This is a genomic window from Haloarcula sp. HT12 (assembly GCF_055271655.1).
The window spans coordinates 513242-568667 of sequence record NZ_JBUXKW010000004.1 but is presented as its reverse complement, the minus strand read 5'-3'; the positions used below and the strand labels follow the sequence as shown (position 1 = coordinate 568667).

Sequence of the window (55426 nt, the reverse complement as noted above, 5' to 3'; positions counted from 1 at the left end):
CGGGCGAGAAGACTAAATACGAGTCGCCGTTACGCCTCGGCATGCAAACCGTCCCGGTGCACGGAACGAACGAGGCTTCGGGGGCTGTCCCATGACGACCCCAGAACAACGCCGCCGGTCCATCACGGAGTTAGTTACAAAACACGGGAGTCTCTCGGTCGAGGAACTGGCTACCCGTCTCGACGTGTCAGAATCGACCATCCGACGCGATCTCCGCAATCTCGCTGATCGAAATCTCGTTGAACGGACGCACGGCGGCGTCGCCCCGATGACGAACGTGGGCATCGAACGGTCGTTCAATCGGCGCCTCATCCAGCATCTGGAACGCAAACAGGCGATCGCTGACCGAGCCGCCGAGGAAATCTCCGAAGGGCACGTCGTGTACTTCGACGCCGGGACGACCACGATGCAGGTCGCGAAGCTGGTCCCGGACGATGACTCGACTATCGCCGTCACGAGTTCCCCCATGTTGGTGCTCGAACTGTCGAAATCGGACGGCACGGTGAAAATGACCGGTGGGGAGTACCGAAACGAGACCAAAGCGCTGGTCGGGCCGACGACCGAGGACTACATCCGCAACTCCAACTTCGACCTTGCCTTTATTGGCGTCAACGGTATCGAGCCCGATGGCATGTTGTCGGCACCGAACGAGTCCGAGGCAAAGATCAAACAGCTCGTCGTCGAGCACTCGGCGCGGACTGTCGTCGTCACCACCGCGGAGAAGTTCGACGAGCAGAGTTTCCGCCGATTCGGGTCGATCGAGGATATCGATCTCCTCATCACCGACGAACGTGTGCCCGACGACTACCGCGACCTGTTCGACGACACAGAGCTCGTCGAAGACGTATTCGAGGAAAGCGATCGCGAGTAAGCCCCTCGAAACCTGTATTTGGCTTCTTCCTGGCTGTTCGGTATCACACTCGCACCCGGTAAGCGTGAAACCACTCAAGTGACCATTCCCGCTAAGACGGTTATCTCAGGCATAACTCCCTCAATCTACTGCCTCAGGGCTCGCTTTTGAGTGAACAGAATCAGGCTGCTGCTCAATCGTTGACGGCTCTGGGTGGTTCTGAGAGCGTAGTAAACCTATTGATGGAAAGGATTAAATATGATAGTCGCAATATTTGGCACGAGGCTGTTAAACATGCCCAACGACACTAATCGACGGACCTTCTTGAAAGCGTCTGGTGCGGCAAGTACAGGAATTCTCGCTGCCCTTGCGGGATGTACACGAGGCGGTGACGGTGGTTCGGGTGACGGCAGCTCGGGTGGCAGTTCGAGTGATGGCAGCTCGGGTGACGGCAGTGACGGCAGCTCGGGTGATGATCTGGCGATCCCCTTGAGCGAGTACGACAGTGCCGACATCGAGTGGCAGCAGTTCGAAGGTTCGTCGATCAACATCGGTGCCGTCCAGCACCCGTGGGTAGAGGCGATCAAACCCGCAATTCCCGTTTTCGAGGAGCTCACCGGTATCGAAGTCAACTGGAATATTCTCCCGGAAAACCAGTTCCGAACCAAGCGACAGACCGACGCCAGCACCGGTGCCGGGCAGTTCGACGTCTTCTTCATGGACCAGGTCGTCAATCAGTTCCGCGAGGAAGGGTGGCTCCAGCCGCTCGATCCGTACTTCAACGACGGAAGTCTCTATGACGAGAGCTTCTACAAGCCCGACGACCTCTTCGAGTCGTCGCGGTGGCAGGCTCACGGTGGTGGCTACAGCGACAACTGGACGGGGCTGCCTATCACTGTCGAGGTCCAGACCCAGTTCTACCGCAAAGACCTCTACGACAAGCACGGGCTGGAAGTCGCCGAATCGTGGCAACAGCACCGTGAGAACGCGAAGGTCATCCACGAGGAGGAGTCCGACATCGTCGGGACCGCTGGCCGTGGGCAGAAAGGCTACGGGATGAACATCTACATCCTGAACACGCTCCTTCGACAGAAGGGAACCGAGCTCTGGACTGAGTTCCCGACCGACTCCGGACTCGACAGTCAGGGCGTTATCGAGGCCGCAGAGTATTACACGAGCCTGCTGCAGGACTACGGTCCGGAGGGCACGGCCTCTCAGACGTGGTCCGACGTGCTCACCACCATGCAAGAGGGTCGCGCCGGCCACATCGTCGCCGACGCCAACATGTTCTGGGGCGGCCTGACCAGTGACGAGTCCAGCGTCAAGGACACCGTCGGCATCGCGAAGGTGCCCAAGCCGGAAGGTGGCGAGCTCAACCCGAACGCGTTCAACTGGCAGATTTCGACGTCGAAGAACGCCCAGAACTCCGAGCAGGGGTTCCTGTTCATGCTGTGGGCGACGTCCCAGCCGACGGATCTCTGGATGCACACAGAGAGCAGCGGTGTGTTCTCGGTGCGCCAGTCCGTCTGGGAGAACGACGACTACCGCTCGAAAGTCGGCGAGGAGTACGCTCAGACCTCGCTCGAATCCCTACAGGTCTCAGCGCCGGACCCCTTCGACCGCAAGTACCCCGAATGGGGCCAGCAGTACTCCGAGGAACTCCAGCGAGCCATCTCCGGGCAGAAATCCGCCGAGGCCGCAATGACGGACGCCGCAGCGGCTGCGGAAGATATCTACAGCGGCTGAAACCAGAATAGATTTCCGCACCGAATCAATTTTCCATACATCATGAGCTCACCAACACAAACGGAAACGACAAACAAGCAGGGACTCGCCAGGCTGAGCGACCTCTGGAACGAGTACCTTCCGTACTGGTTCATGGCACCGATGGTCGTGGTGATGGTCAGCATCACCTTCTTCCCCGGTGCCTACGACCTGTATCTCAGCCTGATCGCGGAGCCGACGCTGAACGTCTTCGAAGCCGAATTTGTCGGACTGCGCAACTTCGAGACGGCGTTTACCCGTGGTGGGGCGTTGCACTCGTTCGTCATCACGATCACCGTCGTCGCCAGCGCGTTGGCCCTCGAAACCGCCCTCGGGTTCGTCTTGGCCGCGCTCGTGGCTGGGGTCGGCTCCGGCCGGATGAAGTCGTTTTACCGGGTTCTATTCATTATCCCGATGGCCGTCGCGCCGGTCTCGCTTGCGACCATCGGTCGGATCATGCTGAACACCGAGATCGGTATCATCCCGTACGTGATAAACACCGGGACGCCGTTCGCAGCGCCGAACTTCCTCTCTGAGTTCCCGCTGTTGACGGTGATTCTGCTGGATACGTGGAACTGGACGCCGTTCATGTTCATCATCTTCTACGCCGGGCTCTCGTCGGTGCCGAAGACGCTTATCGAGGCCTCGCGGGTCGATGGTGCGCCGATGTGGCGGCGCTACGTCCACGTCATCATTCCCTACATGAAGCCGGTCGTGTTCGTCGCGACGCTCATTCGGATGATCGACCTGTTCCGCACGTTCGGCGTCGTGTACGGACTGACGCAGGGTGGGCCGGGCACGGCCACCCAGTTGGTGAGTATCAACATCTACGAGCAGATGTTCATCAACAACCAGATCGGGGTGGCGGCGGCGATCGCCGTCGTCTATCTCGTCTTCGTCATCGCCATCGCGAACATCGTCATCGCGAAGATCGGCTTCGAGGGGGTGTGGGACTGATGGCGACGACGGACGGCGACTCCGCGACCGCCACACAGCGACTCGACAAGGACACACGCGAAACCCTCGTCACGGTGGTTCGCCACACCGTCTTGCTGACGTGGTCGTTCATCGTGCTGTTCCCGCTGTACTGGCTCGCTTCGATGTCGCTGAAACCACCCGGAACGGCGAACTCGCTGCCGCCGGACTGGATCTTCCTGCCGACCGTCTACAACTACATCCAGCTGGCACAGCAAGGCGAGTTCGTCGCGGCGTTCGCCAACAGCCTGTTTATGGTGTCGGCGTCGGTCGTGCTCGTGCTGTTGATCGGCGTACCGGCTGCGTACGTGCTCTCGCGGTACGACATCCCCATGGAGCGGGACGTGCTCGTGTGGATCCTCTCCTCGCGGATGCTTCCGCCCATCGCAGTCGTGCTGCCGTTCTTCTTCATTTTCCGGGCACTGAATCTGTTCGACTCTCGGATCGGGATGATCCTGATGTACGTCAGCATCAACCTCTCGCTGGTGGTCTGGGTGATGAAGGCGTTCTTCGACGGGATCCCCGAGACCTTAGAAGAGGCGGCCCGCGTCGACGGGGCGACACAGTTCCAGGGCATCCGGAAAGTTGTCCTGCCGGCGGCCAAGCCCGGGATCTTCTCGGTGGCGATCATCAGCTTCATCTTCGCGTGGATAGAGCTGCTGTTCGGGCTCGTGCTGACGAGCTTCGAGGCCGTGCCGGTGACGCTGTTCGTCTACTCGTTCATCGGCTCGCGCTCCATCGAGTGGGGGATGCTGGCGGCCGCCTCGACGGCGATGATCGTCCCGGTCGTGGTCTTCCTCATCGCGGTCAACAAGTATCTCGCCGCCGGACTCAGCTTCGGTGTGGTGATCAAAGAATGAGCGCAGCGCAATATCATGTATCGAACGCAAACTACACCCCTGCGGCGGTAGCTTCAATTAGCCGCACACCGGAGGCAGAATAATGGCAAAGATCACAATCGACGACGTTACGAAACGGTTCGGCGGCGAAGAGGAATCGATCGTTGCGGTCGACGACGTCTCCCTGGATATCCACGACGGCGAGTTCATCGTCTTCGTCGGGCCGTCCGGGAGCGGGAAATCGACGCTCATGCGCATCGTCGCGGGACTCGAAACCCAGACGGAAGGCGACATCCACATCGGTGATTCAGTCGTCAATCAGCTCGGGCCGCGCGCTCGGGACATCGCGATGGTGTTCCAGAACTACGCGCTGTACCCCAACATGACCGTCGAGGAGAACATGTCCTTCGGCCTGAAGATGTCCACGGACATGTCCGCTGACGAAATCGAAGAGACAGTTACCTCGGCCGCGGAGATGATGGACATCGGGGAGTTGCTGGACAACAAACCGGGCGAACTCTCCGGCGGGCAGCAACAGCGTGTTGCGCTCGGTCGAGCCATCGTCCGGGACCCGAACGTGTTCCTGATGGACGAGCCGCTGTCGAACCTGGACGCGAAGCTCCGGGCGGAGATGCGCACTGAAATCAACCGGCTCCAGAACGATCTCGACGTGACGACGCTGTACGTCACCCACGACCAGACGGAAGCGATGACGATGGGCGACCGGCTGGTCATCCTCAACTACGGCGAACTCCAGCAGGTCGGGACGCCGCTGGAGTGTTTCTACCGACCGGCCAACCAGTTCGTCGCCGGCTTCCTCGGCTCGCCGTCGATGAACTTCTTCGAGGGGACGGTCGACGGCGGAACGCTCCGAGCGGACGGCTTCGACTTCGATCTGACCGAGCGGATGCAGGCCGCAGCCGGGAGCCGCAACGATCTCGTCCTCGGGATCCGACCGGAGGACATGACGCTCCACGACCGGGCGAACTCGGGCCACGAGTTCGAGGCTGTCGTCGACGTCGTCGAACCGATGGGGAGCATCTCCTATGTCTATCTTCAGGCGCGGTCACAGAGCCACGAGCAGACCTTCATCGTCGAGACGGACGGCCAGCGCCCCATCAGCGAGGGCCAGCACGTCTACGTTGAGATTCCGGACCGGGACGTACACCTGTTCGACCCCGCCAGCGGCGAGACGATCCACCAGCGCCAACTCGACGAACAGGCCGAAACTGCGCTCGAAGAGCGAATGCAGACTGTCAGCAGTTCCTCGGACTGACCCGCCTGAAATCCGTCTCTTCATCTGGAACTCCACTACGCAGTCCGGACACCACCTCACTTGAGAGTCGGTGATGCCGACAGGCCCCACACGACTTCGGCTGGTGGGGATGCTTTTCGTCGGATATCAGATCCGTGCTCCGAATCTGCGGTCAGTTTGCGCAGCTAATCTGAGTCCGATGATCGACACGACCATCCAGGTAGAGAGGATCCCTACACGCCGCTTACGAATCTTCCGTAAGCGCCCGTCGGTATCTTTATAACTGGCCGAATCGATAAGGTACACGATCTTCCAATGAGAAGCGCAGTGCTAACCGACGAGAGAGAAGTCACAGTTATGGACCGAGAACGCCCGACACCCGGCGATAAAGACGTAATCGTGGAAATCGGGGCCTGTGGTGTGTGTATGACTGATTATCACCTGTACCACGGGACATTCCCAGCCGACTTTCCGGTCGTTCCCGGCCACGAGAGCGCAGGGGAGGTCGTTGCCACCGGCGATGCAGTCACGAACTTCGAACCGGGTGACCGGGTCGCAATCTTCCCGGGGATTCCCTGCGGCGAATGTGACTTCTGTAAGAACGGCCAGCACAACCTCTGTCAGGACACGGTGTCGATGGGCGGCGCGGGCGACGAAATCCTCGACGGCGCGTTCGCGGAGTATCTCCGTGCACCCGCACAGTGTCTGCAGGACATCGGTGACCTCTCGTATTCAGAGGCCGCCTTCGCGGAACCGTTCGCGTGTTGCATTCACGGCGTCGACCGGGCGGATATCGAGACCGGTGACAGCGTCGTGATCGTGGGTGCCGGCCCGATCGGGTTGCTCCTGCTCCAGGCGTTCCGTTCGGACGGTGCAGGCACGGTCATCGTCTCCGAACCGATAGAGGATCGCCGAGAGCTCGCGACCGACTTGGGAGCCGATCACGTCGTCGATCCGACGGAGCGGCCGCTCGAGGACCAGGTCGACGAACTGGTCGACCGGGTCGACGTCGCCGTCGAGGCCGTCGGCCTTCCGACGACAATCGAAGAGGCACACTCGATAACGTCCCCCGGTGGGACGACGGTCGTGTTCGGCGTGCCACCACAGGACGAGACCGTCGAGATCGACCCGTTCGAGCTATACTATCAGGAGCTCGAAATGGTCGGCGTGTTCGCGCTCACCCAGAACACCTTCTCGCGTGCAGTGAAACTGCTACAGGGCGGCCGGATCGAGACGGAGGCGCTCATTACCGACGAGTTCGACCTCGGCGGGATCCAGACCGCGTTCGATCAGATGGAGAACAACGAGGGACTGAAAAAGATGATCTACCCCAACGAGATGTAGCTATCTGTGAGTCGATATGTGTCGGCTGAGGGACTCATACAGTATTGTAGCGATGTACCGGTATCCACAGGCCCGGATTCGGCGTAGTCCAGATATAATCTACAATAATCCGTGTCAGAGAACGCACGGCCATGACGGCCTGACACGCTGACACCGGGGAAACTGCGGCGGTCTCCACGACGTTGGCGGCGGCCGGACTACTACTCACACCGGGCCGAATGCAGGATATACGCGGCCGCCGCGTGTGTAATCAACGGCGCTGTGAGAAGCGACCTGACGGTCGCCTCTGTTGCTGACGCATGGAATTCCCCGTGAGCACAATGTTTATGATTTCGTGGCCTGTCGGTTCTATCATGTTCGATTCAAACAGAGTCATTGAACTGTCCAACCCGATCCGCGAGCAGATTCCAGTGTGGCCGAGCTTTCCGCCGGTCGAAATCGAACAGACATCCATCGCCGCACGTGACGGGTTCACGATGGAGCGACTAGAGATGCGGAGCCACACGGCAACCCACATAGACGCCCCAGCACACTTCATCCCCGAGGGGAAGACACTCGATGACTTCTCCATCGAGCGGTTCATGGGCGAGGGCGTCGTGATCGACCTGACGCCGAAAGAGCCGGAGGAGCCGATTACCCGCGCCGACATCGAGGCCTACGAGTCGGAGATTCAGCCCGACGACGTCCTCATGCTCCACACCGGCTGGGACGAGTACTACGGCCAGACGCCCGAGTACCTCTTCGAGTTCCCCTATTTGACCGGTGAGGCCGCGGAGTATATCGCCTCACTGGAGCCGAAGGCGGTCGGGACCGAGGGAGCGAGCGTCGGCGGCTGGTACGACGAGGTCCCAGCCCACGACCCGTCGACCGACGTTCACCCGGCGGACTCACATCTCCCGCTGCTCGAAAACGAGATCATCCCAATCGAGGAGTTACGGAACCTCGACCAGGTGCTCGACGGTGCGGACAGCCGTCGTGCGGACTTCTTCTTCCCGCCGCTCAACGTCCAGGGGACTGGTGGGTGTTCGGTCCGTGCCTTCGCACTGGTGTAGTTCGGAGGACGCGATCCGCGCTGTGGCACCGAGCCCCTGATTCGGTACGGCAGCGATAGTGTGGTTCAGCGGTGGCGGAATCCGGAGTCCGGTGAAGCAATTCGGGAGTGGGTTTATTCCATCCGCGGCCAGTTTCTAATCCGGTGACAACGTATGCCATTCAAAGGCGGTTCTGAGCTTTCGGACGTATACGACGACGCACTCGAAGCGGGCTTTGGCCTGGTCGCGAGCAACATCGCGGAGCCGACCACAGTGATCGGGCTGATGGAAGGGGCTTCGCGCGTCGAGTCTGACCTCCTGTTGCAGATGGCCAGCGGTGCCTGCACGTTCGCCGGGAACGGCGACCCTATCGCGGGGCTAGAGGCGATGGGCAACTACATCGACCTGATCGCCGAGCAGTACGACATCGGCGTCTTCCTCAACATGGACCACCAGACGGATCTGGCGACCATCGAGAAACAGGTGGAACTCGACATCCCGTCCTCGATTATGATCGACGCCTCCCACGAGCCCTTCGAGGAGAACGTCGAGAAGAGTCGCGAGGTCGTCGAGTTGACCGAGCAGGCCGACGGTAACATCCTGGTCGAGGCCGAGCTCGGGCAGATCAAGGGCGCCGAAGACGAGATCGAATCCGACGACGCCTTTTATACCGACCCCGAGCAGGCCGTCGAGTTCGTTGATCGAACCGGTTGTGACCTGCTCGCGATCTCCGTCGGCACCCAGCACGGCGTCGCCAAGGGGAAGGACCTCGAACTGCGCCCGGACCTCGCACGGGACATCCGCGAGGCACTGACCGACCACGGGCTCGACACGCCGCTGGTGCTGCATGGCTCCACCGGCGTCCAGCCCGACCAGCTCCAGCAGATGCTCCGGCACGGTATCTGCAAAATGAACAAGGACACTCGCTACCAGTACGAGCACACCCGCACCGCGTTCGATCTCTACAACGAGGCACCGACGGACATCGTTCCGCCGGAGGGTGTCGACGACGACCGCGACACCTTCTTCAACGGCGTCGACTGGTCGCCCAACAAGGACCGCTTCGACCCGCGCGTCGCGGACCGACAGATCAGAGAGCGCATCGCCGACGTCCACGCGGACCTGGCCGAGATTGCCGGCAGCGCCGGCCAGAGCCGCTACGTCTGAACGGCCGGTGATTCACGCCGCCACGGGGCGGATCCAAAGACGGACTCGCACCGTACCTCATCGCATCCACGGTCTGAAATGGGTCCGCCGCAAACCCGGCGGCAACGCGCTCACAATCAGTCCCGGACCCGTGCTGTGACGCACGTATCAACGTTCGTCCAGGGAAAAGCGATAATTGCCTCTATCGGGCGAGTCTGACGGCCGTCGACACCGCATCGATCATGCTCTGTTCGGATGCGACCCCCTCACCGGCGATGTCGAAGGCCGTGCCGTGGTCCACGCTCGTCCGGATGATCGGGAGGCCGATGGTGACGTTGACGCCACTCACTGCGTCGCCATCGCCGGTGAAGCCGAGCATCTTGATCGGGATGTGACCCTGGTCGTGATACATCGAGACGACGCAATCGAACTCGCCCGACGCGGCCCGAACGTAGACCGTGTCCGGGGGGAGGGGACCGGTCACGTCGACGCCAGTCTCGGCGACACGGTCGATCGCCGGTTCGATGACCGCCGCTTCCTCGTCGCCGAGGAGGCCGCCGTCGCTCGCGTGGGGGTTCAGCCCCGCGACGGCGACCGACGGGTCGTCGATGCCGAGGTCACGCAGCGCCTCGTCCGTCACGGCGATGGTCGACGCAACGTCGTCGGCTTCGAGATCGCAGGCCTCCCGCAGCGGAACGTGCGTACTGACGTGTGTCACCGTCAGGTCGTCCTCGATGAGCATCATCGAGTAGTCGTCGGTGCCGGTGTAGTCCGCGAGCATTCCGGTGTGGCCCGCGTACTCGCTGCCCGCCATCCGGGTCGCCTGTTTGTTGATAGGGGCAGTTGATATCGCGTCGATCTCGTCGGCCTGTGCCAGTTCGATCGCCCGCTCGACGTATTCGAGACTCGCCGCGCCGTTCGCTTCCGAAAGCTCGCCGTATTCGTGCACAGACACGTTGTCGAGGTCGATTACCGGGAGTGTCTCGGGATCGGCAGCCGCCTCGCTCGGTGAGTCGATACGGCGGACAGTAAGGGTCGGGGCGAACCGGTCCACCGCGTCCTCCAAAACGGACGCGTCGCCGATGACGACGACGTGTGCCGTCTCGACGAGCGTCGGGTATGATTTGACAATGACTTCACTTCCGATGCCCGCGGGGTCACCCATAGTGACGCCTACGGTAGGGGCTCGATCACTCATCACGAAGACCCAGTCGACCGAGTGACTTAATTATTGCCTGCTGGTCGCCGAACCCGCCAGCTTTCGTCACGACCGCCGTTCCGTCGGCGACGCCCCCTTCGACGGTCGCAAGTGGTATCCCCGGGGCGACACCTTCGCCGGCCATGCGGAGCGCCGTCGCGTCGAGATCGTCGAGGACCGCCCGGGCGGTCGCCCCACCAGTCACAAAGAGATTCGACGCTCGACCGTCGCCGACGACCGTCGCGGTGCCGTGGGCAAGCGCGTCCGTGACGCGACGCCGGACGGTGGACCCGTCGACGCCCGCCCGCTCACCGGCCGCCATCGCCCGGTCGACGTCGCTGCGTGCGTCGGCGCTGTGGAGCAACACTCCCCCGTGTTCGTCGGCGACGGCGCGCCCGCGGGACGCCAGATCAGTCCCGGCCGCGGCCGGGTCGGTGACTGCCGTCTCGAGGTCGAGGTGCTGTCGCCGGTCTTTCGGGACCGCCTCGATCTGTTCGAGCGTCTCCGGTGCGACGCTCCCCGAGACGCCAACGACCGACCGGGTCGAATCTATGTCGATTCCGGCTCCTGACGGCGTTCCGGGGACGCCGATGTGTCTGGCGAGCCCGCCACTTCCGACGTACAGACACCGCTCGGCGAGTGCCTCGGCCGCCGTAGCGATTGACGCGAGGTGACTGTCCGTGACGGCGTCGCAGGTGACGATGACCGGCCCGGATGTCGAGGTCAGCGACGCCAGGGTCTCACGCACGGCGGCGCTGCCGCGCGCGACGGTCTCGACGCCGAGGTGCTCGACGGGATACTCACTCGACGCGAAGACGGCCGGGAGCGAATCGTGTGTCGGCGGTCGCTCCTCGTCCTGGCCGGGTGGTGACTCGGTCACCAGCCGGCCGTCGACGAGATGATACCCACTCGCCGTCACCCGACCGTTATCTGGAAACGCCGGCGCGACGACGACGAGCGCGGGCTCGACTGCCCGCGTAGTGGCGTCCACCTCGACGCGGACGTTCCCGCGGAGGGTCGAATCGATCTTCTTGAAGACGATCGATTCGTCGGTGTCTTCGAGGGCCGCTCGGACGCGCTCGGCGGCGACAGCGGGCTCCGCGTAGCGCGACTCGGTGTTGTACACGCTGACGTCTCCCCCTGCCGTCGCGTCGGGCTGTGTGGAGAGCAGGACCCGAGTGTCGTATTCCCGCGCCGCGAACTCGTGGCCCGCGTCACAGCTCCCGGTCAGGTCGTCTGCGACGACGAGACATCGGGTCATCGTCGGCCCTCCTCGCGCCCGCGAATACACTGCACTGAGATGTAACCGTTCATAGTACCTATGCCGAGACACTGTGTAAAGAAACATTCGCACGGCCGCTGACTCGTCGACGAGAGGGACAAAATATAAGCATCAGATCGGAGTTAGTAGACATATCTATGCAGTTCGAGTTTCCGGGCCGAGAGCGTTTGGAGGCGACAAACGACGCCGACGTGTCTGATCTCCCCCGTGCATACCGCGTCAGTTGTATTCGAGACACCCCGACCGTCCCGGACGTTACGGCGGCCGCGATTGATGCTGTCGACGACATCCCCGAACTCGCCGACCTCGAACCGGGGAGTAGCGTCGGAATTACCGCCGGCAGCAGGGGCATCGACGTCCTCCCGGCGGTCCTCGAAGCCGTCGTTTCGGAACTCCAATCGCGCGGGCTCGAACCGTTCGTCTTCCCCGCGATGGGTAGCCACGGGGGCGCGACCCCCGAGGGTCAGCGCGAGACGCTCGCCACGCTCGGTATCACGCCCGACCAGCTCGGCTGTGAGATCCGCTCTTCGCTCGACGTCGAACAGGTGAGCACCGACTCGACCGGCCGGCCGGTGTACGCGGCCGACGACGCGCTCGACGCCGACGCCGTCCTGCTCGTCAACCGGATCAAACTGCACACCGACTTCCGGGGCGACGTCGAGAGCGGCCTCTGTAAGATGGCCGTCGTCGGACTGGGCAAACAGCGCGGGGCCGACAACATGCACAACGCGGCACTCGAACGCGGGTTCCACGAGGTCATCCCGGAGTGGGCCGGCATCCTCGTCGAGGAGACGCCCATCGTCGGCGGTGTGGGCATCATCGAAAATGCCGACGAGCAGGCCGCCGAGATTCACGGCGTCCCCGCTTCGGAGCTTTTGGAGACGGAGCCGGAGCTGTTGAGACGGTCGAAAGAGTTCTTCCCCGAACTCCCGGTCGAGGACCTCGATCTGCTCGTGGTCGACGCCATGGGCAAAGAGATCAGCGGTACCGGGCTCGATACGAACGTCATCGGCCGGGTGCGGTTCCACAACCAGGCGGAGGTCGACACCCCAGCCATCACCCGGGTCTACGTCCGGTCGCTGACGCCGGCCTCGCACGGCAACGCCCTCGGGATGGGCCTTGCCGACCTCGTCCACAGGGACCTCGCCTCCACCGTCGAATTCGAGGACACGTACGTCAACATTGTGACCAGCGGCGAGACCAACCGGGCGAAACTCCCCTTCGTCGTTCCCAGCGACACGACGGCGTTCATCCTCTCCGCGTCGATGACCGGCGTCGCCAGCGCTAGCGACCTCCGGATCGCCCACATCGAGAGCACGATGGAACCCGGAGAGCTATGGGTGTCCGAACCGGTCGCCGAGGAACTCGCTGATCGGGACGACGTCAACGTCCACGAAGACAGACCGTGGCAGTTCGACGAGGACGGCGAACTCGCGATGCCCTGGGACTGATATCTCGTTATTGGGTTCGCCCACCACGCCACCGTCGTCGGGAACGGTTGGAGGCTCGAATCAAAATTCGGTCCAGTGTCCTACTCGAACTGTGTATCGTAGGTAGTGATGGCCGAGACAACGTCGTCGTAGGACGGTGTCTCTCCTGTCCTGACGAACTCACGGGCGAGTGCGTTGCCCAGTACGACGGCCTCCCCGTCCCCCATTCCCTCGACGAGACCGAGAGAGAGCCCTGCATTGAAGTGGTCGCCGGCACTGGTGGTCAACTCCGGCGATTCGACTGGCGCGACGCGTATGTTCGTCGTTCCGTCATCGCTTATGACCACGGACTCGTTCACGCTGTGCCCGACGAACCGGTCGACGGCAAGGGAGTCGAACGCAGCGCGGGCGTCCGATACGAGTTCATCACTCGCGTGCGCACCGAGTGCAGCCGCGAGTTCTTTGGTCTCGTAGCGGTTCGCCGAGACCGTCACGTCCACCACCTCGGCGAGGCGGCCCGTCGCCGCGACGATCGATTTCAGTATCTCGCGGTCGAGTTCCCGGATGTTCGCCGGGTCGAGGAGGACGCGCTCCGGTGGGTCTACAAGCTCCGGAAAGACCGTCTCGCGGAGGCCATCGAGGATGCCCGCCATCTCGGGCATCACCGCCCAGTAGCCGATACCGAGGAGCTTCGCCCCGTCGAGTTCGTCGACGAGCGTCTCGACGCCGACCCGTGACCGGATAGTCTCCCAGTCCAGCGTCGCAGCGCCGCCGTTCTCCATCAGCATGAGCTTCCCGTCGTCGAACTCGATCGCGTCGGTGATCCCCGGATCACCCAGCGAATACAGGGTACAGGCTTCGAACTCCTGCTCGAAGATATCGCGAACCGGATCTCCGCACATCCCCACGAGCGTCGGATCGAAGCCGAGCGTCTGGTACGCGCGAGACAGGTGGCTGACGTGTCCGCCGGTCCGCTGGCCGTGGCGCTCCCAGGAGATGGACAGCGAGCTATCGGCGGCCGCCGATGTCACTATCTCCTCGCCGAACTCGCGCAGCGTCCTGATGCGGTCGCTGTCCGCCGCGCCGGCGTTCGTCCCCGCCCGTCGGACGTTGTCGACGTACCCGTCGAAGCCAAACACCACGTCTCCACCGCTTGGGCTGGATGGGAGCTGCTCCCGGCACGACTCCACTGCCTCACGTGTCTGGGAATCCGGATACCTATTCGCCATTCGTGTCACAACCTGAGACCGCTCTCGTGCGTCTTCGAATCGTTCCCGCGACGGCCTCTTCGATACGAGCCTTTGCCGAAAGAGTCGGCCGAATCTCGGCAGAGTGATTGCGTGGCCAAGTACCGTCTGAACGCTGTAGTATCCGCTGACGGGTACCTACGCCTGTCGTTCCGAGCCCAACCGGTACACGCATTTCTGCTAACGAATCCATACACAGCGTTACATCGGGAGGTATATAAAAAATTAGGGCACTGCCTTGCTGTCTCGCCGTGACACTATCGAGTGTCCAGTCGCCAGCTATCGATGGGGACCTGGCCGCCGTCGACGCGGAGTTCGTGGCCGTTGATGTAGTCGCTAGCCGGGGCGGCCAGGAAGGTGACGGCCTGTGCTACGTCTTCGGGTTCCGCGAACCGTCCCAGCGGGTTGTTGTCGATGATCTGTTCGGTGACGGCATCGCTGAAGCCTTCGACCATCCTAGTGTTCGCCCAGCCCGGGGCGACGGCGTTGACGCGGACGCCTTCACGACCGAGTTCGAGCGCGAGGCTCTTTGTGAGGCCGAGCAGACTGAACTTTCCGACGTCATATGCTGGCGACATGCCGACGCCGTTTTTGGTGTGAATTGACGTGAAGTTCACTATCTTTCCGTACCCCTCTTCGACCATTCCATCGACGACCGCCCGTGTGCAGTTCAGCGCCCCGTGGAGGTGTACGTCGAGGTTCAACTCGAAGGTGTCGTCGTACTGGTCGTCGAGGAAAGGACCCGCGTCGCCGACGCCCGCGTTGTTCACGAGGATGTCGATCTGACCGAGTTCTGTTGTTGCGGTTTCGACCATCGCTTCGACGGCCGCCTCGTCGCTCACGTCCGCAGGCAGTCCGATGGTGTCGACGCCGAGCTCGGCGATTTCAGCCGCCGTCTCCTCGGCGACTGCGTCGTCGATGTCGTTGACGACGATGTCCGCGCCGTTCTCCGCGAGTTCCTTCGCCGTCGCTTTGCCCATGCCTCTGCCCGAGCCGGTGACAAGCGCAGTCTTATCTGTGAGGTCGAGTTGCATACGTGAAACAGTTCTATACCTCTCCTGATAAACATTCGGGCACTAAATCACACCAATATCGAGCGACAAATTTACTACAGTCAGATTCGGGCCTGCTACGGATCAGTTAGCTATGTATTCTAGAATTTAGATTTTTACATGCCAAATACAATATCCTCTGTTTATGAGACGAGATAATTCGTATAATACATATGAAAAACCAAGTCTAGATATAAAAAGTCCCCAGTCGGAACTGAAACACTCAAAAAGAAAGTTGATGAGCCTGATAGCCACTCATCGAATGCTTACTACGGACTAAAAAGTCGGTCAATTCATTAGTATGGTGGCGCCCCAGAAAGTTTGCTGGGGACTCTGCACCGTCGATACGCTGTTGCACCCCTCTTGGCGTTTTACTGTTAATCCAATCCACTCACTGCTACAGGGGGCTCACCCGTTTTGGTGAAGACGCCCTCCAATCCGTCCTAACCGACCAGCCTGTCGAGTCGATCAGTTCGCTAATGCACGCGGTCAATCCGATGATATCGTCCTCAGCCTGACAGTCGATAACAGTCGTTACAGTTATTCGGAGCTGGTGGATGGAATCGGCATACCGCTGGCCGGTCGCCCGAACGTGGTGACGCGCCTGTAGACACTGGGTTCTCAGAGTCTTGGAACAACCATACATTATTAACTGGACGGCCTGCCTACGTCCAGACGAGAAAGCATGACCACTGAGCAGAGTCACACCGAGGCAGACACGACCGTCGACGCTCGGGGCGCAACCTGTCCGGGTCCGCTAATGGACCTCATCTCCGAGGTCCGGACTGCCGACACCGGCTCCGTTATCGCCCTGCTGAGCGACGCCGAGAAGTCGCCGACAGAGGTCCGAGAGTGGGCCGACGAGTCCGGCAACGAGGTCATCGACATCTCGGACGAAGGCGACCATACCAGAATTTACGTGAAGAAGCTATGACCGAACGCATCGCAATCATCGGCGGCGGTACCGGTGGCACCGTACTATCGAACACACTCGCGGAAAAACTCGATACGGAGATAACCGCTGGCGAGGTCGAAATCACGCTGTTCAACGACGGCGAGGACCACGTCTACAAGCCGGTGTGGTTGTACGTCGCGTTCGGCCAGCGGGAACCCGCGGACGGCAAGCGTCCACTGCGCGAGGTCGTCGACGACCGTGTGGATATCCGGCAGGAATGTGTCTACGACATCGACCACGAGCGCCACCAGCTCGAACTCGTCGACACTGTCGAGCGGTTCGAGTACGACAAACTCGTCATCGCGACGGGCTCACAGCTCGACCCGGACCGGGTTCCGGGACTCGCCGAGGGCGGTCACCACTTCTACGGGGAAGACGGTGCGCAGGCCCTCCGTGACGAGTTCCTGACGATGGACGGCGGCCATATCGTCCTGAGCGTCATCGGCACGCCGCACATGTGTCCGGCGGCACCGCTGGAGTTCACTTTCATGGTCGACGACTGGCTCCGAGAACGGGGTCGCCGGGACGCGTTCGACATCACCTACACTTACCCCATCATGCGGGTCCACGGGAACGAACACATCGCCGAGTGGGCCGACCCGCGACTCCGCGAGCAAGATATCGGCGTTGAGACGATGTTCAACGCCGAGTCCGTCGACCCCGAAGCCGAGACAATCACGTCGATGGAGGGGACGGAGCTGGACTACGACCTCCTCGTCGCGATCCCGCCTCACACCGGCAGCGACTTGATCGAAACGGCTGGACTCGGCGACCGCGGCTGGGTTGACGTTGACCAGCACACGCTGGAAGCGACCGATTTCGACGACATCTACGCCATCGGGGACGCCGCACAGACCGGGGTGCCAAAAGCCGGTAGCGCCGCACATTACCAGGCGAACGTCGTCGGCTAGCGCCTGGCGAGCGAGGTCCGTGGCCAGCCGGCGACGGCAGTCTACGGTGGCAAAACCGTCTGTTTCATCGAGACCGGGATGGACAACGCGACGTTCGTCGAATTCGACTACAAAAACCCGCCGGAGCCGAGTGAGCCGACCCAGGCCATGCACTGGTCGAAGCTCGCCTACAACGAGTCGTACTGGCTTACTGCGCGGGGGCTGCTCTGAGGGGATCAAAATGAGTGAACAACAGCTACCGACCGAGGAACTGACCGCCGTGATTGAGGAGAACCCGGAGGCCTTCGCCACGTTCGTTCGGAATCTCGATACGGTCAACGAACTGGTGGAGGTAGCCGAGCTCGGGACCGCTGCGATGGACGACGAGATGGTCGCTTCGCTGGCCCGGACCGGCTCCTCGCTGGGCGAGCTCGCTGACTCCGCGGCCAAGGAAGACACCCGCCGTGGGATTCAGGTCCTGCTTCGAGCGCTGGGCAAGGCCGACGCGAACGGACCGGTAGACCGCCACGACATCTGGAAGGGCCTGTGGGAGGGCGAGTTCCTCACAGGCGTCAGATACGCGCTCGCTATCGTCCAGTCGCTGGGCCGCGCGGTGAAGGACCGCTGAGGGTCGATTTTCGCGGCTACGGTCATCGTCCCGGCCTACACAGAGACGGACCGAATCGGTCCGGCAGTCGCCTCTATTAAACGTGGTTTCAGGAAGAGTAGCGTCACTTACGGCGCGGAGACCGACGGATCGTCACCGGGTGCCGGAGGGACAGGTATCTATACCGAGCACCGAGTAGAGGCCACAGAATCCCGTCAGCCCCGTCACGAGTAGTATCACTGCACCGAGTCCAAGAACGGGAGCAACCAGTAGCGGGAGCGGGAGTGCGCCCGCCAGCACCCCGATAGAGATGAGTCCAGCGATGGCACCGATTCCGATTCTGACGCGCTTGTCCGTCGCACCGATGTTTTTGTCCATACAGGAAAGTGGTACTCCAGGGTCAATATCTTTTCTATTGTGCAATACAATCAATATCCACTATTCGACTGTCATCGACAAGCGACCGACCCTAAAGGTTAATCTATCACAATTGGGCGCTCCCGGTGCTGTCACTCGGCCAGTAACCCAGCCTTGTCACAGGACAAAAGGGAGCTAAACCCCGCAGGAATCCACATACACCTGACGCGCAGTCCCCGCAGAACTCGGTTTCACACCATCAGACGCGACGGTATCGAGTCGACGGTCAAGCTATTTGGGCGTGATCAGCGCGTTGTTCTTGATCCGCTGTAGCTGATACGGCCGTACACTCTTAGTGTATTCCAGTCCGGTAGGTCGTGGTGCTGTCGTGTCTACTGGTAAGTAAAATTCATAGGTCTACCCTTGACGACTGACAACCGTGCAACGAAAGCAGCGACTGGTGACACGGTATCAGACTGGCGATTTAGCTACCAGGCTTCGGCAAACGCCAGCAGGTCAATACCGATAATAAAGAGGATTACCAACAGAGTTATCGCGATAATGACTTTGACGAACCAGGGGAGAGAGTCATCAGCGGCCGTATCACTCATGTCCGTGTATTCTTGCCGCAGAAGCCTGTATTTTGCGCTTGCTTACGACAACCGCCCACGGCGATGACTAGAGTGTCAGCAGATACGCCACCTCTCCCTGGTGAAAGCGAACAGCGGGAACCGAAATTGACTGTCCTATCCCCGCCCGAAATAACGTAGATTCGGGAGTTTGTCTCCGAGATCCGGTACGACGATGGTGTCGATTCGCTGATGGACCTGTTCATCGAGACACCGGAAGCCCGATCGACGACGTTCCTCTGCTCGATGGCAACGCGCAACTCTGGCGGTTGGATCAAAGCACTGGTCTCACCTCAGTCGTCGAACAAGCGACAGCGCTATTGACAGATTCGACGTACAACCAACTGATATCCAAGTTCAGCTCTCCAAGCACAGACCGGCTCAATGACGTGCCTCCCACACCCGGCCTCGTTGCCGGGACACCAACGGCCAGGCGAGCGAATTAAGAGCCCTTCATCGACCCGTGGTTATGGTTTGAGCGATCTATTCGATAGTAGGACCGTTTCGCGACATGACTCATATCATCGGACGTACGCCTTTGACTAATTTCGCCACGCCGGGACGGCGAAAACCTTACTGAAGTTACGTCCAACAGTCTCAACCGTTGTCTTCGAGTGACTCCAACGCGTTTTCGAGCGCTTCTATACTGCGCTCAAGATCCTCGGAAACATCGGGATCCTCCACCTCCTGCTGGGCAAGCCGGACCTGTTTAATCGCCTCTTTCATCCTGTTTGATACGTCCATGCTTGACTACTCAAACAGCTATCAGAAAAATCTCCGGGTTCCCTCTCGTTTGGAATTCGCATTGCCCCACTCATCCGTCCGTGAGAGCCGCCGTCCTGTCACGGCCGAACTGGCCGTCACTGCACAGCGCCGTCGCGACGAAGAAAGACAGTACCTCGGCACCACTCATGTACTGCTCGCTCTCGCTGGCGAACACCCAGCGACGTTTCCGGGTAGATGCGTCACGTTCGGCGGCGGTACGTGTGAGACGATCGCGAAAACGAGCCCCGGTGACAGCGCCGGGAACGACGCTGTCGTGAACATCCACTGCCACTGCTGGCCTGTCCAGCCGAGATAGAGCGTCCCGATCTGGAAAACGTCCCACGGCAGAACACTCTGTACTGGAGACTGTGTGGCCCGTCGCTGCCTGTACGTGACCCTTCTATGGAGAGCGCCGACGATAGACAACCACGCTGTCACCGCAGTACGCTCCATCGAGACGTTACACCCAGCCATCCGGCAGCCGGTCACTGTGGGTCTGGACTAACTCGAGAAACGGTTCGATCTCGGCGAACCGCGGCCCCTGACTGATTTCGTAGGTCTGGTCATCCCAGACAATGTAGCCCGCTTCGGCCAACTTCGGGAGGTGGTGGTGGACATACTCGGCGTGAATCGGTGTCCCGGGATCGGACTCGTCGCCGCGAACCGCGGTAAAGTGGACCCTCTCCATCGGTTCCCTGGCAGCGATGCCGGTCAATATCCGGCGACGGGGTTTCGCTTTGAGACACTCACAGAGTGTGTCCCAGGGATTGTGTCCGGCCATGTCGATATCACGCGCCCCCCACCGCTGCGGCCGCAACCATGATGACAATCAATCCTGCGAGAAGGATGCCTGTTACCTGTGAGAGATTTGCGGTGGCCAGGCGAGACTGAATATCCACCGCTGCCGTCGCCAGCGGACCTGCAAGGGTGACTGCAGTGACCGTTCCGAGCACGCCCCGACCGTCTAGCTGCCTTCGCTGCCGGCCCTGATCAGTACGCGATGTCTTCTGCAACAATGTGCAGTGGCCTGCACTGTCTTCGTCAATTACCATCGACACCGTTGGTGACGATAGCAGGGGTAAAAAACCGCAGACACCGTTTATGAAACCTCTATCAGGGGTTTACAGTTATCAAGGGACCCCCTGTATCGTCGTCAACCCATAGCTCCGACCTTTATTTACCATGTTATCTAACGGAGCCGTATGGCCCGGATCCCGTCGGAGTTTACCGAGGAATTCGAAGCGAAAGGAGACCGGTTCTTCGCGATTGCCGAGTTGCTGTACTCCAACCCGGACCGGCAGTACACCCAGCAGGAACTCGCCGAGCGACTTGACTGCTCAACGACGACCATCAGCAACCACATCGGCGAGATGAGCGAGTGGCTCGACCGTCGCGACGACCAGACCACCTACGCCTGGGATGTCGATGTCCACGACCCAGGTCACACAGAGACCACCATGGCTGTCCGACGATTCTACGGTGACATCTGGGACCTGTTACAGAAGCACTCTCGGACTGGTCCAGGGGCGTTTGCGCTCTTTGGCTTCATTATGCTTCTCACCAGCGCCGTTCTGTTCTCGGTCTATCTGGGCTTCGTCCTCGAACTCTTTGGCGAATCGGCACTCCCGGTGAGGATATATTTTGCCAATGCCGTCGGATTTCTGTTCACCGGCATCATCGTGACACTCTGTTCACCGTACATGGCCTGGGTGAGTAGATTCCTGTGGCCGCGGTTACCCGAGAATCCGTTCGAGAGCGAAGAGTGAGTCGGTTAGCAACGCGGGCGTTCGTTCATAACCGGTCACGTGTCCCTACGCGCCACCGGTCTACTCGGGGCAAAGCGAACTGCGTAACGCTCCGTCGACACCGAGAGATTGTGAATTCCCGAAGATTCGGCACTACTACCCCGTGTTCGGCGATTCCACGGTCCAACCGACCGACGATATCGGATTCCTGAATCTTAACATTGTTACCCGGGTAGACGTGTGTATGGTAAAAGATACGCCGGCGTACGATTTCAAGGATCGGGACGTCTACATCCTCCGAGAGCTTGCGAAAAACTCTAGCATCTCCTCCCGAGACCTCGCCGAGATCCTCGAAGACGAGTACGGTATCGACGTCTCGTATGTCACTGTCAACGAGTCCATCCGGAATATGCGTGAGGCGGGCGTGTTCCGGGAAGCCATCGTTCCTAACGAGGAGTATTTCATATTCGAGCTGTTCGAATTCAAGTTCAACCCCGAGTATTTCGCGGACACGTGGCGCGAAACGATGGAGTACATCCGCGACGACGAACACACACTCATGTACTTCCTGTCGGACGGTGAGTACCAGTGGAAGTCCATCATGCTCTTTCCGACACGCGAACACGGCGAGCGCTGGCTCCACGAGTTCTACAAGAACCACGGCAAGACGGTGCTGAACGTCCGCACAAGCGTGATGACGAACGTCCTTGAGTTCGGCGCCAGTCCCGACCTCTTCGATTACCTCGACGGCGACGACGACTTCCAGTTCTAACCCCGCCACGCGGCGCTTGCGTCGCCGTGCTACTCCTCGACGGGCAGCAATCCGTACTCCGACTCGAAGCGCTCGACGAGCCGTTGCTTGTTGTACTTCCCAGTAGTCGTCTTCGGCACCTCGTCGATGAACTCGAAGCGGTCCGGTAGCCACCACTTCGGGAACTCCGCGAGCAAGTAGTCCCGGAGGTCCTCGGCAGTCACGTCGTCCGCTGCAACGACGTACGCCACCGGGCGCTCTTGCCACTTGTCGTGGGGGACGCCGATGACAGTGGCTTCCTCGATACCGTCGTGGCCGATGATCGCGTTCTCCAGTTCGATGCTGGAGATCCACTCGCCGCCGCTCTTGATGACATCATCGAGGCGGTCGACCACGTCGAGGTTGCCGTACTCGTCGATGGTGGCGACGTCACCGCTCCGGAACCACCCGTCCTGCGTGAACGAAGCACTCGTCGCGTCCGGACGCTGGTAGTAATCGCCGGCGAGCCACGGGGCCCGCGCCTGCACTTCGCCGGGCGTCTCGCCGTCGTGTGGCACCGATTGCCCGCCCTCGTCGCGGAGCCGAATCTGGACGCCCGGCGCTGGGATCCCCGCTTTCATCCGAATGCGATCTTGTTCTTCCTCGGGCAGTTCCCGTACCTCCGTCGTCATCAGGGTGTTCGCAAGGTGGGGCGAGGCCTCCGTCATCCCGTATCCCTGACTGATGGGTGCGTCGTAGACCTCGTCGAACTTCCGGATGAGCGACTCCGGCGGAGAACTCCCGCCGATGAGCACGTCCTGTAGCGAGTCCAGCACGTCCGCTCCGGGGCCGCCGGAGTCCTCGATAACGCGGTCGACCTCCATCCAGACGGTAGGAACCGCGGCCGCGACGGTGACCGCCTCCTCGTTTATCAACGGAATGAGTTCGTCCGGGTCGGTCCGCTGGCCCGGGAGCACGATTTTCGCGCCGGTAAACGTGGTCGTGTACGGGAGCCCCCAGCCGTTGACGTGGAACATCGGCACCACCGGCATCACCGTATCGGTCTCACTGACGCTGAACACGTCGACGTGGCTGTGCATCAGCGTGTGCAGGAACTGGCCACGATGCGTGTATTGGACACCCTTTGGCAGACCGGTGGTGCCGGACGTGTAGCAGAGCGCGCTCTCGGTGTCCTCGTCGATGGTGGGCCACTCGTAGTCGGTCTCGTAGCCGTCGATGAACGATTCGTAGTCGGTGACCGGCTCCAGGGACGTGTCCGGCACATCGGTTCGATCACCGAGAATCACGTACTGCTCGACGGTGTCGAGGTCGTCTGCGATGGATTCGAGAACGCCCACGAACTGCGGGTCGACGAACATCAGTCGGTCTTGGGCCTCCTCGATGATTTCGACGAGGTGGTGTTCCGGCAGTCGGTGATTCACCATGTGGATGCTGCGCTCGCTGCACGACGGCCCGAAGTAGAGCTCGTAGTGACGGTAGTGATTGACCGCCATCACGCCCGACCGGTCGCCGGCCGCCATCCCGTAGTCGTCCAGTGCGTGTGCGAGCTGACTGATGCGCTCGTAGGCGTCGCCATACGTGTAGCGGTGCGTGCTACCGTCCGGGAGCGCGGTGACGATCTCCTTGTGGCCGAAGAGGTCGCGGGCGCGCTCCAGGAACTTCGTTATCGTGAGGTCGTAGTCCATTGTCATGCTGTATCATCCCGTGGTGTAAATCGATAAAACACCCTGTTCTGGTCGGTCGGGCCGTCGATGTCTACGACTTGCAGCGTGACGGGGTCGCCGATGGCAAGGTCGTCGTAGTCGACGCCATCGATGCGGGCGGACAACTGGATGTCTACGCCGTCCAAGTCGACGACGCCGGTAACGAACGGCGTGTCTATCCCGAGTGGGCCGCTCCCCCTGACGGCGGCGAACGCAAACAGCGTGCCGTCGTGGGGCAGCGAGGTGTATTCGAGGTCGTCGCTCGTACACTCCGGACACACGACGCGCGGCGGGAAGTGGCGCTCGCCGCAGTCCCGACACGCCGTCGTGGACAGCGACCCCTCCCGGAGGCGGTCGTAGAACTCGTGAATCCGGGTGTGGTCGGCGTCCTGCATGTCGTAGAAGTCCAGCAGACGCGGCATCTCGATTGTCTCTGGCACTGCAACCGTCTTCCGCGGCGGTTCATCGTCGGTGTGGTCGGTGTCGTTAGTCATTGTGGCCCCCTCGCGAGCGTCATCACGCTGTGGACGCTGCCGCTGCCGCTGAGATTGTGGATGAGACCGGTCTCCGGGCTGTCCGGCACCTGTCTGGCGGCTTCAACCTCGCCGGTGAACTGCTTGTACACTTCGAGCGCCTGCGAGACGCCGGTTGCCCCCAGCGGGTGTCCACAGCCTAAGAGCCCGCCGCGAGGGTTGACAGCGATGTCGCCGTCGAGTTCGCTGCGCCCGTCTTCGATGAACTGGCCCCCCTCGCCTTTCTCCACCCAACCGAGGTCCTCGTACTCGATGATCTCGCTGATGGAAAAGCAGTCGTGGATCTCCGCCACGTCGAGTTCTTCGACCGGATCGTCGATGCCCGCCTGCTCGTACGCCTGTTCGGCGGCCTCCGTCGCCTGCGGCCACGCCGACAGCGACGGGAGGTTGTTGATAGAGTTGCTCGCCATGCAAGACTGTCCGCTGCCCGTGACATACGCCGCGGTGTCCGTGAGCTCGCGGGCCTTTTCCTCGCTGACGAGCAGGAGGCCGGCGGCACCGTCCGTGAGGCCGCTGCAGTCCAGCAGGCACAGCGGCGGCGCGACCGGGTACGAGTCAAGCACGTCGTCGACGTCGACTTCCTTCTGGAACTGCGCGTACGGGTTGTTCGCGGCGTGACGCTTGTTCTTCACGCTCACCTTCGCGAGTTGCTCCCGCGTCGTGCCGTACTCGTGCATGTGGCGCTGGGCGAACATCGAGAAGAACGACGGCGCATTCAGACCGTTCACGCCGTCGAACTCGCGGTCGAGCACGTTCGACATGCTCGACTGCGTCTCCTCCATGTGGCCGTCGCCGAGGTTCATCTTCTCGACGCCGAGCACGAGCGCGACGTCTATCTGGCCGGCGGCGATGGCGAGCCACGCGTACCGCAGCGCGGCCTGCCCGCTCGCACAGGCCAGCTCCGTCCGGGAGATCATCTTCGAGGCGTGGACGCCCAGGAGCTCGGCCGCCAGCGGCGCGACGTGGCTCTGGAAGGCGAACCGCTCGGGCTGGACCGCGCCGAGGAACAGCCCCTCGACGTCGTCCGGTCCGAGCCCGTCTACGTCGTCGAAGGTGGCCTTCCCGGCCTCCTGTGCGAGGTCCTTCCAGGTCGCCTCACGCTTCCCCCAGTCCGCGTGCCCGCCGCCGACGATTGCAGCGTTCCGGGTCATCACTCGAACTCCGGTTCGCGGTCGTCTCTGAACGCCGTCACGCCCTCGACCATGTCCTCCGTGGTCGTGAGTAGGCCAAAGGCCTGGCTCTCCGAGTCGAGGCCGGCCTGCAGGCTGGCGTCCTGTCCGTCGTCGATGACGCGCTTTGCGACCTTCAGCGCCGTCTTCGGGCCGTTCGCGAGGTCGTCGACGAACTCCTCGACGACCGCGTCGAACTCCTCTGTGGAGACGGCACGGTTGAGCAGCCCCCAGTCGGCGGCCCGCTCGGCAGAGATCTGCTCGCCCCGGAAGACGAGTTCCTTCGCACGGCCCTCGCCGACGATGCGGGTGAGCCGCTGGGTACCGCCGCCGCCCGGGATGAGACCGAGGTTGATCTCGGGCGCGCCCAACGTTGAGTCCTCCGTCGCGAGCCGGAGGTCGCAGGCGAGCGCGATTTCGAACCCCGCGCCCAGGCAGAAGCCGTCGATGCGCGCGAGCGTCGGGCGCTCGAACTCGTCGATGGCCTGAATCGTCTCGTCGACATCCATCAGCTCCGTCGGCTCGGAAGCCATGAAGCCCGTGATGTCCGCGCCTGAGCTGAACGCCTGCCCGGCGCCCGAGAACACCACGCAGGACACCTCGTCGGTATCGGCGTTGTCGAGGGCTTCCTTCACCTCACCGAACATCGTCTCGGAGAACGCGTTCAGCCGCTCCGGGCGGTCGAACTCGATTTCGAGGACGCCGCGCTCGGTGACCTCCTTGTTGATGTACTGGTAGGGGCCGTCCCCGGCGTAGTCGTGGAAGCCGCGGCCGGCGTCGACGCCCGTGTGGCCGCTCTCGACGAGCTCCACGAGGTAGTCGGCGGGCGCGAAGCGATTCGAGCTCGTCTCCTCGTGGAGTTCATCGAGCTTGTCGAGCACGTTATCGAGACCGAGCTGATCGCCGAGACGGCAGACGCCCTCGGGGAAGCGCGCGCCGAGGCGGCTGCCGAGGTCGACGTCGTGGGGGGTCGCGACGTCGCCACCGACCAGCTTCGCGGCCTCGTTGACCATCCGCGCCTCGATGCGCAGCCAGTCGAAGCCGTCGCCATCGCCGGGCTCGTAGTTCGGGCCCTCGGCCTCCCAGTCGTAGAACCCCTGCCCGGTCTTCTTCCCGAGGTCCGCCTCGCCGACCTTCTCCGCGATGACGGGCGGCGAGTTGAGATCCGTGTCCTGTCGGAAGTGGTAGGCGATGTCGATGCCCGTGTAATCTGCGAGCTCGAACGGCCCCATCGGGTAGCCGCGCTGGTAGACCATCGCCGCGTCGGCTTGCTGCACCGTGGTCTCGTCGCCCGAGAACATCCAAGCCGCCTCCTCGATGAACGGCAGCATGACGTTGTTCACGATGAAGCCGTGGATATCGCGCTTGACGTCGATGGCGCGCTTGTCGAGGTCGTCGACGAACGCGTGGATGGCTTCGAGGGTCGCCTCGCTGGTCCGCTCGCCGTGGACGACCTCCACGAGGTCCATCTTCACGGGTGGGTTGAAGAAGTGCGCGCCGACGACCTGTTCGGGGCGGTCAGTCGCGGCCCCGATTTCGGTGATGCTCAGACCGGACGTGTTCGACGCCAAGATGGCGTGGTCGGGCGCGTAGTCGTCGACTTCCCCGAACGTCTCACGCTTCAAATCGAGGTCTTCGGGAATCGCTTCTATGACGAGGTCCGCGGCGGCAACAGCGGCTTCGAGGTCCGTCTCGCCGGAGAGACGGGCGCGGACATCGTCGGCCGGCTCTTCGAGTTTGTTTTTCTCTTCGAGCTTCCCGAGGCTCCACTCGATCTGTTCGAGGCCGTCATCGACGAGATCGTCTTTGATGTCCCGGAGTACCACGTCGTAGCCCGCAATAGCGGCGAGTTCAGCGATACCGTGACCCATGCTACCCGCACCGAGTACGGTCACATCTTCTATGTCGTTCGCTCCCATCGTAAGAACACAAGGTAAGCATTCAATTTAAACTATTGGTTACGATGTTTGATTAACAAGCCTATTTACTTAACTATAAGAGATAAATCGATGCCAGTGTCACCGAGCACGACACCGACACGATTGCGGGCGAATCCAACCACGGACGCATTCGTGCTACAGCATCCCACTGTGAATGGAAGGCCCTTCGACTCGTTCCCACAGCCGGAACCACGCTCCGTCTGGTCGGTGACGTAACTTCCAGCTATCACTCGATGGGGTACTGTAGCTCGGCGGCCTGCTCGGTTTGCGGATAGACGAGGCGTTGCTCGCCGTCCCACCACTGTGCGCTCGCGGCCGAGAGTTGGCCCTCCATGGGCATCCCGTACTGGTCGAAACTGAAGTCCCCGATGACAGTGCTGAATTCCGTCTCGTCAAGCGATGTCCGCAGGCTCTCGGGGTCGGAGGTCTCGGCGGCGGCCAACGCCTGCCCAGTGGTCTGTGCGAGGTTGTAGCCGACGCCGACCATCACGCGCGGTTTCTCGCCGTCGTTCCGGTCGGCGTACGTACTCAGGAACTCCTCGTTCCCGTTCCCGGTCATCCCGGGTGCCCAGCCCGGACACATCGTGACGTAGTTCCCCTGTTCACCGAGCGCAGACCACCACGCCTGCGGGTCCGAGGCGCGCACGAACTCGATGAAATCGGGCATGTAGTCGGAGTTGTTCAGTTGGTTCATCGCGGTGATGCCGTCAGGCGGCTGCGGGCACGCCACGAGCGCTTCGACCCCCGCGCTCTCGGTCTGTGAGATGAGCGTCGAGAAGTCCTCGTTGCCGGGGTTGTACGTCTTCCGCATCGTGATGTCGTAGCCAGCCTCGGAAAGCTTCGTGTCCCATGCCTCGGCCATCTCAGCGCCCCAGCCTGAGTTCTCCTCCCAGATACCGACTGCCTGCGGGCGCTCGTTCTCCGGGATAAATTCCAGCATTCTCGTCGTCGCACGCGTGACATCGCGTGTCTTCGGGAACGGCGTATACGTCCACTCTTTCTCTCCCGTGACGAGGGGCTCCTGATAACAGGTGGCGACTGCGAGGAACGGTAACCCGTTGTTCTCCGCGTACGCCGATCCAGACATGACGAGCGGGCTGGAGAAACTCCCCCAGATCAGGTCGACAGTGTTGTTGCTAGTGAGTTGCTGGAGCTGCTGGCGGAGCACGGTCGGATCGCTTTCGTCGTCCCTGACGAGGAGTTCGACCTCCTGGTCGAGAGTGTCGCGCTCGTTGAGCGCTTCCACGCCGAGTTCGTAACCGGTGAGCATTTCCTTACCGACCGGGGCCAACCGTCCGGTTTCCGGGACTGCGGCCGCGATAGTGACCGTGTCCGAGCTGTTGCTACCGTTGAAGGCGATGCAGCCGGCCAGGCTACTGAGACCAGTCGCGCCTGTCGCGCCGGCAATTTTCAGGAACGACCGCCGACCGCGTCCACTGTTAGACGTACCCATGCATTACACCTACACATACATATTGTTAACTTTTTCTATCCATAAAGAATTAGATGTGAGCTTATTTTGTGTATTTCTCGTTTGCTGTTTGTCGACTGTCGAGGGCGGGGGGCTGATTAGTTCCCAAACCAGACGAAGCAGGCGCACTGACGACGCACGAAAGTGCCAGATGCTGGTGCTTCTCTTGCTCGGCGTCGCGATCTGTATCACGGATAAAGCCGCACACGGCTTCCCGAAAATAAATACAAGCTAGCCAGTGCTCTGGGGTCGACGTATCGACTGGTCAATCATCAGCTATGGGAGTCGGAGTCGGGCCGTCTCTGGGAGCTGTTGGGTCCTGAGTGAGCGTTTTGTACAGCATAATTAGCGTGGCGGCGATCAGAGCGACCCCCCGGAGGAACGAGGTTGGCATCAGGAAAGTCAGCCCAGCGCCTTCGTCGATCACCGATCTTGTGTGGATCCTTCGCCGGTCGACACCGACAGCCCTAGCGGCTGGGCATCCAGAATCGCGTCCTTGATGCGACCGTGCTGGAACTGCGCACCGAACTGTTTGGCATGCGCTTTCCCGCGTTGGATAAGATCTATCCCGCCGACACCGTCGGGGAAACCGAGGTAGTTCTCGACGTCAGTCGTCAGCGTGAGCTGGCCACCGGGCTCGTCACCCTCGAGGACGAGGGGGTCGAGGTCGGCCCGTGCGGCATAAACTGCCGCCGAGAGGCCGGCAACGCCCGAACCAGCGATGACGAGGTCGTGGCTGTCATGTGTCAGTTATTCGGTGTAGCTCTCGATGAGCGCGCGGAGTTGGTCTTCACCCTGGAGCCCGACGATCTCTTCGACCTGCTCGCCGTCGGCAAACAGAATCAGGGTTGGAACGCCCCGAACGCCGTATGCACCGGCGAGTTGCTGGTTCGCGTCGACGTCGACTTTGGCGACGGTCGCGCCAGTCTCGGCGGCCAGCGTCTCGACAATCGGTTCGAGCATCTGGCAGGGGCCACACCAGTCGGCGTAGAAGTCCACGAGGACGACGTCGTGCGCTGTGACGACGTCGTCGAGCTGGGACTGTCCGTCGACGTAGAGCGGTTCGTTCGTGGTCGCGGTACCAGCGTCGGATGCAGTATCAGTTGCCATCATCAGTACGTATGCACCAGCACTAATTAAGAGTTTTGGGAATAGTATACAATACTACTCAAAACCAGATGTCGGCGTGAAATAGCGGTCGTACCATTGTTTCACGCAAAAACGCATCTCACTGTCCAGCAGAATTGAACCCGAGAGAGAGAAGTGGACGAATTAGCTTTCGGCGGCTGGCGTCGCAGTCTCGGACTGCTCGTAATTGGCCTCGAACTCCTGGGTGAGCTGACCCATCTTCGCGTACCAGTCGTTGAGCAGGCGCTGCATGTCGTCGGCGATCTTCGAGGGGTCCGTCGGCGAGTAGACGTGGTAGTAGCCGCCCTGGTCGTAGTTGATCTGGTCTTTCTCGATGAAGCCGGTCTGCAGCAGCCGCTGGACGGAACGGTAGGCGGTCGAGCGTTCGCGGTCGACTGCATCGGCGATTTCGTTGACGGTCAGCGGTTCTTCGGACGTGACGAGCGCCTGGAAACACTCCTTATCGAGCTCTTTGAGGCCGTGGAAGCACTCCAGGAGCCCCTCGCACTCCATGTCCCGACGGAGCTGTTCAGACATCGAATCTGGCATTGTTATCGATGCTATGTAGGTACTGAGTCATTAAAAGAATTTTGTGCAGATTGCACAATTTTGCGGTTGACTATGGCGGGGGAGACAGCAATACCGTGTAAGTAATCCAGCGGTACCCTGAAAAGCTCTCACGGTCGACGGACAGTTCACCTCGACTGGGAACCGGATTGGAGCAAAAACAAATCAGTCGGCAACTGTAGTCGCCCGGCGACGCGTCTCACGGAGCGAAGCGACCGTCGTGTAGAGGATCGCGAAGGCGACGGCGACTGCCGCGCCGATCACGAGCACTAACCCAAGCAGTTCGAGAGTCGGGTTGCCGAGGTAGGATCCGATCTCGCCGATACCCACCGCGACGGCACCGATCAACAGCATCCCGCCGAAGTAAATCTTGATGCCATCAGCGTCGACGACCGCGGTCGCAGCGGACCCGACACGCGCACCGAGTGCGCTCCCGAACAGCAGCGGAGCGACGATACCGAGGTTCACGCCGCCGCCCTGTCCATAGAGGTAACTCCCGAGGCCACCGGAGAAGACGATCTCGAAGAGGTCAGTGCCGACGGCGACGGGCACCGGGACACCGATCGCATAAATCATCGCCGGCATCCGGATGAAGCCGCCACCGACGCCGAGGAAGCCCGACAGGAGGCCGGTGGCGAAGGCGACGGCCGTAATGACCCACGCGGAAACACGGACGTCGCCGCGAAGCGTCACCATCGGCGGAACGCGAACAGTCTGCTGGATCGTCTTGGCGGTTTCAGGTATCTCGTACTCGCTGAGGGCTTTGTCAGCTGCCTCGTGGTCAGTCCCACTCCCACCGTCACCGTTCAATGCATCACGGGTCACCATTGCCCCGACACCGCCGAGCAAAACGACATATGCGACGCTGATGATTCCACCAGCGAGCCCCAGCGATTCGAGGTAGTAGACGCTGGCGCGACCGGCCTCGATGCCGATAGTCGTCCCGGTGATCATAATCGCGCCGAGTTTGTAGTCGACCTGCCCGAGATCGTGGTGTTTCAGCGTCGCGATGACGGCCGTCCCGAAGACGAACGCCATCCCGCTGCCGACTGCGACAGGCGCCGGATAGTCCAGCATCAACAGGGCAGGAGTGACGAGGAAGGACCCGCCCATGCCGAAGAACCCGAACAGGACCCCGACGACGAGACCAAACCCGACGAACAGTACCAGCATCTCGGGACTCGTCTCCAGGATCCCGAGCCCATCGAGTAGACTACTGAACACTCGCTTCACCTCCGGCCAGGAGTTTCATGAGATAGGGTTCGAAGAGCCGTTCGAGACCACCATAGCCCACGTACAGCACGATCGCTTCTAGTAGAATCGTACCGATGAGCAAGGCCGTCTCCGGGTCCCACGTGGGAATCTCTAGTCCCGCCATCGATTCTCTCTCCGACTTTCGAATTCGGTAATTCGCTGTTGGCACATTTCTACTCAATACCCCCTACCTGCTTCGTGGCTATAACGGTTTTGGGATTATTATACAATACTATATTCCGGTAACTTCAGTCGGAGTACCGATAACTTACAGAGAACATACGACGCCCGAACGGCTACAGAAATCGATCGGTGCTCGTCCGGAGCTTCTACCGTACGCGCAGATCGAAGAATCGTGTCATGACGCTCGACGGCGTGACCGATATGAGGCTCCCGAGTGTGACCGACCAATCGGCCGTCAGTCAGTGGCCCACGACCGAAGTCGTTGGCTTCCGACTTGCATCCCTGTAATCTACGCGGCGCAGTTGTTCGGCCCCAGTTCGAGTTCCGTCGCTTCGCTCTCGTCTTTGACGGCGTCTCTGCCGGTGTTGATGGCGATGACCGCCTCGTAGTTCGGGGGTTTCTCCGGAGAGTCCTCGGTCAAGCGCTCGACGAACGCGTCGCGGTCCAGTCCGAGGAAGTCGAGCTCGTCGCGGAGGTCGTCGACCCGGGCCTCGAGGGGCTCTCCCGGTGAGCCGTTCTCGTAGCGGCCGTCGCTCGTGACGGTGAGGTGGCCCGGCAGGACCGTCGTGTCGTCCGGGAGCTCGAGGATCGTCTCGTGGAGCGAGTCGTACAGCAGCTCCGCTCCACGGGAGGCGTCGTCCTCGCCGAACTGGAGTTCGGTCCGTCCGACGGAGTCGACGAACAGCGTATCGCCCGTCAACAGGAGTTCGTCGTCGACGAGGTAGTTCATCATCTCCGAAGTGTGCCCGGGCGTGTGCAGCGCCTCGATTTCGACGTCGCCGACCTCGATGACCGCTCCGTCCGAGAGCGGTTCGTATTCGTACTGGACGCCGCGCTCACTGGCCGCGTCGCCGAGGTGGTAGGGCACGCCGATCGCGTCGGCGAGCGCCGGGCCGCCCGAGATGTGGTCGGCGTGGACGTGCGTATCGATGACGCGACTTATCGAGAGCCCGGCGTCCTGAGCGGCGACTTTGAACCGGTTGGTCTGTCGGGTGGCGTCTACCACGACGGCCTCTCCCGCCTCCTTCGAGCCGATGAGGTAGCCGAGACAGCCCTTCGCTCGTCGCTGGATCTGACGGAGGATGAGGTCGTCACCGGTCGTCTCGATGGGGACGGCCTCGTAGAGTTTGCTCCACTCCTCCATGCCGCCGGTGACGGCGGAGACGTCCTCGTAGCCGTACGCTTCGAGTTCGAACGCGAACGCTGTCGACGTCAGACCCTTGCCGCAGATAGCGACGACCGGCTGACCGACGCCCGGCGCGTTCGCTCCGGTTAGTGGGTCTTCGCTCAGTCCTTCGTCCGGGTCGTAGGGGACGTTCTTCGCGTCGTGCACGTGCCAAGCCTCGTAGCTGTCTTCGGGGCGTGTGTCGACGAGTGTGAACCGTTCGTTCGCGTCGGTCTTCTCCGCGAGTTGTTCCGCGGTGATTGTTTTGACCATGGTTTCTGACGTGTGTCGCGTCCAGTTTGTCGCTCGTCACCTCCCTCGCGTGCGCCGTCTCCGCCTGACGCGTTCGACTACGTGCCTGACGCGTTCGACTACGGCCCTCTTCGGGGAAAGTGTTTCCGCGTGAAATGACGGCTCGATCGCGGACCGAGCGGGGGATATGGTCACCCCGGTCGCGGGTTACGAAGAATCGAGGAGAAAGCCTCGCGCTTCAGCGCGGGGAGGATGTCAAAGTAGCAGAAACGCGGCCGCGTACGCGAGCACGAACGAGAGAGCGAACGATCCGGCCCACGCTCCCACCGTCAGGAGGATCTTCCGTACGTCGACCGCCGCACGGCCGCCGACCGCCGCACCGCTTCCGATGATGGCGCTCACGACGATTTCGTTGAACGAGACGGGAACGCCGAGCAGGACGGCCAGCTGTGCAATCAGGAACGATGGCACGAGTGCCGAGATGGATCGCCGCGGGCCAAGCGACGAGTAGTCGTGGGCGAGCGACTTGATCATCCGGGGCGCTCCCGTCCACGAGCCGACGAGCATCCCGAGACCGCCTCCGACGAGCACAGCGAACGTTGAAACCATCCCTACCTCGTCAAGCAGTGGCAGTAACGGGCCGACGGCGAGCCCGACCTGACTCCCGCCCGCGGAGAACGCCACCAACGATCCGAGCGCCAGCAGGACCCGACGCAGGCCGCCGTGTTCGTCGCGGCTCACGTCCCACCAGACGACCGCTGCGACGGCCAGTACCGCGAGGCCGGTAATCCCGACCGCCGACACGAGCCCGTCGACTGCCAACACCTGCTGTCCGACACCGCGGACGGTTCCCGCCGCACTCCCCTCACCGAGGAAGCTGAACTGGACGTTCACGAGGACGGCTCCGACGAGGCCGGCGAGGACCGGGATACTGTATCGTTCGGGGACATCGGGACGTGGGAGAAGGCTCGCGATTGTGAACGCGAGGCCGCCGCCGACGAACGGAGTCAACACCCAGACGGCGGCGATCTGCTGGTACTTCGACCAGACCGGTGTCCCGCCGAGGGCGAGGCCGACGCCGATGACAGCGCCGGTCACGGTGAACGCGGTCGCGATCGGATAGCCGGTCGTGATGCCGACCGCCATCAGCCCCGCGCCCAGCACGAGCACGAGGATGACCCCGGCGACGGGCAAGCTGATACCGCCGACGAGCCCGCTCCCGATGGCTTCCGAGACGTTCCCGCCCTGCACGACAGCGCCGACGAAGCCGAAAACGCCGACGAGTAGCGCGGCGCGCATCGTCGGGATGGCGTTGGCGCCGACGGCGGGGGCAAACGGGGTGGCACCGCTCGAACCGGCACCGATGACCCACGCCATGAACAGGCTGGCGAGTGCTGCAGCGACGAAGAGGGCGATGAGAGCGGGGTCCATACGTGGGTTAGTCTGCGCCCGTCGTGGTGGTGTCTCGTGCCTGGCTGTGGCTCCGCCAGTAGCCCTGGGCGTACGCGCCGACGAACATCCCGGCGAGCGCCCACAGGATCGTGACGTTGCCGACGCCGAGGCTTGCGTACGCCGCGCCCGGACAGATGCCGGACAGCCCCCAGCCGACCCCGAAGACGGCGCCGCCGACGAGGACGTTCCGGTCGAACGGCTTCAGCCGGCGCTCGTAGGGGTTGCCCGTGAGAGGTGCGGCGTCCCGAATCCGCGGCAGCAGGGCGAACGCGATCCCGGAGACGATTGCGGCGCCGAACATCACGAACAGGAGGCCAAGATCGTCGAACTTGAGGAAGTTCAACACGACCTCCGGACGCGCCATGTGGCTGAACCCGAGTCCGAATCCGAAGACCAGGCCGCCGACGAAGATCAGCGGCTTGAACAGCGGATGCCTGTCCGCCATTATGGGCTCACCCCCAGCGCGGCCACGATCTGGGCCGTCCCGATCGCCACGGTCAGGAACGTCACCACGCCGACCAGCGACGTCTTCGACGCCGAACCGACGCCACAGACGCCGTGGCCCGACGTACAGCCCTTGCCGATCCGAGTGCCGATGCCGACCAGGATACCGCCGACGAACAGCCGCCACGGCTGGACGTCAGTCATCCAGAGCGTCACGCCGGCGACCTCGTACAGCTGGCCGGTCGTTCCGGGTTCGTACAGCGAGCTCGATATCAGCCCGGACTGGAACGTCGCCGCGAAGGCCAGCCCACCGAGGATGATGCCGGCCGTAAACACGAGCCGCCAGTCTCGCGATCCGATGTACTGCTGGAACCGCGACTGGTCGGAGACGTACGACAGCGTCGACTCCAGGAACGTGCTCGCTCCGGCCGGGATACCCGTTCCGAGGTAAATCAGAACGGTCCCGAGGCCGACGAGCAGTCCGCCGACGGCGTACCGGCTGATCCCGTTGGGGAAGAGTTCGGCAGCCGTTTGGAGCAGTACTGGGTCAGCAACCATCGGCGTCGTTAGTCACCCGCGAGGGATTCCTGGCTGGCGGCACAGTTGTTGGGGCCGAGTTCCAGGGTGAACGCTTCCTCGTCGTCGACGGCGTTCTGGCCGAGGTTCGTTTCGATGATGTCCTCGTAGTTGGCGGGCCGGGGCGGCATATCCGACAGGATCAGCTCGACGAAGGCGTCTTCGTCCATCGTGAGCGCGTCCATTCCCGAGACGAGCTCGCCGATTGGTGCCGTGAACGTCCCGTCCGCGGCGGGTTCGGCGGCGTCGCTGAAGTGTGCGCCGCCGACCAGCGTGTCCTCAGGCAGGGTCAGCACGTGCTCTTGGAGGGACTCATAGAGCATCCGGGCAGCGTCGGGCGCGCCCTCGTCGCCCTCTTCGAGGTCGGGGCGGGCGACGCTCTCGATAAAGAGTCCGTCGCCGGTCGCGAGCAGGCTGTCGCCGATCAAGTAGGAGGTCATTCCGGTCGTGTGGCCGGGCGTGGAGACGGTTTCGATGGTGGCGTCGCCGACGCCGAATGTGTCGCCGTCCGCGGCCGTGGTCAGCTCGTCGGCGTAGGTGACGCCGCGGTCGACGGCGGCCTCGGGGATGACGCCTTCGACGCCCGCCGCGTCGAGGTCGCGAACGCCAGAGATGTGGTCGGCGTGGATGTGCGTATCCAGCGCGTACTGCAGATCGACGCCGAGATCGTCGGCGTCATCGAGATAGCGGTCGGTGAACGCCCGCAGCGGGTCGATGATCGCGGCTTCGCCGTCGTCGTACAGCAGGTAGCCGAGACAGCCCGAGGAGGGGCGCTGGTACTGCAGGAGCGTGCCGGCGCCGTCGTAGCGTTCGACTTCGACGGCCTCGTAGATGCTCGCCCAGCCGTTCATGCCGTCTTCGAGGTGGTCGACGTCGTAGCCGCGTTCGGCGAGCGTCCCCGCGACGTACTCGCTGGCGCCGCCTTTCGCGCACAGGACGGTCACCTCGCGGTCGTCGGGGATCTGATCGAGGACATCCTCGTCGATGTCGTCCTCGAGAAACTCGAAATAGGGAACGTTGATCGACGTGACGTTGTCGCCGTCGATACGCCATTCGTCGTAGTCAGACTGCATACGCGCGTCGAGGAGCGTAACGTCCTCGCCGGCGTCGATGCGGTCTTTGAGCGTTTCCGGGTCGACTGAGGCCACGTCGGCGTCCGGAGTCGGGAAGTCGTCAGCGTTCATGTTATGCAGTCAGTCTTACCGGCCGGATGCACAAAAGGGTTTGCATAGTAATTCACTTTCTAGACAATACTAACAACGGAAAAGTTGGGATAAATTGGTACGAAACCCCCCTAAATCCCTGAAATAATGGCTTTGACCGCGTATAAGAGTAGTAGAGTAGTTTGTAATAAGTACAAGAATCGACAATCTTTTACTTGCGGAGGGGATATTGTGCAATAGCTCCAATACAGACTCACGGAGCAGATAACCAATGAACGCTGAATTCGACATCGCGGAGACGCTCGACGTGAAAGGTGCATCGTGTCCCATGCCAGTGGTGAAGACGAAAGGCGCAATCGACGACCTCGCCGAGGGTGAGGTCCTCGAAGTGCTGGCGACTGACCCGGGAAGCATGAGCGATATCGACGGTTGGGCGTCCGGCACCGAAGGCGTCGAACTCGTCGATCAGGCGGAGGGCGACGACGTGTACAAGCACTACGTGCGCAAGACGGAGTAACGATGAGCACGGACACACCCGAAGCGTCCGCCGACGACCTTCCGTCGCGTGCGGAGCTGGCTGCCCGCGTCGACGAACTGGAGGACGCGCTCGCCGAAGCAACTGACGAGGACGACACGAAGAAGATGAGCATCATCGCGACGAAGGGGACGCTGGATATGGCGTATCCGCCGCTGATCCTCGCCAGCACCGCCGCTGCGTTCGGGTACGAGGTGACCGTCTTCCACACGTTCTGGGGGCTGGACATCCTTCACGAGGAGCGGTCGAAGAACCTCAAACTCAGTTCCGTCGGTAATCCGAACATGCCGGTGCCAAACGCCGTCGCCGCGATTCCCGGCATGGACCGGGTGACGACGAAGATGATGGAAAAACGGATCGCGGACAACGACACCGCCACCATCGAGGAGCTGCTGGAGACGAGTCTCGACATGGGTGTGGAGTTCCAGGCCTGTCAGATGACCATCGACCTGATGGACTACGACGAGGACGATTTCTACGACGGTGTCACCACCGGCGTCGGCGCTGCGACCGCCCTCCAAGACATGGCAGACGCCGACATCCAGCTGCTGGTCTGAAACGATCAATCAGATGTAGGGGTGCTGTCTCTGTGACCTGTTTTGCTTTATACCCGGCTCACTCGCGGCCGACTGCGCCGGCAAGCACCAGCAGCTAGCCGTGGCCGTACTGTACATCCGGGTCGCATAGCCCACGAACCAACCCGACAGGGCCAACCGGCCCGGGTCGCGGTTCGCTTCCCGACTGGCTATCGCCGGTCCCAGCCGAATCAAACGTATTCTTCGATCACGGCGCGGAGCTGTGCTTCATCCTGCATGCCGACGAGGCGCTCGACCGGCTCCCCGTCAGCGAACAGGAGGAGCGTCGGGACCCCCTGAACGCCGTACTCGGCAGTGAGCCCCTGGTTCGCGTCGACATCGACCTTCGCCACTGTCGCAGTGGTCTCGGCGGCAACTGTTTCGACGACGGGTTCGAGCATCTGGCACGGCCCGCACCAGTCTGCGTAGAAATCGACCAGAACGACGTCGTGCGTGGCGACTGTGTTGGTGAGTTCGGACGGTCCATCGACCGATATCGGTTTAGAAACGCTCGCCTGGTCTGCTCCATCGCTCCCCGCTTCGTCTCGGTTACGGAGCTCGTTCAGCTTTTGCCGTCTGATCTCTTCTAGCTCGTCAGTCATTGCCGCGCTGTTCGAACCGGATGGACTTATTTATTTTGTATAACTTGCACAATACTACATTGCACTGTGTGATTCGAAAGTGGACCAGCAACAGTCCAAGGCTTTGTTCCCAGCACCACAGCAACGCGTCGGCAAGCCGTGGAACGAGACGTCCCGTAATCGCGTGGCAGTCACTCTATAGGCGGTCTCTGGACTTAGGGGTATTGCGGCTTTTCTCGTCGAGACGCGCGACAACACCTACAGCCACCGTCGTTGGCTGGCTGCTGGACACACCACTGACCACGAGAACCGGACCATTCGGTCGATCCGGTACGGTCGCGGGACCGACGACTATCGAGCCGTCGAGGAGTAGATGGCCGAGTCCATCGCTGTTCGCTCGACAGCGTATCCGAAGAGCCTTTGCTCTATAGGCACAATACAATACACGAATGGTGCTCCCAATCGACCCGAGCCAGATCGACCCTGCAGACATCGGCGAACAACAGACCACGCTCGAAATGAGCCACGAAGACGCGATCGAACACGTTCGAGACGTGTTTACCGACGCCGGATTCGGTGTCCCCGTCGAGTTCTCGCCCTCCGAAATGCTCAACGAGAAGATCGACGCGGACCGTGACCCCTACTACGTGCTGGGGGCGTGTAACCCCGAGGTCGCCGACCGCGCCCTCGATGCGACAGACAACAAACTCGGTGCGCTCATGGCCTGTAACGTCGTTATCTGGGAAGAAGAACCCGGCCGTCAGCGCGTGTATCACGTCTCGATTATGCGTATCGCCCGCCTCGTGGGGATGGCACCCGACAACGAGGAGATGGCGGACATCGTCGCCGACACCGGAGAAATCGTCGACGAGGCGTTCGAGAACCTCTAACATGGGATATCACACGTTTGACGCCGGCCGGGCCGACAAGCTCGAAGATGCACAGCAACGGTACCGGTTCCTCTCCGCCGAAGAGCTCCGCTGGGCGCTATCGGCCGACAGCGACGAGACGGTCGCGGACCTCGGCAGCGGGACCGGATTCTACACCGACGACAGCGCACCGGCTGTCGACCATCTGTACGCCGTCGATATCCAGGACGCGATGCACGATTACTACCGAGAGAAAGGCGTCCCTGACAACGTCGACCTGGTGACGAGTGGGGTCGACGACCTCCCGTTCGAGACCAGCAGCCTCGACGGGGCGTTCTCGACGATGACGTACCACGAGTTCGCTAACGACGGGGCGCTGCGCGAGGTCGCACGAGCGCTCAAGCCGGGCGGGACCTTCGCTATTGCCGATTGGTCCGCCTCCGGAAGTGGTACCGACGGCCCGCCCGTCGACGAGCGGTTTTCCGCTGACGAGGCTGCTGACGCGCTCCGGCAACACGGGTTCACGATCGAGTTCGAGGCGGTACGGCCGGAGACGTTCCTGCTCGTTGCGAGTGCCGACTAACCGAATAGGTCCCAAAAGCTACTATATGGAGCCATATACCCAAGACTGAACCCTTATATTGTATCTTAATCCCTCCTATACCCTATATCTATATCAAAGTCAGATATAGCGTTTTATTCACTCCATTATCAGGACATTTCTGCCAGGACTTGTTACAAAACGTCGCCAGGCTCGCATTGACATATGTCAGTCGGTCTTCTACCGGAAGACAGCGATGTCTCTCACCGATCTTTCTCTCTGATAACGATTTCCTGAATACCGTCGCGGAGTGTCAACTGTTCGAGTTTTCGGAGCTCCTCTGCGCTCGCGTTGACTGTCGCAACGTGATTCCCTGCGAGCTCACCAGCTTGACTCTTGAAACAGGTCGGTCCACAGGGCAGCAGTATCTCCGCGTCGTTCCGATAGCCCGGATAGAGCAACAGGTCACCACGCGATGGATACGTCGTGTGGTTTTCCCGAGGCAGCTCCGGGAGGTCGACCTCGTCGATGTTAATCCACGTCGCGATACCGCTCCAGCGGACGTGCATCAACTCCGAGTGAAGTGGTAACATGCTTCGGAGTGCTGCAACGGTTTCCGGGGCCTGCTGTTCGTGAAGCTCAGCTGTAAACGTCGTCTCCTCGGTCTGGATTTCGATCATTCGTATGTACCGTTTTGGTCAGTGTTCGATGCGAGCAATGCGAGACTCTCGGCGAGGACTTGCGTCGCTACAGCACAGTCCGACCATTCGGCCCACTCTCTTGGCGAGTGGGAATACCCACCCGTCGACGGGGCGAACAGCAACGCTGCATCGGTCACGTTAGCGACCTGCATCGTGTCGTGGCCAGCGCCGGAGTGTAGCGCGAGTGTCTCGATTTCGCGCCGGGAGGCCGTTGTTTCCACGGCTTCCTGAACGCGTTTGGATAGCTGTGTCGGGGCGATATCGTACGGGATATTGAGCGATGTTTCGACCCCATGTTGGTCCTCCAACTCGTCGAGCGAGTTCTCGACAGCCCGGACCTGGCGGTCAATCTCCAGTTGGTCAATGGACCGGAGGTCGAGACGCATCGACACACTCCCCGGAACGACGTTGACCGCATTCGGTTTCGGGGTGAGGTGGCCGACCGTCCCGACCGCCGTCCCCGTGCCTGAGGCAGCGATCTCACTTGCCGTCTTCTCGACATCGAGAACGAGTTCGCTCGCTGCGACGAGCGCGTCGCAACGCGCCCCCATGCCCGTCGTCCCTGAATGGTCAGCGTTCCCGTCGATACTGACGTGTCCCCGCGTAGTGCCGGTGATACCGGTTACGATGCCCAGGGGAGCGCCCGCATCTTCGAGGCGTCCTCCCTGTTCGATGTGGAGCTCTATCCAGGTGTGCCACTCGCTCGCGTCGAGGCGTCCCGTGCCGCGAAATCCGGCCTCCTCCAGTGCCGTTCCGAGAGAGACGTTTCCGTCAGAGAGGTCCAGGGCGTCTTCGACCGATAATTCCCCAGCGGCGACGGAGGAGCCGAGAACGCCGTCAGCGAACCGCGTTCCCTCTTCGCCGGTGAACGAGACGACTTCCAGCGGGCGTTCGATGGCGACGCTGCTGTCCCGAACGGCACGGACCGCTTCGAGCGCGGCGTAGACGCCGAGGGGACCGTCGAAGATGCCACCCCTCGGCACGGAGTCGAGGTGGCTCCCCGCCACGACCGGTGCGGCGTTCGGGTCACACGTCGACGGCGTCCATCGGCCGGCGATATTGCCGACAGCGTCGATCTGAACGTCGAGACCGACTTCCGCCATCCGGTCGACCAGATACTCGCGGGCCTGCACATTAGCACCGTCTGCTGGGAGTGCAGTCCGGCCACGACCCGTGTCGGCTTCCACGCTCCCGAACTCACCGGTCCGCTCGATGTCCGTTTTGAGTGATTCGGCGTCGATGTCGATCGTAGTGTCCACTACGCCATCCCTCCCTGTGAGTCCCATGTCGGGACATCCCGGGCGAGGAACTCCCCGCGGGGGCCCCCGACGACGCCGGAGTCGTCAGCGATGCGCCGCCCCCTGAGGTACGTCTCGACGACTTTCCCGGTCACTTCCCGGCCCTCATATATCGAGTAATCCGCCAGGGAAGCGTTGTCCGCCGCCGATATCTCGTATGCCTCCGTCGGGTCGAACACGACGAAGTCGGCGTCTGCCCCGACGGCGAGCCGGCCCTTCTGTGGCAGGCCGAACGTCTCTGCAGGGTTCCTCGAAAGAACCCGAACAAGGAACGAATAGGGGAGTCCACGGCGGTTGACCGCCTCATCGTGAAACACCGGGAGTGCCGTCTGGAGGCTGTTCACGCCGAAGGGGCAGTCCCACCAGTTCTCGACTTCCTTCTCGGTCCGCGTTGACGCGACGTGGTCCGTCGACACGATATCGAGCGTGCCGCTCCGAAGCGATTCGAACATCGCCTCGATGTCATCCGCAGTACGGAGCGGTGGCGACTGCAGCGCCATCGTGCCCTGTTCCGCGTACGCGTCTTCGGTGAGCGTCGTGAAGTGCGGACACGTCTCACCGCGAACCAGCGTCCCGTCCTCGCGCGCTGACGCGAGTTCGTCTACAGCCGCCCGCGAGGTGGTGTGGATGCCGTAGTACTTGCAGTCAGTCTCAGTAACCAGTGAAACGGCATCTGACAGGGCCATCGCCTCCGCGTAGTCGGGACGTGTCTCCGGATACTCAGTCGGGTGTCCGCGACCGGTACGGCGCTGTTCGTCGGTCAGTGCCTGACAGACGGATTCGTCTTCGGTATGCAGGACCGCGACCGCATCGAGGTCAGAGAGCCGCTCGAAAGCCACTCGGAGGAACCCGTTGGAGACACCCACATCGTAGACGGTGAAGAACTTGAACGACGGAACGCCCGCCTCCACGACCGCCTCGAACTCATCGAAGACCGAGCGGTCCTCGGTGGTCACCGTCGCGTGCAGCCCGTAGTCGACGTATGCCCCCGATGCACTTTCGCGCTGGCGGTCAATAGCGTCAAGCAGCGACCCGCTATCAGCCCAAACCGACCCATTAGCGTCGTGTTCACGCTCGCCGGTCCACGTCTGCCACGCGAAATTGATGACGGAGGTAACGCCGCCGCGGGCCGCCGCCGCGGTCCCGCTCTCGTAGGTGTCGATGGAGTTGAACCCGTTAATATGGACGTGCGGGTCGACGACGCCCGGCAGGACCATGTTCCCTGCCACGTCTAGCGTCCGCTCCGCGTTGGGAAGGTGTCGCTCGTCACCGATAGCAACGATAGTTCCGTCCTCGACAGCGAATCCCGCGTCAACGGTTCCTTGCGCTGTGGCAAGCGTTCCGCCGACGACACGGAGATCAGCTACCATCGGACCCACTCCCGATAGGGGTCTGCTCACGGAGGCGGTCGAACCCGTCTGCCCCGTCTTCGTATGCGATACACCGCACGTCTCGGTCGTGTACGTCGTATTGTTCTGGATGTCTCATTGCACAGTCTTCGGTCGCGTGTGGACACCGCGGGTGGAGCCGACACCCCGAGGGCATGTTTCGCGCCCCGGGTACTTCGCCTTCCAGCGACTCGCTGTCCGGTTTGAGTGCCTCTTCTTGCTGGGACGTAACGGGGATAGACGACAGGAGCGACCGCGTGTAGGGGTGCCGGGGGTTTTCGAACAACCGGTCAGTCGGGCCCTGTTCCTGTATCTCCCCGAGATACATAACAGCTGTTTCGTCCGCGAAGTTCCGCACGAGCGAGAGGTCGTGCGTGATGAAGAGGTACGTGAGGTCGAACTCCGTCTGGATGTCCTCAAGCAGTGAGATAATTTTCGCTTGTACGCTCACGTCGAGCGCGCTGGTCGGTTCGTCGAGCAACAGCAGGGACGGTTCGACAGCCAGCGCGCGGGCGATATTCACGCGCTGTTTCTGGCCGCCACTCAGCTCGTGTGGGTACTTGTACAGATACTCGTCGTTGAGCCCGACCCGCTCCAGCATCTGTCGGACACGCTCTTCACGTTTCGAACTCGGGACCCCGGTAGCTTTCAGCGGGACCAGCAGCGACTTCCTGATCGTCCGACGCGGATTCAGACACGACGTCGGGTCCTGGAAGACGAGCTGGATCTCCGACCGCATCTCGGCCAGTTGCTGTCGGATCGGATTGGTGATGTCCTTTCCGTTGAATCGGATGAGACCATCAGTCGTCTCGTGGATGTCGATTATCGTCTTTGCGACCGTCGACTTGCCGCTTCCGGACTCCCCGATCAAGCCGAGCGTCTCGCCTTCGTCGATACTGAACGAGACCCCGTCGACCGCCTTCGCCGGCGGGTCAGACGAGAACAGCCCTTCGGCTGGGAAGTGCTTTTTCAGGTCCTGGACTTCAAGCACCGGCCCGCTCATCGGTCGCCCTCCGCTGGCTCCGGCGTCGGCCCGTGCTCTGACAGCCGCTGTTTCGTTTCCTGCAGCGTCGGCACTGGCCCCATGTCTCCGTCCGCGTGACGGACACAGGCGGATCTGGCCGCGTCGCCAAACGGAACGTCTGGCGGCTCACTGGACCGACAGCTCTCATCGGCGTACGGACAGCGCGGATGGAACCGACAGCCCAACGGCGGGTCCGTGTACTCCGGGACCGACCCGCCGATGCCACCGGCCATCGAGTCGCCGGACAGGCGAGGGATAGACGCGATCAACCCCTGCGTGTACGGATGGCGTGGCGCGTTGAAGATCTCCGCCGTCGGTGCACTTTCGGCAATGCGACCGCCGTACATGATGTAGATGCGGTCACTTAGCTGTCGCGCCACCCCGAGGTTGTGCGTAATCATCAGGATACTCATGTCCCGTTTTTCGATGAGGTCTTCGAGCAGGGAGAGGATTTCATCGTGAACGGTCACGTCCAGCGCGGACCCCGGCTCGTCAGCGATGAGCAGATCAGGTTCGTTCAGGAGCGCTTGGGCGATGATCGCCCGCTGTCGCATCCCGCCGGAAAGCTCCGACGGATAGCTGTCCATCACGGACTCCGGGTCGGGCATCCGGACCTCTTCGAGAAGCTCTATCACTCGCTCGCGGGCGGCTGACCGGTCCGTCGACGACAAGCGTCGCCGGAGATAGCCTAGGATCCCCGTCGTGCCTTCGCCGCCGAACTGTGCCGTGTCGGTGAGTTGCTCTCCGATAGTGAACACGGGGTTCAGGCTGGACAGTGGGTTCTGGAATATCACGCTGATCCGGTCCCCGTTCAGGTCTCGCCGTTCGTCGTCCGGGAGGTCGCGGAGGTCCTGTCCGTCGAACTCGACAGTCCCGGAAACGCGTGCTGGCGGCTCCTCGAGCAGGCCAGTGATGGCTTTGGTCGTCACGGACTTGCCACAACCGGTCTCACCGGCGATGGTAACGACTTCACCGTGGTCGACTGTCAGGTCAATCCCATCCACGACAGCCGCGTAGCCGTCGAAGCCCTCGAACCCGACCGAGAGGTCCCGGACAGCGAGCAGCGGCGATGGGGCGTCGGTCATTGCTCTACCTCCACGTCGAAGAGGTCACGCAGCCCGTCCCCGAGCATGTTGAACCCCATCACGAGGACGAATATCGCAAGGCCCGGGAAGATGCTGATCCACCACTCGGCGGGCAGATACTGGGTGCCGTCCGCGACCATCGTCCCGAGTCCCGGTCTCGGGGGCTGGACACCGAGCCCGATGAACGACAGCGATGCGCCCGTCAGGACGACGATACCGGCGTCTAACGTCGCTTTGACCAGCAGCGGCGAGAGGCAGTTCGGCAGGAGTTCCCGGAAGAGAATGTGCGTCCTGCTCGCGCCAGCCAGTTCTGCGGCCTGCACGTACTCTTCGGACGACAGACTCGCGGCCAGTCCGCGGGCCAGTCGCGCGTACCACGTCCACCAGAGCGACGCGATGGCGAACATCGCGATCTCCAGGGTCGGTTCGAAGGCAGACGCGATGGCGAGTGCCAGTACGAGGGGTGGGAGCGCCAGGAACGTGTCCGTGATCCGCATGATGATCGTATCGACCCAGCCGCCGGCGTAGCCGGCAACCAGCCCCAGCATCACGCCGACTGGGACGCCGAGTCCCAGCACCACAGCGACCAGTAACAGGGCGATGCGGTAGCCGAAAATAACGCGGGTGAGGATATCTCGCCCCGCGCTGTCCGTTCCGAAGGGATGGTCGAGGCTCGGCGGTTGGTAGGCGTTCCCGAAGTCGGTGAACGACCCCACTTGTTCGGGGTACGGGGCGATGTACGGCGCGAACACGGCCGCGAGTGCGATAGTAACAACTATCGCGAGCCCGATGACGCTCATCGGCTGGTTTACGAACCGGCGATACGAACGATACCACAGTTCGCGACGTGCCGGCGACACGAATCGGTCGAGCCCGGACGTATCGAATGAGAGGGTGTCGATGCTCATGCACTGTCACCTGCTAGACCGATCCGCGGGTCGATGTAGCTCGTCAGCAGGTCGACGACGAAGTTCACTGAGACGAACACGACGCCGACCAACATCGTCACGCCGACGACGGCGTTGATGTCCGAAGTCAGGACGGACTGGACGCCGTATTTCGCCAGGCCGGGCCAGGAGTAGACGATTTCGATAATGAACGCGCCGCTAAGCAGCCACGCGTACTGGAGCCCGAGGATGGTCAGCGTCGGCACGAACGCGTTTTTCAGCGTGTACTTGTCCGTGACCATCCACCTCGGTAAGCCGTAGCCACGCATCGCCTCGATGTAGTCCTGGCCTTCGACGTCGATCATACTCGAGCGCGTGATCCGGATTATCTGCCCCATCCCGCTAAACGACAGCGCAAGCGCCGGCAACAGGATATGCGTCCATGCGTCGACGTGAGCCGCAACCGATCCCGACAGAAGGGTATCGACGAGCATGAAGCCCGTCGTTCGGACCACCTCGCCGCTGTACGCCGAGGAGAGTCGCCCCGTGATCGGGAACCAGTTGAGAAAGTACCCGAACACGAGCTGGAAGACGATGCCGACGAAGAAGCTCGGGACGCTCACCGTCGAGAAGGCGAAGAACCGGGTCGCGTTGTCGAGTATCCCGCCGTGGTGTTTCGCGGCGACGATGCCCAGCGGAATACCGAACACAACCATGAACGTGAACGCGAGCGTGATGAGTTCGAGCGTCGCGGGGAACTTCGTTACCAGATCGTACGCGACGGAGTTCTTCGTCTGGAGGCTCTGGCCCAGGTCGCCGACGAAGAGCTTGCGCATGTACTCGACGTACTGGAGCGGGAGCGGTTTGTTGAGTCCCATCTCCGCAGCGAGTTCCGCGACCTGCTCCTCGCTGGCCATCGCTCCAAGTGCCATCCGAGCTGGGTTCCCCGGTAGAACCCGCGAAATGACGAATATGAGCACTGACAGCCCGAGGAGGCTGACGGCCATTCCTGAGAGCCGACGCAATATCTGGCCTATGCGCGGCATTACACTTGGTGGAGGTTACGGAACGTATACTCGAAGCCCTGTGCGGGACGAAGCGTGAGCCCCTCAACGTCGTTTTGGAAGCCGATCGTCTTCACCGTGTGATACAGGTGCATGTCACAGTGCAGGTCCGCGAGCTTGCTCTGGAGCTCTTTGTATATCTCAACACGGGCCTGTCGATCAGGGGTCTGTCGCGCTTCGTCGATGAGGCTATCGACTTCGGCGTTGTCGAGATGTTCCATGCTCATCCACGTGTTCGCCGCGTCGGAGTGGAACTGGTTGTAGAACATCGAGTCCGGCGACGGGTACGTCGGAACGTAGAACACCTGACTCGTGTGTGGCGTGTCTTCTACCGTGGTGGCCATCTCCGTGATGGTCCCCCACGTCTGGGGGTTCAGTTCGACGTTGATCCCGATATCCGCCATGTTGTCCTTGAACAGCAGTGCGATGCGCTCCTGGAAGGAATACGAGGACGTGAACGTGTTCGTGATGGTGAGTTCACCTTCCGAATAGCCGGCATCGGCCAGGATCTGGCGCGCTCGCTCCGGATCGTAGGACGGCTGCATCACATCGCTCTTGTGTGCCCCCCACGTTGGCGGCAGCGGTCCCTGGGCTTTTTTCATATCCGGACGGATCTCATTGACGACCTGTTCGTAATCGAAGCCCCAGGCCATCGCCTCGCGAACTGCAGGGTCGTCAGTCGGTGCTTTTTGCGTGTTTATCTTGTTGTATAGCAGCCCGAACGTCGGGATCTTCTCGACCCGTGCGTTCTCCATCTGGTCGATAGCACTGTAGGTCTGGGAGTTCTGGTACTGCCCGGTCATATCCAGTTCCCCGTTTTTCATCAGCGTTTGCACAGTGGAGTTTTCGGTGATGATGCGGACCTCGATGGTGTCGAACGATCCGTCAGGGAACTGCTTGAAGTAGTCGTCGTACTTCGCGAACGTAATCGAGTTACCGCGGGAGAACTCGGACAGTTGGTATGCACCGGACCCGGCATCGTTGTTGTTGATATACGTCTGCCCGTAGTCACCACGCTCACCGTAGTCGCCGTCTTCGAGATTGTCCATGATCCTGTCCTTATCCACGATGAATACTAGGACCATGATGGGGAGGAACGGCGCGTAAGACCGATTAAGTTCGAAGGACACGGTCTGCTCGTCCTCGACAACGATGTTCTCCGTGTCGAGAACGCCGCTCAGTAGCGATGCGTACCCCTGGTTGAGGTCGAGGAACCGTTCGGTCGTGAATTTCACGTCTTCTGCCGTAACCGGATTCCCGCTGTGGAACGTTGCGTCGTCCCGTAGCGTGAACGTGTACGTCTTGCTGTCGTCCGAAACCGACCACTCCGACGCGAGATTCGGTTGGATCTCTCCGTCGCTATCAGGGAATACGAGCGGGTCATAGAGGTTCACGAGCGCCATCGCTTGCACGTAGTCGGTTCCCTTCGCTGGGTCGATGGTACCGAGCCGTTGCGAAATGTTCGCCGTGAGCGTCGAGCCGTCGCCGTTACTGTCCGTCTGTGCTCCACTGTCTCCGGTTGACGTGCCTTCTTCAGTCGAATCCGATCCGGAGCCCCCTGCACAGCCGGCTAGCCCAGCGGCACCAGCCGAACCGAGTGCAGCGAGAAACTGGCGGCGCGACCCCGCTGATACGAGGTCCGACGCCGTAATCTCGCCCGTGATACCCTGGTCGCTGGTACCGTCATCGCCAGTCATTCGTGGGCTCCGTGGAAGCGAACATGCTCTTCGGTACTGTGCAGTACTAGCTGCGTAATCTGGGCATACAGTCTCATTTTCGCGTCGATAAAGTAGATTCGCCACTTATCTAAAAGCTTTACCCTACATACGTCATAACTACCTCAGGAAGACAAAGGTAAGAGTATTCCTTAATCGCGTCACCAAGTCCTTAAATTTCTGAACCGATACCGTCGATTCAAGATACACGAACACACATTTCGAAGTCAGGATACGCTTTGTCCACTAGATTGCGAATAAATCTTTAGAACCAACTGATTACTCTCATATACGCAAATGCATGAGGGATATTTCCGAAGATTGTTCAACATATCCGAACATATAAGTCGGTACGGTGTAAAGGCGGTAATATGCCTCCAACCGGTGGTGACGACGGGCCTCGGACGTTGCAGACCGTCTCGATATCTTCTGCGGTGCTGACGACACTCAAAGAGTTAGATGGGGCTGGCGTAACAGAACTCGCGACTGAACTCGATATCTCGAAAAGCACCGCTCACATCCATTTGACGACGCTGGTTGAGAATGGACTCGTGGTAAAGCGTGACAGCAGATACGAACTCGCACTCAAACTGTTCGCGGTCGGCGAATACGTCCGTAGCCAGAACCCATTGTATCGACATGGAAAAGCCCAGGTGGACGAACTTGCGGATAAAACGGGCCAATACGTCCACATCGTCACCGAGGAGAACGGCCGTGCTATCAACCTCTATCAGGTGAAAGGCGATACGAGCGTAAGCGGGGAGTACCAGACGACAAAACCCCAGCAACGAGACCACTTGCACTACACCGCCTCTGGGAAAGCGATACTTGCCTATCTCCCTGAGCAGCGTGTTACTGAAATCATTGATCGTCACGGCTTACCAGAACGAACAGCGAATACCGTAACCGACCCGGAAACGTTGTTTGAAGAGTTAGAGGAGATCCGTCAACGCGGGTATGCGTACAACGACGAAGAAGAGATCGAGGGATTCCGTGCGATAGGTGCACCGATCCAAACACCCACTGGCGACGTACTGGGTTCCTTGAGCGTTTCCGGACCCGCAAGCGTTCTACAGGGCAACCGGTTCGAAGAGACTCTCCCAGAACAGGTCGTCAACTCGGCCAACGTTATCGAAGTGAACATCAACATGAGTAGTCGGTCATGATTCTCCCAATCACGTTCGAACATATTGAACGCTACATCGACTCCCGAGTGGGCTGGTTTCAGTAGACCCCCGTTCCATCCTCTCGGGAATGGTATGCGTTAAATATAACATCTGTACATTTGTTAGATTGTCGGATAGCGACAAATACTTCTCCTATAGGTTCTGTTCTAATTGAATACCTCCATTTGAACCTGTATTTATTCATATACTATTATATATTCATATTCAAGCCGATTTTGGCAGAACTTTCGTTTAATCTGATCGCAGAAAGACCATAAAGACTTATTTTGACACTATCTGTGGCCATTAGGTACTGTTCTCACCCTAAAACTCACTCAATACACATATATAACTCTAAGAGGGGGCTAACTGGCGAACAGACGCCGCTCTGCGCGTTCGTGATCGGCGGCGAGTACGTCTACCAGCGGGGCGAACGGCGTCATTTCATTTATCCCTCGATCCGCACTCTCATCGACTGCGGCTGTCATCACTGGCTGGAGGTCGTTGAGGATCCGTTGGGCATCCGTGTGACCCAGAGAGAGGAGCCGCTGGGCTGCGCCCAGCAACCCGGTGACGAACCCGTGACAGCACAGCAGGCAGGCCTCACGGACAGCCACACCGGCCAGCCCTGTCGCAACGCCGAGGACGACGGCGTAGTTCCCGGGTGCCCCGTCGGCGTCGACGCGCTCTGCGTAGCGGTCCAGCAGCGGCTCGTCACGCAGTTCGGTCTGGAGCGAGAGCAACCGGTCGCCGGACTGCTGGGCGCTCTCGCGGAACTCCGCGGCCAGCGTCACAGCCGAAAGCCGCCGGTCGGCCCGGCAGATCGCGTCGAGATTCCCGTCGATAGCGGCGGCGTGTGCGGCCCGGAGCGCGACGAGTTCGCCGGGACCGACTTGCCGGCGGAGGTACGTAGACAGTAGCGCTTCGAGGTCCGCCGCGCCCTCGACCCGGTCGTCCTGAATGAACTGTTCCAGCCCGTAGGAGACGGTGTAGGTTCCGACTGGGAGGAAGGAATCTGCCAGTCGGAAGGATTCCAGTGTCGCGGGGTCGCTCATTGGTCGCCTCCATCGATAGTCCGGACGCCGTGGTCGTGGGCGTGGCCATCGCCGCCGTGACTGTGGCCGCCGTCATGCGTGTGGTCGCCATCGCTGTGGGTGTGGTCAACCCCGCCGTCGTCGAACGTCGTCGGTGGCACGTGCTCGTACCGGGTCGGTACGTCCGCGGGGAGCAGTTCGGTGACCGCCGTCTCCATCCGTTCCTTCGAGTCGGTCACGGGAAACAGCGCCTCTCGCTCGCGGACCGCGAGATTCCAATGCTTGTTCCCGACTGCGTGACCGAGTTCCAGCGCCGCGGTCGGTGACACATCGCTGTCGGCGAAATCCAGCACGAGGGCCTCGATTGCGGCGAGTTCGACGACGACGAGGGTCCCGTCCTCGGCTTCCAGCACGTCGCCGTCCGCGAGGTCGCGGGCGACCACGATACCGAGGTCCCTGCCGTCTGTCGTTTCAGTCCGGACCCGCGAGCGCTGGCGGTCGGTGTCCGAGAGTACGACAGTGGTGAAGTCTGACGCGCCGAGATTCTCGGCGACAGTGCCGTCATCACGGTGGCCGAGGTAGGTGTCCGCGACCAGCATCAGTACTTCCTCCCGGACGGCGCGGGTGCGTCCAGCAGTTCCTGTCTAGCGTGGTCCCAGGCCGCGTGGAGCGTCGCCTGCACGGTCTCGGCCCGGTCGCCGAGAGCACGGACCGCGACGCCGGCCTCGTTCGGCAAGGCTGTCGCGCCGGCCCGGGCCTTGCCGTCGGTGACGACTGCGTGGAGCGCGTCGCTCAGGTCTGATTCGTCGTGGTCCGGTGCGAGAACGAACGCTGTCCCGTAGACGGTGAACTCGCCGAGAACGCCGGGTGCAGTGGGGTCCCCGTCCGCGGGCGTCAGATGCGTCGCGTCCTCGAACAGGAGCCCGTCGGAGCCAGTCCCGCGGACGCGGGAAAGGTACCGCTCGAACTCGAAGCGCTCACCCCGAGCGAGCCGTCCGGGGACAACTACGTCGCTGACAACTGCCGTTGCGCCGGGGGCCAAGTCGACCGTGAGTTCCTGCAGATACCTGGAATCGGCGTGGAGAATCGTCGGCTCGGGAACGTAATCCAGGTGGCCGCCAGCGCCAACGCTGAGTGTCGTGTCGGCGGCGGCGTAGTTACACGTCATCGACTGGACCTTCGTCGAGCTCTGAGTCGAGACGTGTGCGATGGCCTCGTCCCCGACCGTTATCGACACGTCGTGGCGGTCGCCCTGGGCGACGCCGCCGGTCGGTGACTGGATGAAAACGGTGTCGGCGTCGGGATGCGGGTCGTGGCCCAGCGTTCCCGAGATGTGGAACGGGACCGTCGCGTAGTCGTGCACCAGGGTCGTCCCGTCGGCCGCCCGCTCGAATGTCAGTTCGAGCACGCCGTCTTTCCCCGGCGACCCCACGGCGGCCTGTGGCACGGCCTCGGTCGCATACCCCTCGAACGCGGGATGGGGCGCGTCGGCTGCCATCAGGCGAACAACACCCCTTCGCGGACGTGTGTCAGCACCTCGTCGATGCCCGTTTCGTCTTTGCAGTTGGTGAAGACGACCGGTCCGTCCCGGACCTCGTCGGCGTCCCGCTCCATCACGTCGAGGTCGACGCCGACGTGCGGGGCGAGATCGGTCTTATTGATGACGAGCAGGTCACAGTCGACGACGCCGGGGCCGCGCTTGCGGGGGATATCCTCCCCCTCCGCGACCGAGATGACGTACAGCGAGTAGTCCGCGAGCTCGGGGTTGAACGTCGCCGCGAGGTTGTCGCCGCCGCTCTCGACTAGGACCAGGTCAAGTTCCGGATGCTCAGCGAGGAACGAATCGATCTGCTGGAGGTTCATCGACGGATCCTCGCGGATGCCCGTATGCGGGCACGCGCCGGTCTCGACGCCGGCCACGAGGTCCTCGGGGACGACCCCAGCGAACCGTTCACGGAGCACGTCGGCGTCTTCCTGGGTGAGGATGTCGTTGGCGATGACGCCCACGTCAAGTCCCTGGTCACGCAGCTCGGGGACGAGCGCGGTCAGCAGTGAGGTCTTTCCGGAGCCGACCGGGCCGCCGATGCCGACCGTCGCCACGTCGCGGTGTGTCAGACTCATTCGTCCGTGTCCTTGTCTCCGCCATCAGTCGTCGCTTCCTCGGCCTCGCTGTCGGCGCTTCCGACGCTGTCGGACCGGATCGGGTCGTGGACCGTCACCAGTTTCGTCCCGTCGGGGAAGACGGGTTCGACTTGGATCATGTCGATCATCTCCGGGACGCCGTCCATCACGTCCTCGCGGCCGAGCAGCTTCGACGCGCCGGATCGGATCTCGGCGACGGACTGGCCGTCCCGGCCGCGTTCGATGCACCAGTCGCTGATGTAGGCGACGGCTTCGGGGTGGTTCAGCGGGACGCCGCGTTCCTTGCGGCGTCGCGCGACCTCTGCGGCGGTAAAGACCGTGAGTCGTTCCTGTTCTTTGGCTGTGAGTTTCATAGCAGATACCGCTGTGCGAGTGGGAGTTCGGAGGACGGTTCGCAGGTGACGTGGTCGCCGTCGACCCGGACCTCGAACGTCTCCGGGTCGACTTCGATGTCGTCGGGGCAGTAGCTGTTGTACACCATATCGCTCTTGCCGGGGGTGCGCGCGCCCTCGATGGGAACGACGCGGGAATCGAGGCCGTATTCCTCGCCGACGTTGGCTTCGGCGGCCGCCGGAGAGACGAACGAAAGCGAGAGGGCGTGCTTGGCCTTGCCGACAGCACCGGCACGTTCGCGCTGGAGAATCGGCTCGCAGGTCATCAGCGAGCCGTTCGCTTCGCCCATCTCGGAGTGGACCGGGAAGCCGCCCTTGAACGTCATCGCCGGCTTGACCCCAAAGAAGGCGGGGTCCCACAGGCAGATGTCGGCGAGCTTGCCGGGTTCGAGCGTCCCAACGTACTCGTCGATACCTGCCGAGATCGCGGGGTTGACAGTGTACTTCGCGATGTAGCGCTTGATGCGGTGGTTGTCCGCGCCGGTCCCCTCGTCCTCGGGGAGCGGGCCGCGCTGGGACTTCATCTTCGAGGCCGTCTGCCACGTCCGCGGGATGACTTCGGCCATCCGGCCCATCGCCTGTGAATCGGAGGTCATCATCGAGATCGCGCCCATGTCGTGAAGCACGTCCTCGGCGGCGATGGTCTCCGCGCGAACGCGGGACTCCGCGAAGGCCACGTCCTCCGGCACGTCTGGGTTGAGGTGGTGACACACCATCACCATGTCCAGGTGTTCGTCGAACGTGTTGTCGGTGTACGGCATCGACGGGTTCGTCGACGACGGGAGCATGTTCGGCTCGCCGACCATCTCCATGATGTCCGGCGCGTGGCCGCCGCCCGCGCCCTCGATGTGGAACAGGTGCATGGTTCGGCCGTCGACGGCACCGAAGGTGTTCTCGACGAAGCCGGCCTCGTTCAGTGTGTCCGTGTGCATACACACCTGCACGTCCTCGTCTTCAGCAACATCGAGGCAGGTGTCGATGGTCTCGGGCGTCGACCCCCAGTCCTCGTGGAGTTTCAGCCCGCAAGCACCGGCCTCCACCTGTTCGCGGAGCGGGCCGGGGTCTGAAGCGTTGCCCTTCCCGTAGAAACCGACGTTGACCGGCCATTCCTCGGCCGCCTGGAGGAACCGTTTGATGTTCTCCGGGCCGGTCGTGGTCGTCGTCGCGCCGCCGCCGTACCCGCCGCCGAGCATCGTCGTGATGCCGCCCGACAGCGCGTGTTCGTGAAGCTGTGCGGAGTTGAAGTGGATGTGGATGTCGAGGCCCCCGGCCGTCGCAATCTTCCCTTCGGCGGGGTAGACGTCCGTCGATGGACCC

Annotated in this window: 58 protein-coding genes and 3 pseudogenes (2 of these 61 cut by a window edge); 21 read left to right on the top strand and 40 right to left on the bottom strand. The window is 61.7% G+C overall.

The annotated features are described in order from the left end of the window. The 9 genes from ACY9XZ_RS15770 to fba form a co-directional block, all read left to right on the top strand. Positions 1-16, top strand: the end of a protein-coding gene (locus tag ACY9XZ_RS15770; RefSeq protein WP_463457973.1) for a class I fructose-bisphosphate aldolase. Its footprint begins 824 nt before the window's first position; the window shows 16 of its 840 coding nt (coding positions 825-840); its start codon lies off the left edge, out of view; its stop codon occupies positions 14-16. A 75-nt stretch (positions 17-91) separates the two neighbouring features. Further along, positions 92-871 carry an HTH-type transcriptional regulator GlpR gene (glpR, locus tag ACY9XZ_RS15765; protein ID WP_463457972.1) on the top strand — a complete coding sequence of 260 codons (780 nt, stop codon included), beginning with the start codon at positions 92-94 and terminating at the stop codon, positions 869-871. A 273-nt stretch (positions 872-1144) separates the two neighbouring features. Further along, positions 1145-2596, top strand: a complete 1452-nt coding sequence (locus tag ACY9XZ_RS15760) for a substrate-binding domain-containing protein (protein WP_463457971.1) — start codon at positions 1145-1147, stop codon at positions 2594-2596. Between the two features lie 42 nt (positions 2597-2638). Continuing rightward, positions 2639-3571, top strand: a complete 933-nt coding sequence (locus ACY9XZ_RS15755) for a carbohydrate ABC transporter permease (RefSeq protein ID WP_463457970.1) — start codon at positions 2639-2641, stop codon at positions 3569-3571. Beyond that, positions 3571-4449, top strand: a complete 879-nt coding sequence (locus ACY9XZ_RS15750) for a carbohydrate ABC transporter permease (protein WP_463457969.1) — start codon at positions 3571-3573, stop codon at positions 4447-4449. Before ACY9XZ_RS15755 ends, ACY9XZ_RS15750 begins: the two co-directional genes overlap by 1 nt. An 82-nt stretch (positions 4450-4531) precedes the next feature. Continuing rightward, entirely contained in the window at positions 4532-5704 is a 1173-nt protein-coding gene (locus tag ACY9XZ_RS15745; protein ID WP_463457968.1) for an ABC transporter ATP-binding protein, read from the top strand. 294 nt (positions 5705-5998) lie between these two features. Beyond that, entirely contained in the window at positions 5999-7027 is a 1029-nt protein-coding gene (locus tag ACY9XZ_RS15740; protein ID WP_463457967.1) for a zinc-dependent alcohol dehydrogenase family protein, read from the top strand. 353 nt (positions 7028-7380) lie between these two features. Next, entirely contained in the window at positions 7381-8079 is a 699-nt protein-coding gene (locus ACY9XZ_RS15735; RefSeq protein ID WP_463457966.1) for a cyclase family protein, read from the top strand. Positions 8080-8232: 153 nt separating this feature from the next. After that, complete coding sequence (gene fba, locus ACY9XZ_RS15730) at positions 8233-9225, top strand: class II fructose-bisphosphate aldolase (protein WP_463457965.1); 993 nt, start codon at positions 8233-8235, stop codon at positions 9223-9225. 181 nt (positions 9226-9406) lie between these two features. On the opposite strand, the gene pdxA is transcribed toward fba, so the two are convergent. After that, positions 9407-10402: a 4-hydroxythreonine-4-phosphate dehydrogenase PdxA gene (gene pdxA, locus ACY9XZ_RS15725; protein WP_463457964.1), complete on the bottom strand. Its 996-nt coding sequence runs from the start codon at positions 10400-10402 to the stop codon at positions 9407-9409. Beyond that, positions 10395-11663, bottom strand: coding sequence for a four-carbon acid sugar kinase family protein (locus tag ACY9XZ_RS15720; RefSeq protein ID WP_463457963.1), 1269 nt, complete (start codon positions 11661-11663; stop codon positions 10395-10397). The genes pdxA and ACY9XZ_RS15720 overlap by 8 nt, the downstream gene beginning before the upstream one ends. Positions 11664-11821: 158 nt before the next feature. On the opposite strand from ACY9XZ_RS15720, the gene ACY9XZ_RS15715 reads away from it, so the two are divergent. Further along, positions 11822-13135 carry a nickel pincer cofactor-dependent isomerase, group 22 gene (locus ACY9XZ_RS15715; RefSeq protein ID WP_463457962.1) on the top strand — a complete coding sequence of 438 codons (1314 nt, stop codon included), beginning with the start codon at positions 11822-11824 and terminating at the stop codon, positions 13133-13135. An 80-nt stretch (positions 13136-13215) separates the two neighbouring features. Here the strand turns inward: ACY9XZ_RS15715 and ACY9XZ_RS15710 are convergent, their stop codons facing one another. After that, positions 13216-14343, bottom strand: coding sequence for a PfkB family carbohydrate kinase (locus ACY9XZ_RS15710; protein WP_463457961.1), 1128 nt, complete (start codon positions 14341-14343; stop codon positions 13216-13218). A gap of 275 nt (positions 14344-14618) precedes the next feature. Continuing rightward, positions 14619-15395 (bottom strand): SDR family NAD(P)-dependent oxidoreductase, encoded by a 777-nt coding sequence (locus tag ACY9XZ_RS15705; protein WP_463457960.1) that lies wholly within the window; start codon positions 15393-15395, stop codon positions 14619-14621. A gap of 703 nt (positions 15396-16098) precedes the next feature. Between ACY9XZ_RS15705 and ACY9XZ_RS15700 the strand changes: the two genes are divergently transcribed. From ACY9XZ_RS15700 to ACY9XZ_RS15690, 3 genes and pseudogenes are all read left to right on the top strand, one after another. After that, positions 16099-16347, top strand: coding sequence for a sulfurtransferase TusA family protein (locus tag ACY9XZ_RS15700; RefSeq protein ID WP_463457959.1), 249 nt, complete (start codon positions 16099-16101; stop codon positions 16345-16347). Further along, positions 16344-17489, top strand: a pseudogene (locus ACY9XZ_RS15695) (NAD(P)/FAD-dependent oxidoreductase). The gene ACY9XZ_RS15700 and the pseudogene ACY9XZ_RS15695 overlap by 4 nt, the downstream one beginning before the upstream one ends. 10 nt (positions 17490-17499) lie before the next feature. Continuing rightward, positions 17500-17886, top strand: a complete 387-nt coding sequence (locus tag ACY9XZ_RS15690) for a hypothetical protein (RefSeq protein ID WP_463457958.1) — start codon at positions 17500-17502, stop codon at positions 17884-17886. A gap of 132 nt (positions 17887-18018) precedes the next feature. On the opposite strand, the gene ACY9XZ_RS15685 is transcribed toward ACY9XZ_RS15690, so the two are convergent. After that, a complete protein-coding gene (locus ACY9XZ_RS15685; protein ID WP_463457957.1) occupies positions 18019-18243 on the bottom strand; it encodes a YgaP family membrane protein in 225 nt (74 codons plus the stop codon). 800 nt (positions 18244-19043) lie between these two features. Here ACY9XZ_RS15685 and ACY9XZ_RS15680 point away from each other — a divergent pair. Then, complete coding sequence (locus tag ACY9XZ_RS15680; protein ID WP_463457956.1) at positions 19044-19175, top strand: hypothetical protein; 132 nt, start codon at positions 19044-19046, stop codon at positions 19173-19175. A 273-nt stretch (positions 19176-19448) separates the two neighbouring features. On the opposite strand, the gene ACY9XZ_RS15675 is transcribed toward ACY9XZ_RS15680, so the two are convergent. The 4 genes from ACY9XZ_RS15675 to ACY9XZ_RS15660 form a co-directional block, all read right to left on the bottom strand. Further along, positions 19449-19595, bottom strand: coding sequence for a hypothetical protein (locus ACY9XZ_RS15675; protein WP_463457955.1), 147 nt, complete (start codon positions 19593-19595; stop codon positions 19449-19451). A 70-nt stretch (positions 19596-19665) separates the two neighbouring features. Next, complete coding sequence (locus tag ACY9XZ_RS15670) at positions 19666-19902, bottom strand: hypothetical protein (protein ID WP_463457954.1); 237 nt, start codon at positions 19900-19902, stop codon at positions 19666-19668. Positions 19903-20076: 174 nt separating this feature from the next. After that, complete coding sequence (locus tag ACY9XZ_RS15665) at positions 20077-20397, bottom strand: hypothetical protein (RefSeq protein ID WP_463457953.1); 321 nt, start codon at positions 20395-20397, stop codon at positions 20077-20079. A 7-nt stretch (positions 20398-20404) separates the two neighbouring features. After that, a complete protein-coding gene (locus ACY9XZ_RS15660) occupies positions 20405-20668 on the bottom strand; it encodes a hypothetical protein (RefSeq protein ID WP_463457952.1) in 264 nt (87 codons plus the stop codon). Positions 20669-20818: 150 nt separating this feature from the next. On the opposite strand from ACY9XZ_RS15660, the gene ACY9XZ_RS15655 reads away from it, so the two are divergent. Beyond that, positions 20819-21382: a helix-turn-helix domain-containing protein gene (locus ACY9XZ_RS15655; RefSeq protein WP_463457951.1), complete on the top strand. Its 564-nt coding sequence runs from the start codon at positions 20819-20821 to the stop codon at positions 21380-21382. A gap of 223 nt (positions 21383-21605) precedes the next feature. Next, a complete protein-coding gene (locus ACY9XZ_RS15650; RefSeq protein ID WP_463457950.1) occupies positions 21606-22133 on the top strand; it encodes a winged helix-turn-helix domain-containing protein in 528 nt (175 codons plus the stop codon). Positions 22134-22162: 29 nt separating this feature from the next. Here the strand turns inward: ACY9XZ_RS15650 and ACY9XZ_RS15645 are convergent, their stop codons facing one another. From ACY9XZ_RS15645 to ACY9XZ_RS15575, 15 genes and pseudogenes are all read right to left on the bottom strand, one after another. Then, a complete protein-coding gene (locus ACY9XZ_RS15645; protein WP_463457949.1) occupies positions 22163-23797 on the bottom strand; it encodes a long-chain fatty acid--CoA ligase in 1635 nt (544 codons plus the stop codon). A 2-nt stretch (positions 23798-23799) separates the two neighbouring features. Next, complete coding sequence (locus tag ACY9XZ_RS15640) at positions 23800-24309, bottom strand: Zn-ribbon domain-containing OB-fold protein (protein WP_463457948.1); 510 nt, start codon at positions 24307-24309, stop codon at positions 23800-23802. Beyond that, positions 24306-25499 carry a thiolase C-terminal domain-containing protein gene (locus ACY9XZ_RS15635; RefSeq protein WP_463457947.1) on the bottom strand — a complete coding sequence of 398 codons (1194 nt, stop codon included), beginning with the start codon at positions 25497-25499 and terminating at the stop codon, positions 24306-24308. Before ACY9XZ_RS15635 ends, ACY9XZ_RS15640 begins: the two co-directional genes overlap by 4 nt. Beyond that, positions 25499-27436, bottom strand: coding sequence for a 3-hydroxyacyl-CoA dehydrogenase/enoyl-CoA hydratase family protein (locus tag ACY9XZ_RS15630; protein WP_463457946.1), 1938 nt, complete (start codon positions 27434-27436; stop codon positions 25499-25501). The genes ACY9XZ_RS15635 and ACY9XZ_RS15630 overlap by 1 nt, the downstream gene beginning before the upstream one ends. Positions 27437-27683: 247 nt before the next feature. After that, on the bottom strand, positions 27684-28910 hold the full coding sequence (locus ACY9XZ_RS15625) for a substrate-binding domain-containing protein (RefSeq protein WP_463457945.1): 1227 nt from the start codon (positions 28908-28910) through the stop codon (positions 27684-27686). Positions 28911-29372: 462 nt separating this feature from the next. After that, positions 29373-29678 (bottom strand): annotated as a pseudogene (locus ACY9XZ_RS15620) (NAD(P)/FAD-dependent oxidoreductase); the annotation flags it as partial. After that, positions 29679-30038 carry a thioredoxin gene (gene trxA, locus ACY9XZ_RS15615; RefSeq protein ID WP_463457944.1) on the bottom strand — a complete coding sequence of 120 codons (360 nt, stop codon included), beginning with the start codon at positions 30036-30038 and terminating at the stop codon, positions 29679-29681. It lies immediately after the preceding pseudogene. Between the two features lie 162 nt (positions 30039-30200). After that, positions 30201-30605, bottom strand: a complete 405-nt coding sequence (locus ACY9XZ_RS15610) for a helix-turn-helix domain-containing protein (RefSeq protein WP_463457943.1) — start codon at positions 30603-30605, stop codon at positions 30201-30203. Positions 30606-30788: 183 nt separating this feature from the next. Further along, entirely contained in the window at positions 30789-31847 is a 1059-nt protein-coding gene (locus ACY9XZ_RS15605) for a sulfite exporter TauE/SafE family protein (RefSeq protein WP_463457942.1), read from the bottom strand. Continuing rightward, entirely contained in the window at positions 31837-32001 is a 165-nt protein-coding gene (locus ACY9XZ_RS15600; RefSeq protein ID WP_463457941.1) for a DUF7512 family protein, read from the bottom strand. Before ACY9XZ_RS15600 ends, ACY9XZ_RS15605 begins: the two co-directional genes overlap by 11 nt. A 348-nt stretch (positions 32002-32349) precedes the next feature. Further along, positions 32350-33498 carry an MBL fold metallo-hydrolase gene (locus tag ACY9XZ_RS15595; protein WP_463457940.1) on the bottom strand — a complete coding sequence of 383 codons (1149 nt, stop codon included), beginning with the start codon at positions 33496-33498 and terminating at the stop codon, positions 32350-32352. Positions 33499-33732: 234 nt separating this feature from the next. Then, the gene (locus tag ACY9XZ_RS15590; RefSeq protein ID WP_463457939.1) at positions 33733-34908 is read right to left on the bottom strand and encodes an anion permease; all 1176 of its coding nucleotides are present in this window, start codon (positions 34906-34908) and stop codon (positions 33733-33735) included. Between the two features lie 7 nt (positions 34909-34915). Further along, the gene (locus ACY9XZ_RS15585) at positions 34916-35374 is read right to left on the bottom strand and encodes a YeeE/YedE family protein (RefSeq protein WP_463457938.1); all 459 of its coding nucleotides are present in this window, start codon (positions 35372-35374) and stop codon (positions 34916-34918) included. Beyond that, positions 35374-35931: a YeeE/YedE family protein gene (locus ACY9XZ_RS15580; protein WP_463457937.1), complete on the bottom strand. Its 558-nt coding sequence runs from the start codon at positions 35929-35931 to the stop codon at positions 35374-35376. Before ACY9XZ_RS15580 ends, ACY9XZ_RS15585 begins: the two co-directional genes overlap by 1 nt. A gap of 8 nt (positions 35932-35939) precedes the next feature. Further along, positions 35940-37133: an MBL fold metallo-hydrolase gene (locus ACY9XZ_RS15575; protein WP_463457936.1), complete on the bottom strand. Its 1194-nt coding sequence runs from the start codon at positions 37131-37133 to the stop codon at positions 35940-35942. 250 nt (positions 37134-37383) lie between these two features. On the opposite strand from ACY9XZ_RS15575, the gene ACY9XZ_RS15570 reads away from it, so the two are divergent. Both ACY9XZ_RS15570 and ACY9XZ_RS15565 read left to right on the top strand, forming a co-directional pair. Further along, entirely contained in the window at positions 37384-37629 is a 246-nt protein-coding gene (locus ACY9XZ_RS15570; protein WP_463457935.1) for a sulfurtransferase TusA family protein, read from the top strand. A gap of 2 nt (positions 37630-37631) precedes the next feature. After that, positions 37632-38204 (top strand): DsrE/DsrF/DrsH-like family protein, encoded by a 573-nt coding sequence (locus ACY9XZ_RS15565; protein ID WP_463457934.1) that lies wholly within the window; start codon positions 37632-37634, stop codon positions 38202-38204. A 94-nt stretch (positions 38205-38298) separates the two neighbouring features. On the opposite strand, the pseudogene ACY9XZ_RS15560 reads toward ACY9XZ_RS15565, so the two are convergent. Together ACY9XZ_RS15560 and trxA (ACY9XZ_RS15555) are read right to left on the bottom strand one after the other, a co-directional pair. Beyond that, positions 38299-38370 (bottom strand): annotated as a pseudogene (locus ACY9XZ_RS15560) (DUF1641 domain-containing protein); the annotation flags it as partial. Positions 38371-38413: 43 nt separating this feature from the next. Then, the gene (gene trxA / locus ACY9XZ_RS15555; protein ID WP_463457933.1) at positions 38414-38824 is read right to left on the bottom strand and encodes a thioredoxin; all 411 of its coding nucleotides are present in this window, start codon (positions 38822-38824) and stop codon (positions 38414-38416) included. 428 nt (positions 38825-39252) lie between these two features. On the opposite strand from trxA (ACY9XZ_RS15555), the gene ACY9XZ_RS15550 reads away from it, so the two are divergent. Further along, positions 39253-39693 (top strand): DUF302 domain-containing protein, encoded by a 441-nt coding sequence (locus ACY9XZ_RS15550; protein WP_463457932.1) that lies wholly within the window; start codon positions 39253-39255, stop codon positions 39691-39693. Position 39694: 1 nt separating this feature from the next. After that, positions 39695-40255: a class I SAM-dependent methyltransferase gene (locus tag ACY9XZ_RS15545; RefSeq protein WP_463457931.1), complete on the top strand. Its 561-nt coding sequence runs from the start codon at positions 39695-39697 to the stop codon at positions 40253-40255. A 221-nt stretch (positions 40256-40476) separates the two neighbouring features. Here ACY9XZ_RS15545 and ACY9XZ_RS15540 read toward each other — a convergent pair whose 3' ends face one another. The 8 genes from ACY9XZ_RS15540 to ACY9XZ_RS15505 are packed head-to-tail and all read right to left on the bottom strand — an operon-like array spanning position 40477 to position 49357. Then, a complete protein-coding gene (locus ACY9XZ_RS15540) occupies positions 40477-40893 on the bottom strand; it encodes a DUF3830 family protein (RefSeq protein WP_463457930.1) in 417 nt (138 codons plus the stop codon). Next, positions 40890-42200, bottom strand: a complete 1311-nt coding sequence (locus ACY9XZ_RS15535; RefSeq protein WP_463457929.1) for a hydantoinase/carbamoylase family amidase — start codon at positions 42198-42200, stop codon at positions 40890-40892. The genes ACY9XZ_RS15540 and ACY9XZ_RS15535 overlap by 4 nt, the downstream gene beginning before the upstream one ends. Beyond that, complete coding sequence (locus ACY9XZ_RS15530) at positions 42173-43582, bottom strand: dihydroorotase (protein ID WP_463457928.1); 1410 nt, start codon at positions 43580-43582, stop codon at positions 42173-42175. The genes ACY9XZ_RS15535 and ACY9XZ_RS15530 overlap by 28 nt, the downstream gene beginning before the upstream one ends. After that, positions 43572-44603 carry an ABC transporter ATP-binding protein gene (locus tag ACY9XZ_RS15525; protein ID WP_463457927.1) on the bottom strand — a complete coding sequence of 344 codons (1032 nt, stop codon included), beginning with the start codon at positions 44601-44603 and terminating at the stop codon, positions 43572-43574. Before ACY9XZ_RS15525 ends, ACY9XZ_RS15530 begins: the two co-directional genes overlap by 11 nt. Then, positions 44600-45709, bottom strand: a complete 1110-nt coding sequence (locus ACY9XZ_RS15520) for an ABC transporter ATP-binding protein (RefSeq protein WP_463457926.1) — start codon at positions 45707-45709, stop codon at positions 44600-44602. Before ACY9XZ_RS15520 ends, ACY9XZ_RS15525 begins: the two co-directional genes overlap by 4 nt. Next, positions 45706-46617, bottom strand: a complete 912-nt coding sequence (locus ACY9XZ_RS15515; protein ID WP_463457925.1) for an ABC transporter permease — start codon at positions 46615-46617, stop codon at positions 45706-45708. Before ACY9XZ_RS15515 ends, ACY9XZ_RS15520 begins: the two co-directional genes overlap by 4 nt. After that, positions 46614-47642, bottom strand: a complete 1029-nt coding sequence (locus tag ACY9XZ_RS15510; protein ID WP_463457924.1) for an ABC transporter permease — start codon at positions 47640-47642, stop codon at positions 46614-46616. The genes ACY9XZ_RS15515 and ACY9XZ_RS15510 overlap by 4 nt, the downstream gene beginning before the upstream one ends. Next, on the bottom strand, positions 47642-49357 hold the full coding sequence (locus tag ACY9XZ_RS15505) for an ABC transporter substrate-binding protein (RefSeq protein ID WP_463457923.1): 1716 nt from the start codon (positions 49355-49357) through the stop codon (positions 47642-47644). The genes ACY9XZ_RS15510 and ACY9XZ_RS15505 overlap by 1 nt, the downstream gene beginning before the upstream one ends. A 389-nt stretch (positions 49358-49746) precedes the next feature. Here ACY9XZ_RS15505 and ACY9XZ_RS15500 point away from each other — a divergent pair, with 389 nt between their 5' ends. Continuing rightward, positions 49747-50541, top strand: coding sequence for an IclR family transcriptional regulator (locus tag ACY9XZ_RS15500; protein ID WP_463457922.1), 795 nt, complete (start codon positions 49747-49749; stop codon positions 50539-50541). A gap of 365 nt (positions 50542-50906) precedes the next feature. On the opposite strand, the gene ACY9XZ_RS15495 is transcribed toward ACY9XZ_RS15500, so the two are convergent. The 6 genes in view from ACY9XZ_RS15495 to ureC are tightly spaced (each overlapping or abutting the next) and all read right to left on the bottom strand, a layout consistent with a single transcriptional unit that may run on beyond the window. Then, complete coding sequence (locus tag ACY9XZ_RS15495; protein WP_463457921.1) at positions 50907-51596, bottom strand: urease accessory protein UreF; 690 nt, start codon at positions 51594-51596, stop codon at positions 50907-50909. Further along, on the bottom strand, positions 51593-52174 hold the full coding sequence (locus tag ACY9XZ_RS15490; RefSeq protein WP_463457920.1) for an urease accessory protein UreE: 582 nt from the start codon (positions 52172-52174) through the stop codon (positions 51593-51595). Before ACY9XZ_RS15490 ends, ACY9XZ_RS15495 begins: the two co-directional genes overlap by 4 nt. Further along, on the bottom strand, positions 52174-53073 hold the full coding sequence (ureD, locus tag ACY9XZ_RS15485) for an urease accessory protein UreD (RefSeq protein ID WP_463457919.1): 900 nt from the start codon (positions 53071-53073) through the stop codon (positions 52174-52176). The genes ACY9XZ_RS15490 and ureD overlap by 1 nt, the downstream gene beginning before the upstream one ends. Further along, positions 53073-53696 (bottom strand): urease accessory protein UreG, encoded by a 624-nt coding sequence (gene ureG / locus ACY9XZ_RS15480; protein WP_463457918.1) that lies wholly within the window; start codon positions 53694-53696, stop codon positions 53073-53075. Before ureG ends, ureD begins: the two co-directional genes overlap by 1 nt. After that, a complete protein-coding gene (locus ACY9XZ_RS15475) occupies positions 53693-54070 on the bottom strand; it encodes an urease subunit gamma (protein WP_463457917.1) in 378 nt (125 codons plus the stop codon). The genes ureG and ACY9XZ_RS15475 overlap by 4 nt, the downstream gene beginning before the upstream one ends. Then, positions 54067-55426, bottom strand: partial view of an urease subunit alpha gene (gene ureC, locus ACY9XZ_RS15470; RefSeq protein WP_463457916.1) — the 3' portion only. Its footprint extends 347 nt past the window's final position; the window shows 1360 of its 1707 coding nt (coding positions 348-1707); its start codon lies off the right edge, out of view — the gene reads right to left on this strand; it ends in the stop codon at positions 54067-54069. The genes ACY9XZ_RS15475 and ureC overlap by 4 nt, the downstream gene beginning before the upstream one ends.

Excerpts from the sequence above, each read along its gene's own strand:
- glpR (WP_463457972.1), top strand. The coding sequence starts at position 92 with ATGACGACCCCAGAACAACGCCGCCGGTCCATCACGGAGTTAGTTACA.
- ACY9XZ_RS15760 (WP_463457971.1), top strand. The coding sequence starts at position 1,145 with ATGCCCAACGACACTAATCGACGGACCTTCTTGAAAGCGTCTGGTGCG.
- ACY9XZ_RS15755 (WP_463457970.1), top strand. The coding sequence starts at position 2,639 with ATGAGCTCACCAACACAAACGGAAACGACAAACAAGCAGGGACTCGCC.
- ACY9XZ_RS15750 (WP_463457969.1), top strand. The coding sequence starts at position 3,571 with ATGGCGACGACGGACGGCGACTCCGCGACCGCCACACAGCGACTCGAC.
- ACY9XZ_RS15745 (WP_463457968.1), top strand. The coding sequence starts at position 4,532 with ATGGCAAAGATCACAATCGACGACGTTACGAAACGGTTCGGCGGCGAA.
- ACY9XZ_RS15740 (WP_463457967.1), top strand. The coding sequence starts at position 5,999 with ATGAGAAGCGCAGTGCTAACCGACGAGAGAGAAGTCACAGTTATGGAC.
- ACY9XZ_RS15735 (WP_463457966.1), top strand. The coding sequence starts at position 7,381 with ATGTTCGATTCAAACAGAGTCATTGAACTGTCCAACCCGATCCGCGAG.
- fba (WP_463457965.1), top strand. The coding sequence starts at position 8,233 with ATGCCATTCAAAGGCGGTTCTGAGCTTTCGGACGTATACGACGACGCA.
- pdxA (WP_463457964.1), bottom strand. The coding sequence starts at position 10,402 with ATGAGTGATCGAGCCCCTACCGTAGGCGTCACTATGGGTGACCCCGCG.
- ACY9XZ_RS15720 (WP_463457963.1), bottom strand. The coding sequence starts at position 11,663 with ATGACCCGATGTCTCGTCGTCGCAGACGACCTGACCGGGAGCTGTGAC.
- ACY9XZ_RS15715 (WP_463457962.1), top strand. The coding sequence starts at position 11,822 with ATGCAGTTCGAGTTTCCGGGCCGAGAGCGTTTGGAGGCGACAAACGAC.
- ACY9XZ_RS15710 (WP_463457961.1), bottom strand. The coding sequence starts at position 14,343 with ATGGCGAATAGGTATCCGGATTCCCAGACACGTGAGGCAGTGGAGTCG.
- ACY9XZ_RS15705 (WP_463457960.1), bottom strand. The coding sequence starts at position 15,395 with ATGCAACTCGACCTCACAGATAAGACTGCGCTTGTCACCGGCTCGGGC.
- ACY9XZ_RS15700 (WP_463457959.1), top strand. The coding sequence starts at position 16,099 with ATGACCACTGAGCAGAGTCACACCGAGGCAGACACGACCGTCGACGCT.
- ACY9XZ_RS15690 (WP_463457958.1), top strand. The coding sequence starts at position 17,500 with ATGAGTGAACAACAGCTACCGACCGAGGAACTGACCGCCGTGATTGAG.
- ACY9XZ_RS15685 (WP_463457957.1), bottom strand. The coding sequence starts at position 18,243 with ATGGACAAAAACATCGGTGCGACGGACAAGCGCGTCAGAATCGGAATC.
- ACY9XZ_RS15680 (WP_463457956.1), top strand. The coding sequence starts at position 19,044 with ATGGACCTGTTCATCGAGACACCGGAAGCCCGATCGACGACGTTCCTC.
- ACY9XZ_RS15675 (WP_463457955.1), bottom strand. The coding sequence starts at position 19,595 with ATGGACGTATCAAACAGGATGAAAGAGGCGATTAAACAGGTCCGGCTT.
- ACY9XZ_RS15665 (WP_463457953.1), bottom strand. The coding sequence starts at position 20,397 with ATGGCCGGACACAATCCCTGGGACACACTCTGTGAGTGTCTCAAAGCG.
- ACY9XZ_RS15660 (WP_463457952.1), bottom strand. The coding sequence starts at position 20,668 with ATGGTAATTGACGAAGACAGTGCAGGCCACTGCACATTGTTGCAGAAG.
- ACY9XZ_RS15655 (WP_463457951.1), top strand. The coding sequence starts at position 20,819 with ATGGCCCGGATCCCGTCGGAGTTTACCGAGGAATTCGAAGCGAAAGGA.
- ACY9XZ_RS15650 (WP_463457950.1), top strand. The coding sequence starts at position 21,606 with ATGGTAAAAGATACGCCGGCGTACGATTTCAAGGATCGGGACGTCTAC.
- ACY9XZ_RS15645 (WP_463457949.1), bottom strand. The coding sequence starts at position 23,797 with ATGGACTACGACCTCACGATAACGAAGTTCCTGGAGCGCGCCCGCGAC.
- ACY9XZ_RS15640 (WP_463457948.1), bottom strand. The coding sequence starts at position 24,309 with ATGACTAACGACACCGACCACACCGACGATGAACCGCCGCGGAAGACG.
- ACY9XZ_RS15635 (WP_463457947.1), bottom strand. The coding sequence starts at position 25,499 with ATGACCCGGAACGCTGCAATCGTCGGCGGCGGGCACGCGGACTGGGGG.
- ACY9XZ_RS15630 (WP_463457946.1), bottom strand. The coding sequence starts at position 27,436 with ATGGGAGCGAACGACATAGAAGATGTGACCGTACTCGGTGCGGGTAGC.
- ACY9XZ_RS15625 (WP_463457945.1), bottom strand. The coding sequence starts at position 28,910 with ATGGGTACGTCTAACAGTGGACGCGGTCGGCGGTCGTTCCTGAAAATT.
- trxA (WP_463457944.1), bottom strand. The coding sequence starts at position 30,038 with ATGGCAACTGATACTGCATCCGACGCTGGTACCGCGACCACGAACGAA.
- ACY9XZ_RS15610 (WP_463457943.1), bottom strand. The coding sequence starts at position 30,605 with ATGCCAGATTCGATGTCTGAACAGCTCCGTCGGGACATGGAGTGCGAG.
- ACY9XZ_RS15600 (WP_463457941.1), bottom strand. The coding sequence starts at position 32,001 with ATGGCGGGACTAGAGATTCCCACGTGGGACCCGGAGACGGCCTTGCTC.
- ACY9XZ_RS15595 (WP_463457940.1), bottom strand. The coding sequence starts at position 33,498 with ATGGTCAAAACAATCACCGCGGAACAACTCGCGGAGAAGACCGACGCG.
- ACY9XZ_RS15590 (WP_463457939.1), bottom strand. The coding sequence starts at position 34,908 with ATGGACCCCGCTCTCATCGCCCTCTTCGTCGCTGCAGCACTCGCCAGC.
- ACY9XZ_RS15585 (WP_463457938.1), bottom strand. The coding sequence starts at position 35,374 with ATGGCGGACAGGCATCCGCTGTTCAAGCCGCTGATCTTCGTCGGCGGC.
- ACY9XZ_RS15580 (WP_463457937.1), bottom strand. The coding sequence starts at position 35,931 with ATGGTTGCTGACCCAGTACTGCTCCAAACGGCTGCCGAACTCTTCCCC.
- ACY9XZ_RS15575 (WP_463457936.1), bottom strand. The coding sequence starts at position 37,133 with ATGAACGCTGACGACTTCCCGACTCCGGACGCCGACGTGGCCTCAGTC.
- ACY9XZ_RS15570 (WP_463457935.1), top strand. The coding sequence starts at position 37,384 with ATGAACGCTGAATTCGACATCGCGGAGACGCTCGACGTGAAAGGTGCA.
- ACY9XZ_RS15565 (WP_463457934.1), top strand. The coding sequence starts at position 37,632 with ATGAGCACGGACACACCCGAAGCGTCCGCCGACGACCTTCCGTCGCGT.
- trxA (WP_463457933.1), bottom strand. The coding sequence starts at position 38,824 with ATGACTGACGAGCTAGAAGAGATCAGACGGCAAAAGCTGAACGAGCTC.
- ACY9XZ_RS15550 (WP_463457932.1), top strand. The coding sequence starts at position 39,253 with ATGGTGCTCCCAATCGACCCGAGCCAGATCGACCCTGCAGACATCGGC.
- ACY9XZ_RS15545 (WP_463457931.1), top strand. The coding sequence starts at position 39,695 with ATGGGATATCACACGTTTGACGCCGGCCGGGCCGACAAGCTCGAAGAT.
- ACY9XZ_RS15540 (WP_463457930.1), bottom strand. The coding sequence starts at position 40,893 with ATGATCGAAATCCAGACCGAGGAGACGACGTTTACAGCTGAGCTTCAC.
- ACY9XZ_RS15535 (WP_463457929.1), bottom strand. The coding sequence starts at position 42,200 with ATGGGACTCACAGGGAGGGATGGCGTAGTGGACACTACGATCGACATC.
- ACY9XZ_RS15530 (WP_463457928.1), bottom strand. The coding sequence starts at position 43,582 with ATGGTAGCTGATCTCCGTGTCGTCGGCGGAACGCTTGCCACAGCGCAA.
- ACY9XZ_RS15525 (WP_463457927.1), bottom strand. The coding sequence starts at position 44,603 with ATGAGCGGGCCGGTGCTTGAAGTCCAGGACCTGAAAAAGCACTTCCCA.
- ACY9XZ_RS15520 (WP_463457926.1), bottom strand. The coding sequence starts at position 45,709 with ATGACCGACGCCCCATCGCCGCTGCTCGCTGTCCGGGACCTCTCGGTC.
- ACY9XZ_RS15515 (WP_463457925.1), bottom strand. The coding sequence starts at position 46,617 with ATGAGCATCGACACCCTCTCATTCGATACGTCCGGGCTCGACCGATTC.
- ACY9XZ_RS15510 (WP_463457924.1), bottom strand. The coding sequence starts at position 47,642 with ATGCCGCGCATAGGCCAGATATTGCGTCGGCTCTCAGGAATGGCCGTC.
- ACY9XZ_RS15505 (WP_463457923.1), bottom strand. The coding sequence starts at position 49,357 with ATGACTGGCGATGACGGTACCAGCGACCAGGGTATCACGGGCGAGATT.
- ACY9XZ_RS15500 (WP_463457922.1), top strand. The coding sequence starts at position 49,747 with ATGCCTCCAACCGGTGGTGACGACGGGCCTCGGACGTTGCAGACCGTC.
- ACY9XZ_RS15495 (WP_463457921.1), bottom strand. The coding sequence starts at position 51,596 with ATGAGCGACCCCGCGACACTGGAATCCTTCCGACTGGCAGATTCCTTC.
- ACY9XZ_RS15490 (WP_463457920.1), bottom strand. The coding sequence starts at position 52,174 with ATGCTGGTCGCGGACACCTACCTCGGCCACCGTGATGACGGCACTGTC.
- ureD (WP_463457919.1), bottom strand. The coding sequence starts at position 53,073 with ATGGCAGCCGACGCGCCCCATCCCGCGTTCGAGGGGTATGCGACCGAG.
- ureG (WP_463457918.1), bottom strand. The coding sequence starts at position 53,696 with ATGAGTCTGACACACCGCGACGTGGCGACGGTCGGCATCGGCGGCCCG.
- ACY9XZ_RS15475 (WP_463457917.1), bottom strand. The coding sequence starts at position 54,070 with ATGAAACTCACAGCCAAAGAACAGGAACGACTCACGGTCTTTACCGCC.